The 57671-nt window shown below is 55.7% G+C and carries 49 protein-coding genes (2 of these 49 running past the window's edge); 29 read left to right on the forward strand and 20 right to left on the reverse strand.

The window, feature by feature from the left end; translation table 11 throughout:
- Both hutH and hutI read right to left on the reverse strand, forming a co-directional pair.
- On the reverse strand, positions 1–98 hold the start of the coding sequence (gene hutH / locus ACXAF0_RS05180; protein ID WP_475344440.1) for a histidine ammonia-lyase. It extends 1444 nt beyond the left edge of the window; 98 of the gene's 1542 nt are visible here — the first part of the coding sequence; the start codon lies at positions 96–98; its stop codon lies beyond the left edge, outside the window.
- 53 nt (positions 99–151) lie between these two features.
- Positions 152–1366, reverse strand: a complete 1215-nt coding sequence (hutI, locus tag ACXAF0_RS05185; protein WP_475344442.1) for an imidazolonepropionase — start codon at positions 1364–1366, stop codon at positions 152–154.
- An 82-nt stretch (positions 1367–1448) separates the two neighbouring features.
- On the opposite strand from hutI, the gene ACXAF0_RS05190 reads away from it, so the two are divergent.
- Positions 1449–2822 (forward strand): formimidoylglutamate deiminase, encoded by a 1374-nt coding sequence (locus ACXAF0_RS05190; protein ID WP_475344445.1) that lies wholly within the window; start codon positions 1449–1451, stop codon positions 2820–2822.
- Positions 2819–3520, forward strand: coding sequence for a GntR family transcriptional regulator (locus ACXAF0_RS05195; RefSeq protein WP_475344449.1), 702 nt, complete (start codon positions 2819–2821; stop codon positions 3518–3520). Before ACXAF0_RS05190 ends, ACXAF0_RS05195 begins: the two co-directional genes overlap by 4 nt.
- Before the next feature lie 50 nt (positions 3521–3570).
- Here ACXAF0_RS05195 and ACXAF0_RS05200 read toward each other — a convergent pair whose 3' ends face one another.
- Entirely contained in the window at positions 3571–4503 is a 933-nt protein-coding gene (locus ACXAF0_RS05200; protein ID WP_475344454.1) for a LysR family transcriptional regulator, read from the reverse strand.
- 104 nt (positions 4504–4607) lie between these two features.
- Here ACXAF0_RS05200 and ACXAF0_RS05205 point away from each other — a divergent pair, with 104 nt between their 5' ends.
- The 11 genes from ACXAF0_RS05205 (at position 4608) to ACXAF0_RS05255 (ending at position 19142) form a co-directional block, all read left to right on the forward strand.
- On the forward strand, positions 4608–6212 hold the full coding sequence (locus ACXAF0_RS05205; protein ID WP_475344455.1) for an ABC transporter substrate-binding protein: 1605 nt from the start codon (positions 4608–4610) through the stop codon (positions 6210–6212).
- Between the two features lie 4 nt (positions 6213–6216).
- Positions 6217–7242, forward strand: coding sequence for an ABC transporter permease (locus ACXAF0_RS05210; protein ID WP_475344458.1), 1026 nt, complete (start codon positions 6217–6219; stop codon positions 7240–7242).
- A gap of 5 nt (positions 7243–7247) precedes the next feature.
- Positions 7248–8165: an ABC transporter permease gene (locus ACXAF0_RS05215; protein ID WP_475344461.1), complete on the forward strand. Its 918-nt coding sequence runs from the start codon at positions 7248–7250 to the stop codon at positions 8163–8165.
- 2 nt (positions 8166–8167) lie between these two features.
- Positions 8168–9796 carry a dipeptide ABC transporter ATP-binding protein gene (locus ACXAF0_RS05220; RefSeq protein ID WP_475344463.1) on the forward strand — a complete coding sequence of 543 codons (1629 nt, stop codon included), beginning with the start codon at positions 8168–8170 and terminating at the stop codon, positions 9794–9796.
- A 51-nt stretch (positions 9797–9847) separates the two neighbouring features.
- Positions 9848–11632: an allophanate hydrolase gene (gene atzF, locus ACXAF0_RS05225; protein WP_475344465.1), complete on the forward strand. Its 1785-nt coding sequence runs from the start codon at positions 9848–9850 to the stop codon at positions 11630–11632.
- A gap of 291 nt (positions 11633–11923) precedes the next feature.
- Positions 11924–12454, forward strand: a complete 531-nt coding sequence (locus ACXAF0_RS05230) for a sigma-70 family RNA polymerase sigma factor (protein WP_475344466.1) — start codon at positions 11924–11926, stop codon at positions 12452–12454.
- A gap of 155 nt (positions 12455–12609) precedes the next feature.
- A complete protein-coding gene (locus ACXAF0_RS05235; protein WP_475344468.1) occupies positions 12610–13650 on the forward strand; it encodes a FecR family protein in 1041 nt (346 codons plus the stop codon).
- 159 nt (positions 13651–13809) lie between these two features.
- A complete protein-coding gene (locus tag ACXAF0_RS05240; RefSeq protein ID WP_475344470.1) occupies positions 13810–16104 on the forward strand; it encodes a TonB-dependent receptor in 2295 nt (764 codons plus the stop codon).
- A 283-nt stretch (positions 16105–16387) separates the two neighbouring features.
- Positions 16388–17308, forward strand: a complete 921-nt coding sequence (locus ACXAF0_RS05245) for an ABC transporter substrate-binding protein (protein WP_475344472.1) — start codon at positions 16388–16390, stop codon at positions 17306–17308.
- The gene (locus ACXAF0_RS05250) at positions 17305–18354 is read left to right on the forward strand and encodes a FecCD family ABC transporter permease (protein ID WP_475344475.1); all 1050 of its coding nucleotides are present in this window, start codon (positions 17305–17307) and stop codon (positions 18352–18354) included. Before ACXAF0_RS05245 ends, ACXAF0_RS05250 begins: the two co-directional genes overlap by 4 nt.
- The gene (locus ACXAF0_RS05255) at positions 18351–19142 is read left to right on the forward strand and encodes an ABC transporter ATP-binding protein (protein ID WP_475344479.1); all 792 of its coding nucleotides are present in this window, start codon (positions 18351–18353) and stop codon (positions 19140–19142) included. The genes ACXAF0_RS05250 and ACXAF0_RS05255 overlap by 4 nt, the downstream gene beginning before the upstream one ends.
- Before the next feature lie 21 nt (positions 19143–19163).
- Here ACXAF0_RS05255 and ACXAF0_RS05260 read toward each other — a convergent pair whose 3' ends face one another.
- The 3 genes from ACXAF0_RS05260 to ACXAF0_RS05270 all read right to left on the reverse strand — a co-directional run bounded on the left by ACXAF0_RS05260 (position 19164) and on the right by ACXAF0_RS05270 (position 22679).
- Positions 19164–20885: an ABC transporter ATP-binding protein gene (locus ACXAF0_RS05260; RefSeq protein WP_475344483.1), complete on the reverse strand. Its 1722-nt coding sequence runs from the start codon at positions 20883–20885 to the stop codon at positions 19164–19166.
- A gap of 133 nt (positions 20886–21018) precedes the next feature.
- Entirely contained in the window at positions 21019–21975 is a 957-nt protein-coding gene (locus tag ACXAF0_RS05265) for a D-2-hydroxyacid dehydrogenase family protein (RefSeq protein WP_475344487.1), read from the reverse strand.
- 44 nt (positions 21976–22019) lie between these two features.
- A complete protein-coding gene (locus tag ACXAF0_RS05270) occupies positions 22020–22679 on the reverse strand; it encodes a dienelactone hydrolase family protein (protein ID WP_475344492.1) in 660 nt (219 codons plus the stop codon).
- Between the two features lie 223 nt (positions 22680–22902).
- Between ACXAF0_RS05270 and ACXAF0_RS05275 the strand changes: the two genes are divergently transcribed.
- The 3 genes from ACXAF0_RS05275 (at position 22903) to ACXAF0_RS05285 (ending at position 24490) form a co-directional block, all read left to right on the forward strand.
- Positions 22903–23025, forward strand: coding sequence for a hypothetical protein (locus tag ACXAF0_RS05275; protein ID WP_475344496.1), 123 nt, complete (start codon positions 22903–22905; stop codon positions 23023–23025).
- Positions 23026–23037: 12 nt separating this feature from the next.
- Positions 23038–23745, forward strand: a complete 708-nt coding sequence (locus ACXAF0_RS05280) for a fumarylacetoacetate hydrolase family protein (RefSeq protein WP_475346224.1) — start codon at positions 23038–23040, stop codon at positions 23743–23745.
- A gap of 358 nt (positions 23746–24103) precedes the next feature.
- Complete coding sequence (locus ACXAF0_RS05285) at positions 24104–24490, forward strand: DUF2218 domain-containing protein (RefSeq protein ID WP_475344499.1); 387 nt, start codon at positions 24104–24106, stop codon at positions 24488–24490.
- Between the two features lie 86 nt (positions 24491–24576).
- On the opposite strand, the gene ACXAF0_RS05290 is transcribed toward ACXAF0_RS05285, so the two are convergent.
- Positions 24577–26529 (reverse strand): FAD-binding monooxygenase, encoded by a 1953-nt coding sequence (locus ACXAF0_RS05290; protein WP_475344500.1) that lies wholly within the window; start codon positions 26527–26529, stop codon positions 24577–24579.
- A 140-nt stretch (positions 26530–26669) separates the two neighbouring features.
- Between ACXAF0_RS05290 and ACXAF0_RS05295 the strand changes: the two genes are divergently transcribed.
- Positions 26670–27143, forward strand: coding sequence for a MarR family winged helix-turn-helix transcriptional regulator (locus ACXAF0_RS05295; protein WP_475344503.1), 474 nt, complete (start codon positions 26670–26672; stop codon positions 27141–27143).
- On the opposite strand, the gene ACXAF0_RS05300 is transcribed toward ACXAF0_RS05295, so the two are convergent.
- Together ACXAF0_RS05300 and ACXAF0_RS05305 are read right to left on the reverse strand one after the other, a co-directional pair.
- Complete coding sequence (locus ACXAF0_RS05300; protein WP_475344507.1) at positions 27115–28047, reverse strand: hypothetical protein; 933 nt, start codon at positions 28045–28047, stop codon at positions 27115–27117. The two genes, ACXAF0_RS05295 and ACXAF0_RS05300, sit on opposite strands and share 29 nt — an antisense overlap.
- Positions 28048–28225: 178 nt before the next feature.
- Positions 28226–29113, reverse strand: coding sequence for a LysR family transcriptional regulator (locus tag ACXAF0_RS05305; protein ID WP_475344509.1), 888 nt, complete (start codon positions 29111–29113; stop codon positions 28226–28228).
- A 434-nt stretch (positions 29114–29547) separates the two neighbouring features.
- Here ACXAF0_RS05305 and ACXAF0_RS05310 point away from each other — a divergent pair, with 434 nt between their 5' ends.
- Positions 29548–31047, forward strand: coding sequence for a CoA-acylating methylmalonate-semialdehyde dehydrogenase (locus tag ACXAF0_RS05310; protein ID WP_475344511.1), 1500 nt, complete (start codon positions 29548–29550; stop codon positions 31045–31047).
- An 86-nt stretch (positions 31048–31133) separates the two neighbouring features.
- Here the strand turns inward: ACXAF0_RS05310 and ACXAF0_RS05315 are convergent, their stop codons facing one another.
- The 4 genes from ACXAF0_RS05315 to ACXAF0_RS05330 all read right to left on the reverse strand — a co-directional run bounded on the left by ACXAF0_RS05315 (position 31134) and on the right by ACXAF0_RS05330 (position 36245).
- The gene (locus ACXAF0_RS05315) at positions 31134–33899 is read right to left on the reverse strand and encodes an ATP-binding protein (RefSeq protein WP_475344515.1); all 2766 of its coding nucleotides are present in this window, start codon (positions 33897–33899) and stop codon (positions 31134–31136) included.
- A 3-nt stretch (positions 33900–33902) separates the two neighbouring features.
- Positions 33903–34082 (reverse strand): hypothetical protein, encoded by a 180-nt coding sequence (locus ACXAF0_RS05320; protein ID WP_475344516.1) that lies wholly within the window; start codon positions 34080–34082, stop codon positions 33903–33905.
- An 83-nt stretch (positions 34083–34165) separates the two neighbouring features.
- Positions 34166–34549 carry a response regulator transcription factor gene (locus ACXAF0_RS05325; RefSeq protein WP_475344517.1) on the reverse strand — a complete coding sequence of 128 codons (384 nt, stop codon included), beginning with the start codon at positions 34547–34549 and terminating at the stop codon, positions 34166–34168.
- Between the two features lie 118 nt (positions 34550–34667).
- Positions 34668–36245 (reverse strand): helix-turn-helix domain-containing protein, encoded by a 1578-nt coding sequence (locus tag ACXAF0_RS05330; protein WP_475344519.1) that lies wholly within the window; start codon positions 36243–36245, stop codon positions 34668–34670.
- Positions 36246–36447: 202 nt separating this feature from the next.
- Between ACXAF0_RS05330 and ACXAF0_RS05335 the strand changes: the two genes are divergently transcribed.
- The 5 genes from ACXAF0_RS05335 to ACXAF0_RS05355 all read left to right on the forward strand — a co-directional run bounded on the left by ACXAF0_RS05335 (position 36448) and on the right by ACXAF0_RS05355 (position 41644).
- Positions 36448–37809 carry an ABC transporter substrate-binding protein gene (locus tag ACXAF0_RS05335; RefSeq protein WP_475344521.1) on the forward strand — a complete coding sequence of 454 codons (1362 nt, stop codon included), beginning with the start codon at positions 36448–36450 and terminating at the stop codon, positions 37807–37809.
- Positions 37810–37930: 121 nt separating this feature from the next.
- Entirely contained in the window at positions 37931–38947 is a 1017-nt protein-coding gene (locus ACXAF0_RS05340) for a branched-chain amino acid ABC transporter permease (protein ID WP_475344523.1), read from the forward strand.
- Positions 38948–38951: 4 nt separating this feature from the next.
- Entirely contained in the window at positions 38952–40130 is a 1179-nt protein-coding gene (locus ACXAF0_RS05345; protein ID WP_475344527.1) for a branched-chain amino acid ABC transporter permease, read from the forward strand.
- Between the two features lie 3 nt (positions 40131–40133).
- Positions 40134–40895 (forward strand): ABC transporter ATP-binding protein, encoded by a 762-nt coding sequence (locus ACXAF0_RS05350; protein ID WP_475344530.1) that lies wholly within the window; start codon positions 40134–40136, stop codon positions 40893–40895.
- Positions 40892–41644, forward strand: a complete 753-nt coding sequence (locus ACXAF0_RS05355) for an ABC transporter ATP-binding protein (RefSeq protein WP_475344531.1) — start codon at positions 40892–40894, stop codon at positions 41642–41644. The genes ACXAF0_RS05350 and ACXAF0_RS05355 overlap by 4 nt, the downstream gene beginning before the upstream one ends.
- A gap of 126 nt (positions 41645–41770) precedes the next feature.
- On the opposite strand, the gene ACXAF0_RS05360 is transcribed toward ACXAF0_RS05355, so the two are convergent.
- Positions 41771–43363, reverse strand: coding sequence for a gamma-glutamyltransferase family protein (locus tag ACXAF0_RS05360; protein ID WP_475344534.1), 1593 nt, complete (start codon positions 43361–43363; stop codon positions 41771–41773).
- Between the two features lie 140 nt (positions 43364–43503).
- Between ACXAF0_RS05360 and ACXAF0_RS05365 the strand changes: the two genes are divergently transcribed.
- Complete coding sequence (locus ACXAF0_RS05365) at positions 43504–44217, forward strand: GntR family transcriptional regulator (protein WP_475344536.1); 714 nt, start codon at positions 43504–43506, stop codon at positions 44215–44217.
- A 100-nt stretch (positions 44218–44317) separates the two neighbouring features.
- Here the strand turns inward: ACXAF0_RS05365 and ACXAF0_RS05370 are convergent, their stop codons facing one another.
- A complete protein-coding gene (locus tag ACXAF0_RS05370) occupies positions 44318–44743 on the reverse strand; it encodes a nuclear transport factor 2 family protein (protein ID WP_475344537.1) in 426 nt (141 codons plus the stop codon).
- 270 nt (positions 44744–45013) lie between these two features.
- On the opposite strand from ACXAF0_RS05370, the gene ACXAF0_RS05375 reads away from it, so the two are divergent.
- The 5 genes from ACXAF0_RS05375 (at position 45014) to ACXAF0_RS05395 (ending at position 51616) form a co-directional block, all read left to right on the forward strand.
- Positions 45014–46201, forward strand: coding sequence for an ABC transporter substrate-binding protein (locus tag ACXAF0_RS05375; protein ID WP_475344538.1), 1188 nt, complete (start codon positions 45014–45016; stop codon positions 46199–46201).
- 105 nt (positions 46202–46306) lie between these two features.
- Positions 46307–47182 (forward strand): branched-chain amino acid ABC transporter permease, encoded by an 876-nt coding sequence (locus ACXAF0_RS05380; protein ID WP_475344541.1) that lies wholly within the window; start codon positions 46307–46309, stop codon positions 47180–47182.
- Positions 47182–49746 carry a branched-chain amino acid ABC transporter ATP-binding protein/permease gene (locus ACXAF0_RS05385; RefSeq protein WP_475344543.1) on the forward strand — a complete coding sequence of 855 codons (2565 nt, stop codon included), beginning with the start codon at positions 47182–47184 and terminating at the stop codon, positions 49744–49746. The genes ACXAF0_RS05380 and ACXAF0_RS05385 overlap by 1 nt, the downstream gene beginning before the upstream one ends.
- Positions 49739–50959 carry an amidohydrolase family protein gene (locus tag ACXAF0_RS05390; RefSeq protein ID WP_475344544.1) on the forward strand — a complete coding sequence of 407 codons (1221 nt, stop codon included), beginning with the start codon at positions 49739–49741 and terminating at the stop codon, positions 50957–50959. Before ACXAF0_RS05385 ends, ACXAF0_RS05390 begins: the two co-directional genes overlap by 8 nt.
- 228 nt (positions 50960–51187) lie before the next feature.
- Positions 51188–51616: an Lrp/AsnC family transcriptional regulator gene (locus ACXAF0_RS05395; protein ID WP_475344546.1), complete on the forward strand. Its 429-nt coding sequence runs from the start codon at positions 51188–51190 to the stop codon at positions 51614–51616.
- A 175-nt stretch (positions 51617–51791) separates the two neighbouring features.
- Here ACXAF0_RS05395 and ACXAF0_RS05400 read toward each other — a convergent pair whose 3' ends face one another.
- The 5 genes from ACXAF0_RS05400 to ACXAF0_RS05420 all read right to left on the reverse strand — a co-directional run.
- Positions 51792–52856 (reverse strand): ABC transporter ATP-binding protein, encoded by a 1065-nt coding sequence (locus tag ACXAF0_RS05400; RefSeq protein ID WP_475344548.1) that lies wholly within the window; start codon positions 52854–52856, stop codon positions 51792–51794.
- 1 nt (position 52857) lies between these two features.
- The gene (locus ACXAF0_RS05405) at positions 52858–54207 is read right to left on the reverse strand and encodes an MGH1-like glycoside hydrolase domain-containing protein (protein WP_475344550.1); all 1350 of its coding nucleotides are present in this window, start codon (positions 54205–54207) and stop codon (positions 52858–52860) included.
- Positions 54204–55433 carry a carbohydrate ABC transporter permease gene (locus tag ACXAF0_RS05410; protein ID WP_475344551.1) on the reverse strand — a complete coding sequence of 410 codons (1230 nt, stop codon included), beginning with the start codon at positions 55431–55433 and terminating at the stop codon, positions 54204–54206. Before ACXAF0_RS05410 ends, ACXAF0_RS05405 begins: the two co-directional genes overlap by 4 nt.
- Positions 55433–56677 carry an ABC transporter permease subunit gene (locus ACXAF0_RS05415; RefSeq protein WP_475344553.1) on the reverse strand — a complete coding sequence of 415 codons (1245 nt, stop codon included), beginning with the start codon at positions 56675–56677 and terminating at the stop codon, positions 55433–55435. The genes ACXAF0_RS05410 and ACXAF0_RS05415 overlap by 1 nt, the downstream gene beginning before the upstream one ends.
- Before the next feature lie 155 nt (positions 56678–56832).
- Positions 56833–57671 carry the 3' portion of an ABC transporter substrate-binding protein gene (locus tag ACXAF0_RS05420; protein WP_475344554.1) on the reverse strand. It continues 508 nt past the right edge of the window, so 839 of the gene's 1347 nt are visible here — the last part of the coding sequence; its start codon lies off the right edge, out of view — the gene reads right to left on this strand; its stop codon occupies positions 56833–56835.

Consider the following 57671-nt stretch of genomic DNA (forward strand, 5'->3'; position numbering starts at 1 on the left):
GCACGGGCGGCGGGATCAAGTTTGACTGCGACCTGATCACGCCAGATGCGTTCAAGCTCTGCCAGTTTGACCGAAGCGGGGATAAGGGTGACAGTCATAATCTATCCTCAAGGGCACAAGTTGATGCGGTGGCGCGGGTGTTTTTTGGGCGTCAGGCGGCGGTGCTTTCCCCGCCGACAATGCGTTCAAACAGCGGGTTGAACCCGATGCGATATGAAAGCTCCGCCGGGTGTTTGGCATTCCAGATGGCAAGATCGGCGCGCAGTCCCGGTTTGATCCGCCCGGTATCGGACAGGCCAAGGGCGCGCGCCGCATGGGCGGTTGCGCCAACAAGCGCCTCTTCCGGGGTCAGGCGGAACAGCGTGCAGGACATGTTCATGGTCAGAAGGATCGATGCCAGCGGCGATGTGCCTGGGTTGCAGTCGGTCGCAACCGCCATCGGCACGCCATGTTTGCGGAACGCCTCGATCGGCGGCAACTGGGTTTCATGCAGGGTGTAAAACGCACCGGGCAGAAGGACCGCGACCGACCCGGATTTGGCCATGGCGATTGCGTCTTCCTCGGTGGCGTATTCGACGTGATCGACCGAATGCGCGCCATATTCGGCGGCCAGTTTGGTGCCGCCAATGTTTGAAAGCTGTTCGGCATGCAGCTTGACCAGAATGCCAAGCTCGCGGGCCGCGTCAAACACACGTTTGATCTGATCGGTATTAAAGGCAATGCCTTCGCAGAAGCCATCCACCGCATCGACCAGTCCTTCGGCGTGGGCCGCTTTTAGGGTCGGGATGCAAACATCATCAATATAGCCATCCGGATTGTCTTTATATTCGAACGGCACGGCGTGGGCGCCAAGGAAGGTGGTCTTGATCCGCACGTTGCGATGATCGGCAATCTTGCGGGCTGCGCGCAGCATGTTGAGTTCGGTCTCTTCGTTCAGGCCATAGCCCGACTTGACCTCTATCACCGACACGCCTTCTGCCAGTAGCGCATCGACGCGCGGCAGGGCGGATGTCAAAAGATCGTCAATCGATGCGTCGCGGGTGGCCTTCACGGTCGAAACAATGCCACCGCCGGCACGCGCGACTTCTTCGTAACTTGCCCCCTTTAGGCGCATCTCGAATTCAACCGCACGGTCGCCGCCATGCACGACATGGGTATGGCAATCAATCAGGGCCGGGGTGATCAGGCGCCCTTCAAGGTCACGGATCTGATCGTTTGGGGTGTCTTCAAGATATTGAGCGGGGATGGCGTCATCGGCACCGACCCAATTAATCAGACCATTGCCAATGGCGATCGCGCCGCACTCGATCAGGCCGTAGCTGTCCTGATCATCAATCGTGACGATTTTGGCGTTTCGAAGCAGCATCGCGAAGCATCACCCCTTGATAAGTTTGTTATTAAGGATAATATGTACGTACATAATATTTCTGTCAAGACGGGTAGAGGCAATGAAGGTTCTTTGGGCAAATCAGGCACTTACGACAGCGGGCTGGCAAAGCAATGTCCGGATCGAGATCGATGAGAATGGCAGAATTGCTGCGATTCAGGCCGATTCTGCGGCGCCATCCGATGCCAACAGCAAAACCGATATCCTTCTTCCGGCGATTTCAAACCTGCACAGCCACGCGTTTCAGCGCTCCATGGCCGGCCTGACGGAACGGCGTGGGCCTGATCCACGCGATACCTTCTGGACCTGGCGGCAATTGATGTTCCGTTTCCTCGATCAGTTGACGCCTGATCATGTCGAGGCGATTGCAGCCTTTGTTCAGATGGAAATGCTGGAAGCCGGTTACGCCAACAATACGGAGTTCCATTACCTGCATCATCGTCCCGGCGGGCATTCGTATGACAATATCGCCGAGATGGCCGAACGCATTGCCGCCGCCACCGAAATCACCGGCATCGGCCTGACTTTGCTGCCCGTACACTATCAATATGGTGGCTGTGACAAGCGCCCGTTAGGCCCGGGCCAGATCCGCTTTGGCAACGATCCAGACCAGTTCGCCAAATTGTATGAGGAATCTGTTCGCGCGGTTAAAAACCTGCCCGCCGATACGGTGATGGGGGTCGCCCCGCATTCTTTGCGTGCTGTTGGTCGCGAAGACCTGATTTCCACCAGCCTGCTTTCCAAGGACGGACCCGTTCATATGCATCTGGCCGAACAGCTGGCCGAGGTCGATGAAGTGCGCGACAGCTGGGGCAAGCGCCCGACCGAATGGCTGCTTGAAAATGCCGATGTGAACGCAAAGTGGTGTCTGATCCACTGCACCCAGATGGAAGAGCATGAAACGCTCGGTCTGGCCAAGACCGGTGCGGTGGCGGGCCTTTGCCCGATCACCGAAAGCAGTTTGGGTGACGGCATCTTTGATGGGGTTCGGTATTTGAATGCCGGGGGTGTGATTGGTGTGGGATCGGATTCCAATATTCGTATTTCGCTCTCGGAAGAGCTCCGCACGCTGGAATACAGTCAGCGCCTGCGGGACAATTCCCGCGCGGCTTTGGCAACCGAGGAAAAGTCGACCGCACGGCGTATCTATGATGCGGCGGCCAAGGGCGGTGCACAGGCCGCCGGGCGTGACGCGGGCCGGATCGAGGTCGGCGCACTGGCCGATTTGATGGCGCTGGATGGTTCGGCGGTTGACCTGATCGGCCGGACAGGCGATACGATCCTCGATACATATATCTTCGCCGGAGATGATCGCATGGTGCGTGATGTCTGGTCGGCCGGTCGCCATGTTGTGACCGAGGGCCGCCACATCGCCCATGACGCGATCACCAGCCGGTATCGCAACGTGATGGAACAGCTCAAGGAAGCAGTGTGAACAGCCTGGAACAACAAAGCTGGCAATCGGTCCATGACGAGGTTCTGCGCCGCATCCATACACGTGTCTGGAAGCCCGGTGATCTGATCCCCAAGGAAGTCGAACTTGCCGAGCAACTTGGCTGTGCACGCGCAACGGTGAACCGTGCGCTGCGTGAACTGGCATCCGAAGGTTTCCTGGATCGCAGGCGCAAGGCCGGCACGCGGGTGGCGGCCCACCCGGTGCGGCGTGCGAAGCTTGATATTCCGGTTATTCGGCTTGAGATCGAAGGCCGTGGGCAGAAATATGCCTATGGCCTGCTGTTTAGCGAACGTCGCACCCCGCCGCCGGAAATCTGTGCCAATCTGGGCGTGACGGCCGAAAGCGATATGCTGCATATCACATCGCTGCATCTTGCCGATGGCAAACCGTTCATGTTCGAAGACCGCTGGGTATCCATCGCGGCCACACCAACAATCCTTGATGCTGACCTTGATAAAATCAGTGCCAACGAATGGCTGGTCTTGCATGCGCCCTATACGCGCGGCGACATCTATTTTTCCGCGGTCAATGCCAGCGAGACCGAGGCTAAAGTGCTGCACACCGATCCGGGTACGTCACTGTTCCTGATGGAACGGACCACCTGGGAAAACAATACCGGCATCACATCGGCACGCCTCCTGTTCGCACCAGGCTATCGCAAGCATTCTGCTATCTGACCATAAAAAGCTGCGATGGGCAGTCGAGGCAAGGTGTTTTGCAATGTGCTTTACTGACTGACCTGATAATCCTTAAGGGCATTGGTAAGTTGCATGGCAAACCGCGCAGAGGCGACTGGCAAGGTGCGCCCGCGCATCTGGCCCAAAATAAGATTTCCCGGAGGCATATCGCGCTCGGAAATCGGGCAATGGACCAATGACCCGTCTTCGGGTACGCGCAGACCGATGGGAATTTGAAAGCCAACCGCATTTTCATGCAGGACATAGTGGCGTATCAGCTCGAAGCTTTCGGTCTCGACCACGGGTGAGACATGGCGTGAGCTGCGTCGGGCGGCAAAATCCAGCAGGTGACGGACACCAAATCGGTGGGTTGGCGCGACATGGGGCATATCAAGGCAGTCACGCAACCTGATTTCATCACGTGAAGCCAATGGATGATCGGATCGCATCACGACATCGACCGTTTGCGCAATGGCATGGATGACTTCGAAATCGACTAGGTAGATCGGTTCAAACACCAGCGCAATGTCACTAGAATAGCTTGCCAGTTCCTGTTCGGCCTGCGCGCGATCGCGGACATTGACGCTAAAGGTCACCCCGGGATGAGCCTCTCGGTAAATCGCAATCTGTTCTGGCAGGAAATAGGGTAAAAGCGCCTGCGAACAGGCAATGGAAACATGCCCGCGGCGTTCTCCGGTCAAATCGGCGACCTGTCCCTGAACACGTTCCAGATCGGATGCCATCGCCCGGTAATGGTGCAACAAAAGCTCGCCGGCCGGGTTTAATCGAACCCCGCTTGGCAGGCGTTCAAAAAGTTCTGACCCGAACTCTTCCTCAAACCCGTTGATTCGTCGGTTCAAAGCCGATGCCGTCAGGTTCATGTCTTCGGCCGCCTTCCGCATTGAACCCGCACGGGCGACAGCTTCGATCATTCGGAAAGTCTGCAAGTACTTCATGAACAGTCCATCTTCAGAGCGGTGCATTTTTTGCACCGCATTGGTGAATTCATAGCAGTTTTCGCGAACGCAAAAAACTGCAAACTGAATCCAACGGATTCTTAACTAGCAGTTCATGGGGGTTTTCGAAGATGCTTACGAGACGTAATTTCCTGAAGGGTAGCGCACTGGTTGCTGGTACTCTTCCATTCGCAAAAACATTCTCTGCAATGGCTGCAGGCAGCGACACGTTGGTTGCTGTTTCGGCCCAGACGGTCAACAGCCTTGATCTGCACCGGACCGGAACAAACCGTGCCAGCTATCAGATCGCTATCAACTGCTATGACCGTCTGGTATCATTTGGTACCAAACCGGCAGAGGGCGGTGGACTGTCTTACGACTATTCGGAAATAGTTCCGGAACTGGCGGAAAGCTGGACCTTCTCGGACGATGGTCTGACAATGACCTTCAAACTGAAATCCAATGCCGTCTTCACCGATGGGAACAAGGTTACCGCTGCCGACGTCAAATGGTCATTTGACCGCGCCGTAAGTGTCGGTGGGTTCCCAACGGTCCAGATGAAGGCAGGTGGTTTGTCTCGCCCGGATCAGTTTGAGGCCGTTGATGACGAAACCTTTGTCATTAAGCTTGATCAACCTTCCAAGCTTTCGCTACCCGATCTTGCCGTACCTGTGCCGTTTATTATCAATTCCAAAGTGGCGGTGGAAAACGCCACGACGGATGATCCGTGGGCAATGGAATATTTGCACCTCAATACCATTGGCTCCGGTGCTTACACCGTTACGCGTTGGGATGCCGGTCAACAGGTCGTATATGAACGCAATGAGAACTGGGTTGGTGGTCCGACCCCTCCTGTGCGTCGTGTGATCATGCGTGAAGTTCCATCAGCAGCAACCAGCCGCGCACTGATTGAACGCGGTGACGTTCAGGTTGCGTTCAACATTCCTGACAAGGATGCAGCGGAACTGGCAGATAAGGTAACTGTTCATTCAACACCGATTGAAAACTGCGTCCATGCGCTGTGCCTGAATACTAAGTTCGAACCGTTCCAGGACCCGGACGTACGTAAGGCGATTGCCTATGTCGTGCCATATGAAGCGATCTTTAATGCTGCTGCCTATGGTCGTGGTGCACCACTTTGGGGTGGCGAGGCCAAGGCAACAGACATCGCATGGCCACGAAAGTCGCCCTATGACACCAATCTTGAAAAAGCCGCTGAACATATGGCGAAGTCGGGCTACGCCAATGGTTTCGAGACCAAGCTTTCCATCTCGACCGACCTGTCATCCTGGATGGAACCCGCAGCCCTTCTGATCCAGGAAGCGGTTGGTAAACTGGGAATCAAGGTCGAGATTGAAAAAATCCCGGGTGCGAACTGGCGTACAGCCGCACTGGTCGAGAAGCGTCTTGATTTCCATCTGGAAAACTTCGGTGGCTGGCTCAATACACCGGATTACTATTTCTTCTGGGCTTATCAGGAAGGGCATCTGTTCAACTCGTCGAACTATTCCAACCCAGAAGTCGAACAGCTCACGAACGAAACCCTGCACATGGCCATGGATGATCCGGACTACGCCCCCAAGATCATGCGTATGATTGACATCGTTCACGAAGACTTGCCGCGTATTCCGCTGTGGCAGCCGGCTCTTAACGTCGCGCTGAACGGTGCGGGTGGATATGAGTTCTGGTTCCACCGTCAACTTGATATCCGCGGCCTGACCACGGTGGAAAGCTAAGCCTATGGCAGTCCGGGGAACCAGTATTCTGACACGTATCGCACAGGCCATACCGGTCCTGTTCGGGGTCATTGTCATCAGCTTTGTCCTCACACGTGCTTTGCCTGGTGACCCGGCTGTCCAGTTTGCTGGGATCATGGCAACGCCCGAAACCATCGAAGAAACGCGCGCAAAGCTTGGTCTTGATAAACCATTGCCAGAACAGTTTGCGGTCTATCTTGTTCAACTGCTCAAGGGCGATCTGGGGCAATCGGTATCAACCGGGCGCCCGGTACTGACAGAACTGACCAGTCGACTTCCGGCATCTCTTGAGCTTACGCTCAGTGCGCTTATTCTTTCATGTGTTGTTGCTATTCCATTGGGGGTTTTGGCTGCAACAAGACCGGGAAGTTGGGTTGATCAGATTTGCCGTTTGCTGGTGACCATGGGGGTATCACTTCCGACCTTCTTCACCGGCGTGATGCTGATTTATGTCTTCTATTACCTTTTGGGTATTTCACCCTCGCCATTAGGACGGCTTGATTTCATCTATCTGGATCCGCCACATGTGACTGGTTTCTTTCTAATTGATGCTGCATTGGTTGGCGATTGGGAAACCTGGTTTGGTGCACTCAAACAGCTGATCCTACCTGCTGTCACGTTGGCACTGTTTACCTTGGCGCCAATTGCCCGCATGACCCGTGCAGCGATGCTTTCGGCGCTGTCATCGGATTATATCCGCACAGCCCGTGCAGCCGGGCTTGGGTCTGGGCGCATTCTATATGGCTATGCGTTTCGCAATGCGCTTCTGCCCGTGGTGACGACACTTGGTATGGTGTTTTCCTTTGTTCTGGGCGCGAACGTTCTAGTCGAAAAGGTCTTTGCCTGGCCCGGTATAGGGTCTTACGCGGTCGAAGCCCTGATCGTATCGGACTATGCCGCTGTTCAAGGCTTTGTTCTGGCGATGGCGTTTCTTTTCGTCTTCCTCAATCTGGTGATTGACCTGGCCTATGGCCTGATTGATCCGCGTTTCGGGACATCCGGGAAATGAACAAAATGGCGTCACCAGTAACTGATTCCAAGGCGCAAGCTGCAACTAACCAACTGGCAGTCAGCGCAACCAAAGCCAAGCCCAGCGCCTTTAGTCATATTCTCTATGTGCTTCGAGAAAATCCGGTGACCGGTCTTGCCTTTGGCATGTTTGGCTTGTTGATCTTTGCTGCGGTGTTTGGGCCATCCATTGTGCCTTATGACCCGTTGGCAACCGATGCCGCTGCTGTGTTGCAGCCGCCTTCGTTGGCGCATTGGTTTGGTACAGACAATCTTGGCCGCGACGTGTTTAGCCGCGTGGTTGTTGCCACCCGGCTTGATTTGGTGATCTCGGTTGCTGCAGTGGCACTGTCATTCGTGATTGGCTCATTTCTGGGCGCGATTGCAGGCTATCGCGGTGGATGGACCGATATCACGCTGAACCGCGTACTTGATACCATCATGGCATTCCCGCTGTTTGTGCTTGCAATGGGGGTGGTCGCTGCCCTTGGCAACTCGGTTGATAACATCATCTACGCAACCGCGATCATCAATATCCCGTTCTATGCCCGTCTTGTCCGCGCCGAGGTCAATATTCGCCGTAATGCAGGTTTTACACTGGCGGCCAAGCTTTCAGGCAACAGCGATGCCCGCATTCTGGCATTTCATATCTTTCCCAATGCTCTGCCACCGATGATGGTGCAGGTGTCATTGAACCTTGGTTGGGCGATCCTGAATGCTGCCGGGCTCAGCTTCATTGGCTTGGGCGTGCGTCCGCCGACCCCGGAATGGGGGATCATGGTCGCCGAGGGGGCGAACTTTATCGTGTCGGGTGAATGGTGGTTGGCACTGTTCCCGGGGCTTTCACTGATGATTGCGGTTTTGACGTTTAACCTGATGGGCGATGGTCTGCGCGATATCGTCGATCCTCGGCGGAGGACATAATCATGCTTTCCATCAAGGGATTAAGCGTCGCCTTCAGGACGCGGAATGGCGAAGTCAATGCGGTCAAAGGGATCGACTTCGAACTGGCAAAGGGCGAACGCCTTGGCATCGTGGGAGAAAGTGGATCGGGCAAGTCGGTTACGTCCTTTGCTCTGATGCGTATCCTTGATGCTGGTGGGCAGATCAAGGCCGGTGATGCGATCTATAGCGGTATTGATTTGCGCAACGCATCCGAACGCGACATGCGTGATATCCGCGGGCGCGAAATCAGCATGATTTTCCAAAACCCGCGTGCCGCCCTCAATCCGACCCGCAAGGTCGGTCATCAGATCGAAGATGTCCTGCGCCGTCATAGCCGTGCAACCCGCCAAAATGCCAGGGCAAAGGCAATCGAGGCCCTCGAAGCGGTCAAAATTCGCGATGCTGCCGCACGCTATGACGCCTATCCCTTCGAACTTTCCGGTGGCATGTGCCAGCGTGTTGTGATCGCACTGGCATTGGCCTGTGATCCCCAATTGATCATTGCCGATGAACCGACCACTGGGCTTGATATCACAACCCAAAAGGCGGTGATGGATCTGGTTGATGGTCTGGTCCGTGCGCGCGGGATGTCGTCCATCCTGATTACGCATGATCTTGGACTGGCATCGCAATACTGCGATCGGATTGTCGTGATGAAGGACGGCCTGATTGTGGAGGCGGGCGATCCAGTTAAGCTCTTTACCGACCCCCAACATGCCTATACCAGCAAACTGGTGCATGCAACGCCGCGCCGGACAGGAACGATCCGGTCTTTGTTGCCCGAAGGCGACCGGCCGGCTCTTGAACCCCACGTCATTAGTGAAAAACCACTGATCGATGTTGTTAATCTCTCAAAGACCTATCAGGGCAAGAATGGCCCGGTTCATGCGGTCAAGAAAATCAGTTTCACGGTCCATGAAGGCGAAAGTGTTGGTCTGGTCGGTGAGTCTGGATGTGGGAAATCGACCACGTCCTCGATGCTCGTGCGTCTGCTTGACTCCACGCATGGCAGCATCTTTTACCGTGGTGAGGATATCGCAGCCCTTCCGGCGGCGGACTTTGCCAAACATCCTTTGCGTTCGAAAATCCAGATGGTTTTTCAGGATGCAACTGATAGCTTGAATCCACGCTTTACGGCCCGTCAGGCGATTGCCGATCCGTTATTGCGACTGATGGGAATGCTCGGGGATGCTGTTGACAAACGCACCGAAGAACTGGCTGATATGACCGGTTTCCCAAGTCATCTTTTGGACCGGTTCCCCCATCAGCTTTCCGGCGGGCAAAAGGCTCGTATCGGGATCGCCCGTGCACTTGCGACAGAACCGGATTTCCTGATCCTTGATGAACCGACCGCGGCGCTTGATGTTTCGATCCAGGCCTTGGTCCTGAACCTTTTGGCAGACCTGCGCGTCAGCCTTGGCATCAGTTACCTATTTGTCAGCCACGATCTCAATGTGGTGCGTTTGCTCTGTGATCACGTGATCGTCATGCAAAATGGCACCATCGTTGAATCCGGTCCGGTCGTGACCGTAATGGAAAACCCAAGTCATCCCTACACACGCGAATTGCTCTCAGCCGCGCCCCAGGCGCCGGTGCCCGAAACTGCCTGATCAAACTCCGCCACAAGAAATTTCAACAATGCCACAGACGGACGGCCAAAAATGATTGCTGATCTTCCTTTCACACTTGCTGCCCTCCGGCAGGCATACGCATCCGGTTTGTCTCCAGTGCAGGTCATCGAAGAAGCGTTTCGCCGCCTTGATGCGATCAATGATCCGGGCATATTTATTCACCCTGCACGTGAAGCGGCCCTTGAGGCGGCAGCCGACCTTGGTGAATATGATGGGCGTCCGCTGTGGGGCGTTCCCTTCGTCGCCAAGGACAATATAGACGTTAAGGGCATGCCGACAACAGCCGCCTGCCCGGACTTCGCCTATGACCCGGACGATGATGCCTTTGTCATCGAAAAGCTTCTTGAGGCGGGTGCAGTTTGTCTGGGCAAGGCCAACCTTGATCAGTTTGCTACTGGATTGGTTGGTGTCAGAAGCCCTTATCCGGTTCCGAAAAATGCCATTGATCCGGCCGTTGTGCCGGGCGGTTCATCATCTGGTTCGGCGGTTTCTGTGGCGCATGGCATTGCGACATTCTCACTCGGAACAGATACAGCCGGTTCCGGGCGTGTACCCGCTGCGCTTAACAGTATCGTTGGCCTGAAACCCACACTTGGTGCTTTTTCGGCACGTGGCGTGGTCCCTGCATGTCGGACGCTTGATACCATTTCGGTGTTTGCACTGAATGTTTCCGATGCCTGGGATGTTTTCTCTGTCGCGGCCCAATACGATCCAACGGATGCCTATTCGCGGAAACTTCCCAAATCTTCCGGTTTGCGCAAAATTCTGTCGAACCGGGTTGCTGTACCCAATAACGAGACGCTTGAAACATTTGGCGATGACATCCAGCGCGCGCATTTCCATGCGGATGTGGCAAGATTAGCCCGTCTTGGCTGCGAAATCACAGAGATTGATTTCACCCCGTTCTACAATGTTGCAAAGATGCTTTACGAAGGTGCTTGGGTTGCAGAACGCGTCGCGGCTGTGGGAAATCGCCTTATTGATGCCCCCGAGACCCTTCATCCAACAACGCGTGCCATTCTGGAGCCGGGTCTCAAACTCAGTGCAGTAGATGCATTTAAAGGCATGTATCGCCTTAAGGATTTGCTGCGGGAGTGCGGATTTGCCTTGGCGGATATTGATGCGATCTGTGTGCCGACCATTCCGCATTTCGTTTCTGTTGATGATATCACAAACGACCCTATCGGGCCGAATTCAAGGCTTGGGACCTATACCAACTTTGTTAATCTGCTTGATATGTGCGGTATTGCTGTGCCGACAGGCGCACGCAGCGACGGTCGACCGGGCAGCCTGACCATCCTTGCACGTATGGGCGAGGACGCCATGGTAGCGTCCCTTGCCGCGGCCCTCGAAGCCGGGGCCGTGGGGGCAACCGGATGGGAACGGGATGCCGTTGCACCGCGCGCGGATACTGTTGGCGAAGATGAAATTGCCATGGTGGTCTGTGGTGCGCACATGACGGATTTGCCGCTTAATTCGGAATTGACCAGTCGCGGCGCGCGGTTGCTGAGCAAAACCAGAACGGCACCGAAATATCGTTTTTATGCTTTGGCGGGTGGTCCGCCCAAACGACCGGGGATGGTTGCGACCCCTGATGGCGGTGGTGCGATTGATGTCGAAGTCTGGGCCTTGCCAAAATCCGAGGTCGGCGGTTTCCTTGCCGGTATCCCATCACCGCTGTGTCTGGGCTCGGTAGAGCTTGAAGATGGGACCTTCGAAAAAGGTTTCCTGTGTGAAGGTGCCGGCCTTGCCGGGGCAACCGAAATCACCGGGCTTGGAAGCTGGCGCGCCTACATCAACCAAATGGCCAGCTAACCATCTAATCCGATTATAAAATTCGCAATCGTCTTACACGGAATCGCACTGTTCGGGATCTGACCTGATGGTGCGATTTGCGTTGAAAACGGTTGGATGGGTGACGGACGCGTTGTCGCACTGTAATGGATATTTGGGTGGGAAAGTGTAGTGACTTACGAAACGTCCCAATCAGAACACTGATTAAGACAGGTCTCAGAAGTTGTCCCTTTGTTTGACAGGTCAGTCAATTCCAAGTAAATGCAAACAATTCGCAGTCGCTTTTGATTGCGAGGCGGACAGGTTTTGGGAATGGTTGCGACTTTGCGCGATAGGGAACTGTTGACCTTGCTGATTGCTCATCGGGCAGAGCTTGTGAGCTATGCACGTGCAATTGTCGGCGATACCGCGCTTGCCGAAGATGTCGTACAGGATGCCTATTTTCGCCTTGAGCGCGCCCAGCAGGTGAAGCTCGATGACAAGCTTGATGAACCGGTTGGCTATATTTTCCGGATTGTGCGCAACCTAGCCATTGACGGACGGCGCCGCATCGGGCGCGAGAATACTTTTATTCAGGGCGATGCCAATGGCACGGCGGATATGGTTGCTGCCGAGGGGCCCGATCCCGAAGAAAAGGCGATCGCGCGCGGGCAGGTCCGGTTGCTTGAAAAGGCCCTGTCCCAATTGCCCGAGAAATCACGCATCGCACTTGAGATGCATCGTTTCGGTGGATGCAAATATGCCGAAATCGCCAAGCGCCTTGATGTGTCGGTTGGTACCGCGCACAGCCTGGTGACCGACGCCATCGAGCATTGCAAACAAATTCTGGCGAAAGGGGGATAAGCGAAAAAAGTCAGTGGAAAATTTGAAAATCCACCGACACCCGTTCGTTTATTCGGTAGGAGAGATACGCAAATGTGCCAGAACAGAACGACAAGCCGTAAAAGCCGCCAAACTGCTGCGGTCTGTTCTGATGCCGTTTGGAGAAATGTACGGCCATGAGCAATATGACAGCCCCCGCCACGGCAAGCGAATGGATTACCCGCCTTGCCGATGAACCCGATAACGCGACGCTGCGCCAGGCACATGACGCGTGGCTGATGGTGTCTGCCGATAACCGGGCGGATTGGGAAGAAACCCTTCTGGTCTGGCAAATGCTTGATATGACCGTGCCGGTTCATGGCGCGGAATGGGTGCATCGTGTGCGCGAAAATACCCCGCAGCAGGATCGCATTTCGCCAGCAAGCCGGCTGGCGCAAGCCACGCGCGCCAAGACACCGGGTGGGATGGTGGCGGCAAAGTCACGTGCCCGGGGTACCTGGCGTAAGGCCGGATTTGCCAGTGGTGCGATCGCAGCCCTTATGGCGCTTGCCTTGCTGGTGGTGTTGCCCGGTCTGATCGATCGGTTTGAAGCCGACTATATGACTGCCACGGCCGAGATGCGGGTGATCGATCTGCCTGACGGGTCGGTTGTGCATCTTGGGCCGGATAGTTCGGTTGCCATCGATTTTGATGCAGGGCGTCACATCACGCTGCTGAACGGGGAGGCGTTTTTTGATGTCAAACCCGATTCAGATCGCCCGTTTGTTGTTGCTGCAAAAGACACCCGAACAACGGTTCTTGGTACGGCCTTTAATGTGCGCAGCGATGCTGCCGGTGTCGATGTTGCGGTTGAACACGGTCATGTCCGCGTTGATGGTTCGGGTGTGGTAACGCCGCGTGACTTGCGCGCAGGTGACGCGGTGCATGTCATGGCGGATGCGAAAACCGTGATACGCAAAATGTCGCCAGCACTGGTTGCGTCATGGCGCAATGGGCAGTTGATTGCCAAGGATCAGGCCTTTGCCGACATGGTGGAAACTGTCGATCGCTACCATACTGGATGGGTGGTTGTGACCGATGACCGTTTGGCGGAAACGTCTTTGACCGGTTTCTATGACCTGACCGATCCGATGGCGGCTCTGCAGGCGATGGCAGATGCGCAAGGGGCTGAAATCAAGCAGATTTCTCCATGGCTGGTGTTGGTTTCGCCCAAGTAATTTCACACGTTTTCAAGGCCTTGCGCAGAAAAATCCAAGAAAATTGAAATTAATTTGAATATCGGCACGCGTCGCTTCGTTGCTTGGTTATAGGGTGAATTTAAGTATCATTTGCAAATCACCCATTTTTAACAAGCTCAATGAAGCGGAGAATATGGAATGATGGGGGATCAGTTGTCGGTCGTTACGGGGAAATGGCGCCATCGCCTTGTGGTAACGACTGCACTGTCGGTTCTGGCGCTGCCGGTGATCGGTTCGCAAGCGGGTGCAAGCGAAGAATTGCCGACAAGTATGTCGGTGACGGAAGCAGGCCGGGAACTTGCACAAGCAAGTGAAACGCACAGCTTTGACATCGCGCCGCAAATGCTGGCCGATGCGCTGGCGCTGTTTGGCCAGCAAGCCGGTGTGCAGGTTTCCGCCGACGGTGATCTGGTGCGCGGTGTCGAAACGTCCGGCGTGTCGGGTGACTACTCGACTGTCGATGCGCTGCAACGACTGTTGGCGGGGACAGGTCTGAACTATCGGGTGGCGACCAACGGTGCCATCACGATCACCAGTGCCACGCAGGGTTCGGCAGATGACAATGTCCTGTCGCCGGTGATGGTCGAGGCCAATGCATTTGCCGATGATCACGCCGGTGCAGCGGATCGGGCAAATTCGGTTTATGTCACGCGCGAGGATTTTGAGCGCCGTAATCCACAAGACGTCAAGGATGTGTTTGCGGGTCAGTCCACCGTTTCGGTCGGTGGATCGGTGCCGCTTAACCAGAAGCTTTATGTCAATGCGATCGAGGAAACCAATCTTGCAATCAGCATTGATGGCGCGCGTCAGAATAACAAGGTTTTCCATCACAGTGGTACCAATTTGATTGATCCGAGCCTTCTTAAGGCGGCTCGTGTTGATCCCGGTGTTGCCCCGGCAGATGCAGGGCCGGCGGCGCTTGGCGGGGCGATTGTGTATGAAACTGTCGATGTTGCTGATGTGCTGGAACCCGACCGTTCGCTTGGCGGGTTTGTAAAGGCCAGCTATGACACCAATAGTGAAGCCTTTACCAACGACTTGGCGTCCTATGGCCGTTCGGGTGATTTTGAACTTCTTGGCTATTTCAAATGGGCCAAGGGCGATGATTACGACGCAGGTGATGGCGATCAGGTTCCCGGTACCGAAGCAGACATGCGGTCCGGTCTGCTCAAGTCGGCCTATGAAGCGCCAAGCGGTCACCGCTTTGAACTTTCTGGCGAACAGGTGCGCGACCGAGCGCGTCGTCCATATCGTGCAAACATGACCGACCTGACAAACAGAACGCAGCCCGATGAACTGGTCTATGATATGCGCCGGCGCAACTTTACCTTTAATTACGGGCAAAGTGGTGCAGATGGTCTTTGGGATCCCAAGGCGGTTTTTGCCTATAGCGAGACCTATCTTTATGCGCCGCTTACCGAGCAGGGGCGTGGCACCACCGGCAGTTTTTCAGGCAAATTTGAAAACGACTTCCATCTGTCGGAACAGGATACGATTTCCGCCGGTGTCGATTTCTATCACGACACGGCCGAATATGATGGCCCGACCTCAGACCGCGAGGAAGAGGCTACCAACTTCGGCGGTTATGCTCAGGCGCGTATTCAGCCGGTTGATCTGTTGCGCTTGTCCTTTGGTTTGCGCGGCGATTCGCAGAAATTTACCGGTCTTGACGGTACCGAAATTGAAAATGAAGGCCTGAGCGGCAATGTCTCCGCCGCAGTTGATGTTACCGAGTTCCTGACAGTCAATGCGGGTTATTCCAATGTTTGGGGCGGTATTGCACTGGCGGAAAACTATGTAATGAACCCGGCCTGGGATTACAGCCAGGGCGTCAAACCGGTCCGTGCGGAAAACTACACCACCGGTTTTGAAGTTCATCATGAAGGGTTTTCCTTCAATGCCGGAATTTTCCGTAGCACATTTGACAATGCGCGTGATCCAGGCTGGAGCACCGGGCCGTCGGTCGTCGTTGATTTCGAAGCCCGTGGCTACAATCTTGGTGCTGGCTACAATTGGGGGGCCGGTTTTGCAAAAGCGACTTATACGGATAGCGAGATTTCTGTTAACGGCAGCTTGGCCGATTCAGACAGCACGCAGTATCTTGGTGCGCCGCTCGGTCGGGTCATTGCGCTTGAAGCAGCCCAAATGATTGAAAGCATCAACCTGACTATCGGTGGTACGATTGATGCAGCGCTGAAAAATACCGACACTGTCGATGCCGGTGGTACAGCACAGGAAGCATATGAGGTCGTCGGGCTTTATGCCGAGTACAAGCCGGAAGCCGCCGACTATCTTACATTCCGTATCGAAGCCAACAATATCTTTGATGAAGAATACGCTGATCGCGGCAGCTATGGGCAGGACTTCACCAATGTGGTTCCGCTCTATGAGCCAGGTCGTTCATTCCTTCTGCAGGCGAAAGCAACATTCTGATTTTGGCAGACAACAATGTTTAGAGCCGGGGCAGCACATGCTGCCCCGGATTTTCCTGTTTTAAGGATGGGTTATGAAAGCAGTCCTGAAAACTCTATCAATTTTTCTAGCAACCTTTTCTATTTTCTTTGGGGCACAGGCAAAGACACTTGAGGTTACGGATATTGCAGGCCGTAGCGTTAGCATCGAATTGCCGGTCAAACGTTTGGTAGTCAGCGAAGGTCGATATATCCCCTTGCTCGCACTGTTGCGGCCTGACGGTCCGCTGGAGGGTGTCTTTGGGATGATGACGCCACTTAGCTGGACCCATCCCGATATCGAGACGCAGCTTTTTGAACGCTTTCCCGAAGCGCGCGACATTCCCCTGTTTGGTGGGCGCAACAAGGACAGTGTGTCGGTCGAAAAGATCATTGATCTCGCACCCGAGCTGGCGATTTTCGGGCTAAATGATCATGGGCCCGGGGCAAAGAATGCCGAACTGATTGATCAGCTGACTGCGGCAGGCACAAAGATCGTCTTTATCGATTTCCGGTCCGATCCGCTTCACAACACCATGCCATCAATACGGATGTTGGGGCGGCTTCTCGGTGCGGAGAAGCGGGCAGAGGAATATGCCGATTTTTATCAGGCCCGCTTTGATCGCGTTGTAACGCGCGTCAGCCAAACCAAAGAGCGCCCGACTGTGTTCCTGCAAGCCCATCCTGGCCGGTTTGAATGTTGCTGGGGCATGGCGGATGGCATGTTGGGGCCGTTTGTCGAAGTTGCCGGGGGCACGAACATCGCTGATGCGGTGGCGCCGGGGCCGACGGCACAGCACACCGCAGAGTTCCTGCTAACCGAAAATCCCGATGTCTGGATCGGTACTGCGTCGGGCACCTTTGCGGAATTTAGCGACGGCGCGGATCCGGTCGCGCTTGGCGCCGGTATGACGCCCGAAGCCGCGTCGCAAAGTTTGACGCGCTATTTGTCCTCGCCGGAATTTGCAGCCCTTGATGCGGTGCGCAAGGGGCGGGCGCACAGCATTTGGCATAATTTCTATAACTCGCCATTTAACATTGTCGCGCTTGAAGCCTTCGCCAAATGGACCCATCCGGCGCTTTTCAACGACATTGATCCGATGGATACCCTGACCGAGATTTATGAGCGGTGGTTGCCGTTTGAGTTGAACGGCACCTTTAGCGCAACTGTCGGGGCAGTCCAATGACAGAGATCGGGGTGACGCTGTATCAACGGTTTGGCAGCATTCACAAGCGGCGTCTTGCGATGGTGTCGCTGTTGGCGGTCGGGGTTGTGGTGATGCTGGGCCTTGATCTTTGGGCCGGGCCAGCCGGACTTGCGTTTTCCGATATCATTTCGGGGCTGATCGACCCAGACCAGCTTGATTTGCGCCATCGCATCATTTTGTGGGATGTGCGTCTGCCGGATGCCCTGATCGCCTTGGCGGTTGGCGCGGCCCTTGGTCTTGCCGGGATCGAAACCCAGACCATCCTTGATAACCCGCTTGCCAGTCCGTTTACGCTTGGCGTGTCATCGGCCGCAGTTCTGGGGGCCAGTCTGGCAATTGTCGTCGTGCCGGTTGTGCCGTTTTTTGCCGAGGCGGCCGTGTTGCCGGTGATGGCGTTGCTGTTTGCGTTGGGGTCCGGGGTGCTGATCCTGGTGATTGTGCGATGGAGCAACGGCGCGCGTGAAACCGTGGTGCTTTTTGGTATTGCGCTTGTGTTTTTTTGCAATGCCCTGACGGCGGGTCTGCAATATATCGCCAGTGCCGAGGCGGTGCAGCAGATTGTCTTCTGGACGATTGGCAACCTGACCCGAGCAGGATGGCCAGAGGTTGCGATGGTCAGTGCCTGTTTTCTCTGTGTGTTGCCATTTTCGCTGCGCCATGTCTGGGTGATGACGCTTTTGCGTGGTGGGGAAGCACATGCGCGCAGCATGGGGATCAATGTCGCGCGGCTAAGGCTTTGGGTGATTTTGCGGGTGTCGCTTCTGGCTGCTTTTGCGGTGTGTTTTGTCGGCGCGATCGGCTTTATCGGATTGGTCGGGCCGCATATTGCGCGTTTGATGCTCGGTGAAGATCACCGGATGCTGGTGCCCGGATCGGCCCTTTGCGGGGCGTTGATCCTGTCTTGTGCGTCGTTCCTGTCAAAGGCACTGATTCCCGGTGTGATCATTCCGGTTGGTATTTTGACCGCCGTTGTTGGTGTTCCGGTCTTTCTGGGGTTGCTTTCGGGGCGGAGGCGTATGGCATGACCCTGTTTACGGCAAAAGGCATCTCCGCATTTTACGGGCGCAGCCATGTGCTTGATCGGGTTGATTTGCCCGATCTCAGCGATAATCAGGTTCTGGGGCTTTTGGGGCCAAATGCATCGGGCAAGTCGACATTGATGCGTTGCCTGTCTGGTGAAAAGCCAACCGAGGGCCAGATTGCGATTGATGGGAAAGCGCGCGCGGATATGGGCCATGACGGTTGGCATCACAGGTTGGCCTCCATGCCGCAAACGCCGCCAAACCCATCGGCCCTTTTGCCGACTGAGCTGATGTGGAGCACGGCCCGTGCGCTTGATCTTGATTTTTCCGATCAGGAACTTGGCGACCGGATCGAGGATATTTTCAAACGGCTGGGGCTGGCCGAGGTTGCGCTGTCACCGCTTCATACCCTGTCGGGGGGCAAGCGCCAATTGGTTGGTTTGGCGCTGGCACTGATGCGCGATCCTGATGTGTTGTTGCTTGATGAGCCGACATCCGCCCTTGATCTGCATTGGCGGATGGTGGTGCTTGATCTCGTACGCGAACGCCTGGCAGAGCGCGGCGGGGTTGTGATTGCCGCTTTGCATGACCTTGATCTGGCGGCCCGGTATTGCGACCGGATTGTGCTTTTACATCGGGGCAAGATCATTGCAGCCGGAACCCCGTCAGAGGTTTTGACGCCTGCCAATCTGGCACGGGTGTATCGGGTCGAAACCCGTGTTTCGTCGGATGAAGACGGCCGACCAATTGTGCATGTTATCCGTCCGCTACGGGATGTTGAGCCCGCCTGAAAATTGCACTGGTATCGGTGATCAGCCGGTCCTGAGTACCTGTGCTTCATGCAGGCGGCGATAGGCGCCATCGCGGGCCAGCAGGGCATCGTGACTGCCTTGTTCGGCAATGCCGTCCTGGGTGATGACGACGATGCGATCGGCATTGCGGATGGTCGCCAGGCGGTGTGCAATGACAAGCGTGGTGCGGCCCTTGGCGAGGTCATCGAGCGATTGCTGAATGGCCTGCTCGGTTTCGGTGTCGAGTGCTGATGTGGCTTCGTCGAGGATCAGGATCGGCGGGTTTTTCAGGAAAATACGCGCGATGGCAACCCGTTGCTTTTGCCCGCCCGACAGCTTTACGCCGCGTTCGCCAATGACTGTATCAAGGCCTGCTGGCAGGCTTGCAATCAGATCATCAAGGCGGGCACTTTTGGCGGCCGCAAGGATGTCATCCTCGCTGGCGTCAAGTCGGCCATAGGCGATGTTATCGCGCAAGGTGCCGGCAAACAGGAAGACGTCCTGCTGTACGATGCCGATCTGGCTGCGCAGGCATTTCATCGTCATGTCGCGGATATCGCTGCCATCAATGGTGATGCGACCGCCATCCACGTCATAAAAGCGCGGCACCAACGAGCATAGCGTGGTTTTGCCGGCACCGGACGGCCCGACAAAGGCTACGGTTTCGCCCGCTTCGATCTTGATGTTGATATCATCAAGGATGGTGCGATCCGGGGTGTAGCCAAAGGTGACCTTTTCAAAGGCGAGATTGCCCGACAGGACAAGGTCGTCGCGCGCATCGGGGCGATCGACAATGTCGGGTTCGGTATTCATCAGTTCCTGATAATTGCGGAAACCGGCGATGCCCTTGGGATAGGTTTCAACAACGGCGGCGATCTTTTCAAGCGGCTGGTAAAAGACGTTTACCAGCAACAGAAAGCCGACAAAGCCCCCGATGCTGAGCCCACCATTGACCACGAAATAGGTGCCAGCAATCAGGATGACGACCTGAACGATGCGCATGCCGAGATAGTTGATCGCAAGGCTGATGGCCATGATGGCATAGGCCTGCAATTTGACGGTTCGGTATTGCTCGTTATCGCGGTGAAACAGGGCGCGTTCATGATCTTCGTTGGCAAAGGCACGCACCACCCGCACACCGCCGACATTTTCCTCGATCCGGGCGTTGAAGGCGCGCACGCGTCCGAACTGGTTTTGCCAGTTGCGCGTCATATCGCCGCCAAATCGCACGACCAGCCACATCACCAGCGGTGCGATGGTCATGGCAATCAGGGCCAGCGGGGTGTGAACGGTAAACATCAGAATCAGTGCGCCGACAAAGGTCATGATGGCGACAAACAGGTCCTCTGGCCCGTGATGGGCGACTTCGCCAATTTCTTCGAGATCCTTGGTCACACGCGCTACCAGATGCCCGGTTTTCTGATTGTCGTAAAAGCGAAAGGACAGCTTTTGCAGGTGATCAAATGCACGGCGGCGCATTTCGGTTTCAATCGTGATGCCCAGAACATGCCCCCAATAGGTGACAACCGCCATCAGGCCAGTATTGATCAGATAGACAATCAACAGACCAAGGGCTGCCAGCAGGATCAGAACCCAGTCCTGTTTGGGCAGCAGGGTATCGACAAATCCGGCCACGGCGACCGGGAAGCCCAAAGATAAAAGACCCGACAAAACAGCGCACCCGAAATCCAGCAGGAACAACCGTTTGTGCGGCAGATAATAGGAAAAGAATTCTTTGAGCATGCGCGCGCATTCCAACAATAACCGACAGGGTTATGTGTATAGGAATGGTTCTTATTTGCATAGGATAAGTCCGCGAAACCCGGGTAAAAAATACGGCGGTTTGCCTGTGCTTTCTTTCCTGTGTTTGGCGCAGTTAGCTCGGAGCGATCACCCGGACCGGTGTGCCGTTCTGCCAGGCCTGAATGGCCTCGACGGTCTGGCCGTAAAATACCTTCCAGGTATTGCGGGTGACATAGCCAAGATGCGGGCTGAGCAGCAGGTGTTCGCAATGGCGCAAAGGATGGTCGTCGGGCAGCGGTTCCTCGTCATAAACATCAAGCGCGGCGCCGGCAATCTCGCCGGTATTGAGGGCCTTGATCAGCGCGTTGTCTTCAATGATCGGCCCGCGGGAGGTGTTGATGAGATAGGCCGTGGGCTTCATCACCTTGAAGTCCGGTGCGCTGATCAGTCCGCGGGTGCGATCCGACAGGCGTTGGTGGATGGTGACGAAGTCAGATGCGCGCAGCAGGTCTTCCTTCGTTGCCATGAAGGTGACGCCGAGTTCTGCGCAGCGTTCCGCGGTCAAGTTGGCACTCCAGGCGCAAACCTTCATGTCAAACGCCTGCGCCATTTTGGCGACCTTTGCCCCCAGCCGGCCAAGGCCGATGATGCCCAAGGTCGATCCTGCAAGGTCCTGACCGATCCCGACCTGCCAGCCACCGGACCGCATGGAGGCATTTTCAGCAACGATGTTGCGCGCAAGGGCCAGCATCAGCGCAAAGGTCAGTTCCGGCGTTGCGGTGGACGGGGACTCAGTGCCGCAGACCGTAATGCCGAGTTCGCTTGCGGTCGCGACATCAATGGCGTCATTGCGTTTGCCGGTGGTGACAATCAGACGCAGGTTTGGAAGCGCGCGCAGTAGATCGCCCGGAAGCGGGGTGCGTTCGCGCATGACACACAGGACCTCAAACGCGCTGAGGCGCTCAATCAGCGCATCGCGATCCGCGATGGTATCATTGAATACTGTTATCTCGCCAAATTCCTCGACCTTGGACCAGTCGGCGGATTGCAAGGCAAGGTTCTGATAATCGTCGAGGATGGCAATGCGCATGGTGGCGTGATGTCCAGAGATGTTAAGACCGAGATCCGGGGGCGTTACCCCGCCAGATGCTGGGCAAGAAATTCAACGGTGCGGGCATGCGCCACTTCGGCGGCCGGGGCGACGTAGGACGGGCGGGCTTCGTTGGCAAAGGCATGGCCGGCTTCATACATGTGAATTTCCATGCCGGGCATGGCGGTCTTGGCGTCTTCGATCATCTCGACCGGGACATGATCATCGCTTAAGCCAAAATGCCCAAGGAATGGAACGGAAAGCGGCCTATCAAGATACTGGTCCAGGCGCGTGCCATAAAACGAAACGCCTGCAGCGACATCAAGGGTCTGTGCGGTGCGAAGCGCCAACCCACCACCCCAGCAAAAACCGATCACCGCGACCTTGCCGCCATTTGCTGCCAAGGCCTGGACGGCAGCATCGATATCCTTGAGCGTGTTGGAAAGATCCGATGCCATCATCAGGCTGCGCGCGCGTTCAAAATCATCAAACGCCACGACCGAGCCGCGCTCGATCCGGTCAAACAGGGCGGGGATTGCGACTTCATAGCCAAGGGCGGCGTACTTCTTTGCAACGTCCTTGAGCTGATCGGTGACGCCAAAGATTTCCTGAAGGATTACGATCCCGCCGCGGCGTTCACCGACCGGTGCTTCAAACCAGCAATCAAGCGCGTGCCCGTCTGCGGCGGTAATGGTCTGCATCATGTCTTTTATATCCTTTGGGGCGTGGTGGCTTTGCGATGATATCGAATTGGCACGGTAGAACAATCATGATGGTGCGAGCCAAGCATGATTTTCCAATTGGCTTGCACTTTGTTAGCCGGATGTGACACCACTATGGTGTGAGGAATAAACCCTTCTATTTGCGGGATTTGCATGCCCGCAATCCCGCAAGTGATTACGCCACGCCATCAGGAGAAATCAGATCATGAAGCTTTTGCGTTATGGCCCCAAGGGGGCGGAAAAACCCGGGCTTTGTGATGCCGGTGGTGTCATCCGTGACCTTTCGGCGGTGATCGGCGATATTGATCCGACGACGATTTCGGATTAGACTTTTGCACGTATTGCCGCAATTGACCCGGAAAACCTGCCGGTGGTTTCCGGTGATCCGCGCATCGGGCCCTGTGTCGGGCGTCCGGGCAAGTTCATTTGCATTGGGTTGAACTATTCCGACCATGCCGCAGAGGCCGGGATGGAGCTGCCGCCCGAACCGATCGTGTTTTTCAAGGCGACCTCGGCGGTGTGCGGGCCGAATGACAATATCGAAATCCCGCGCGGTTCGACCAAGACCGACTGGGAAGTCGAACTGGGCGTAGTGATTGGCAAGCAGGCCAAATATGTCGATGAGGCAGATGCGCTTGATTATGTCGCGGGCTATTGCCTGACCAATGATATTTCCGAGCGGGCCTTTCAGCTTGAACATTCCGGTCAGTGGGTAAAGGGCAAAAGTGCCGATACCTTTGGCCCGATTGGACCGTGGCTGGTAACGCGCGACGCGGTTTCTGATCCGCAAAACCTTGCCATGTGGCTTGATGTCAATGGCAAGCGCTATCAGGACGGCAGCACCAAAACCATGGCCTATGGCGTGGCATTCGTGATCAGCTATTTGTCCCGCTTCATGAGCCTGCAGCCCGGTGATATCATCTCGACCGGAACCCCGCCGGGTGTTGGCATGGGGCAGAACCCGCAGGTGTTTCTCAAGCCCGGAGACGTGATGGAATTGGGAATCGACGGGCTTGGGGCGCAGCGCCAAAGCGTCGTTCAGGGCTGAACAACCCAGCCATGCAAATAGCGGGAAGCGTGAAACAGGTGGATTTCACGCCAATGTGATCGCGAGCGCATACCCTTGGAAACGCGAGATTTTCTGCCGAGATTGGCGTATTCCTGCTCATGTTCCTGCGAGAATTGCAAAAATTCTCACTCGCAGGCTTGCGGTTTGCCCGATTCAGGACATTTTTGTCAGAACAAAGTGCATTGACGTTGTCCCGCGTTGCGCGTTAAATGACCATTAGTCATTATTATTCAGCGCTCAAGCAATGTGAAATGCGTGTCCAAGGGGTATGGGGATACCGTGCGCATATTGCGCCCTTAAAGGATTGGTGATGCACATGTCTAACCTGGCGATCAAAGTGAACGACGCTTGGCCCGATGCGGTCAAATCATTGGATGTTTCGGGTGACCAGACCTCCCCTGCTGCCCATACGTCCAAACAGCAGAGCGACGCCGATAGCTTCGCATTCGCGGATATCTATCTGCGCAGCGCGCCCTGCTATCTCAAAGGTCTGATGCTGCAGGCACGCAGCGAAGACGTCAAAGCAACCCTGCGCAAGCCCGATGCCGGACTGCTGGCGTTTGAAAAAGGCGCATGCGAGCTGAGCGCGACCTCACTGTTTCTGACGGTTGCGATGTCGGCCGCTGACGAAGCAAGCCTTGCTGAAATGCAGGCCTATTTCGAAGACAAGCTGCGGAGCCTGGCACCGCAGACCAGCTTTGAGATCGATTGGCGAAATAAGTGACGACTGGTCACGTATTTGTGATTAAAAAGCCCGTTCAGATCTGAACGGGCTTTTATTTTGTTTGCTCGGTCGGAAGGTGTTTCTGATTACGACCCGTTCCGGGCGATCAGGATATTGCTTAAAAACGCGCTGAGCGCCCCGTACCTGTCAAGCGGCAGAACATGGGAAATATACTGATCCGGGCGGACCAGAACCATGCAGCCCTGATCACGATCAATGCCGCGCATGTCAAAGATGTCATCCCCTGATTTCAGGTCCGGGCAGTAGATCTTTTCATAATCGACCAGGTCGTATTTGCCTTTGCGCGGCAGCAGGAGCTTTGGCATGGCCTCGATCGCAAGGCTGCGATGGGGCTGCTGGAAAATGGCGCGGACATCCAGCACGCTGTCTTGGTCTTCGCCGTCGCGATTAAATTTCACCATTGGTGAAATCGGCGCGGTTTGCAGAAAATCACACAGCGCATGAATGCCAGCACCAGGCTGCCCGCGATCGTCCTTGCCGGCAAAGGCATACAGCCGCCAGCGCCCATCTGCCTTGGCGCAATGCCCCAGATGAACCGGCTTGGCATCAGACAGGCGCACCACCGGTGCCGAATGGAAGCGCATGCCAATAACAAGACCCTTTGCCAGATCCTGATGGGTGTCAGGCCCGGTCAGGACGGATGGCGTATATCGGGTGGCGGTGCCGGCAGTAAAGCGGCCCTGCTGGATGAAGTATTTCTGGAATTCCTGCGGATCAACGCCGGTGCTGTCGGTTTTGCCGTCCTCGTTCGGCCGCGCACTGAACATCTTGGCGAACTTGCCGTCAAAATCGATCAGTTCCTTGGCGATCGCCTGGCGTTCCTCGGAATAGCTGTGCAGGATTTCCGGCTTGATCCGACCTTCAAGAACACCCGCCAGCTTCCAGCCAAGATTAAAGGTATCCTGCATTGAAACATTCATGCCCTGACCAGCCTTCGGGCTATGGGTGTGGCAGGCGTCACCGGCAATAAAAACATTGGGAATGCGCGTCGCCGAAGCCTCGCCATTGAGGTTGTCGAACTTGTCACACAGGCGCTGACCGATTTCATAAACCGACCACCAGGCGATTTCCTTCACTTCCAGCGTATAGGGATGCAGGATCCGCTGGGCGGCGGCAATCAGATGGTCTGATGTGATGTTGCGGCTGGCAACGCGCTCGCCCTCGGCCAGTTTGTCGAGCTCGACATATAAACGCACCAGATACCCGCCTTCGCGCGGGATGATCAGGACGTTGCCCTCATTGGCGGAATGAATGGTCGCCTTTTTGCGGATATCGGGGAAGTCGGTGACGCACAACACATCCATAACCCCCCACGCCTGATGGGCGGAATCCCCACGCAGCTCGCGGCCCAAGGATTTGCGCACAGCACTGCGTGCCCCGTCACAGCCAACAACATAGCGCGCCTTGACGGTTTCGCGGCGTCCTGCGTTATCCGCATCGGTGCGCTCCAGGGTGACCGTCACCGGATGGCTGGGGCTGCTTGCAGTGCCAGCCTTGGGATCGATGGCAACATCAATCACCTGGCGGGAATAGTCCGGCTCCAACCGGTTCGGGGCATTGCGCATCACATCAAGGTAGAAATCATGCACGCGCGCCTGGTTCAAGATGACATGCGGGAATTCCGACAGGCCATCTTCGGTATCCTGAATGGTATCGGTGCGGGCAATCTTGCTGCGATCCGCCGGATCGGGCTTCCAGAAGGAAACCTCATTAACCCAATAGGCTTCTTTCAATACCCGCTCGGCAAAGCCGAAGGTATTGAACATCTCGATCGTGCGGCACGCAATGCCATCCGCCTGACCCAGTTCCATCGGGCCATCTTTCTGATCAACGATGCGGGTCGTGATGTTGGGGAAGGCTGCCAATTGCGCGGCAAGCGTCAGGCCCGCCGGGCCGTTGCCAACAATCAGAACATCCACTTCCTTGGGCAGGGCATCGCCTTGCAACGCACTGCTTTGCGTGTTGGCCGGTTCGATGGTCGGATCACCGGCGCGAAAACCGTCGAGATGGAATTGCATGATTGTTCCTCCGAATTGGACAAATCTCCGAAGTTGCGAAATAACAGGCACTACGGATTGTTATATAATTTGTGTACTAATGATAAGTATGCTTACTATTAGTCGGACTGTCAAGCTGACGGCCCGATCAGGAGGTGCGCGTGAGTGAAGTTGATCAGATGCCAGGCCATCTTATCCGGCGTTTTCAACAGATTGCCGTGGCCATCTTCCACGCCGAGGTCGCCAAGACCGGGATCGACCTGACCCCGGTGCAATATGCCGCAATGGCCAAAATCGCCGAGATTGATGGTGTGGATCAGGCGACTCTGGCCGGCCTGATCGCTTATGACCGCGCGACCATCACCGGTGTCGTCGATCGTTTGGTGCAGAAAGGCTATATCGAACGCGTTGTCAGCACCCGCGACCGCCGTGCCCGCGAACTCCACCTAACCGACATAGGCCGGGACACCTTCGCCAAAGTCAGCCCCGCCGTCCTGCAAGCCCAGAAAAGCATGCTGGCCGGTCTGGACGGGGCAGAGCAGTCAGAACTGCTACGCTTGATGGCAAAGGCGATTGATGCGGGAAATGAGCAGAGCAGGGCACCGCTCAAAAGCTCAAATCATTCGAGCCAGTAATATTGTTGGGTGTTTGGGCGCTTTCCTCAGTTTGTTGTGATCTATAGATAATGGAGATCACCGCTGCTGAAGAAGATGTGGCCTCTAAGCACAGTTCTGCCAATTGACGGCTCGCTGTTCGACGATGTTGAAGGTTTAACGCTAGTGCTAAGGAGGCTCTAGCATGGGCTCGTACTTCTTTGTTGCTAGAACCAGGAAAAGCACTCGCAATGTATGCTTCAAGCATTCGTTTTGCGTCAGTTTCGCTAGCTTCTACCCCATCTAATGTCACATGTATGCTCGGATTAAAAACAGCTTGCGCGAGAGAGATTGTTGCTTCTCTGCATATAAGTCCTATCGCTTGCCAATCTTCTTCGTCGCTTCCAGCTTGAAATAAGCTACGTGCTTTTGCTAGAGAGCGGTCCAGCCTCTCCCATCCGGTTGTCTCTCTCGGTTCAGAGGGCAATTTGGAAGTTTTCGATATAGTCTCAATCGCTGAGGCGAACAGGTTGCGAATATAGAAGCGGCGATCTTTATACTGGGGGAGATTATTCGACCAATACCTGTACCAGTCCCAAAGATCTTCATGAGGGTTCTCATAGGGGAAGTCTCTCGGGCTTGATTCTTGAATTCGTGCTGATCTGGCCCTGTAGTAATCATTGACGTCCTGGATACGAGCCCCGCCGGTGGCGACGTCAATCATCATCTGTCTATGAATAATAAGCTCTGCGAGAAGTTTTTCACTACTTTCGCGGCGGCTTGAGCCATCTGAGGTTACAATAATGTCTTCTGGTGATTGCTTGTTCGAATAATTGGCTGCTATCGCCTCAGCGATCCGTTTGCGATCCTCGGGAGGGAGTTGTTTGAGTGCTTCATCAATTGGTGAAGCGGCTTTAATGCGCGCTTCTGTAGTGTTAAGGCCCAAAAAATCCTGTCCATCGACGAGTTCAGATGAGCACGTGCGAAGGAGCATCGATAAATCGTATCGCTGCAAGGACTCCAGAAACCGACACGCATCCTGTGTTGAATTCACTTTGAGCACCCTAAGCTTTAAAATATTTCGAAGTCTGCTTGGCTATTAGTTCAGGTACATTTCACAAAACTTATCCTACCACAAACCTGTTCCGTGCCCCACGCACAACGTGGGTAATGTGCTCAGCAATCGCCGCGACACTCCGCGTGTCCTTGGTGTCCGGGTGCTGGAGCATCCAGTAGTTGCGGGTGAACCGGATTTCGGGGAGCAGGCGGACGAGGTCGGGGATGCCTTCGGTGGCGTAGTCGTGCAGGATGCCGATGCCATATCCGTTGCGCACCGCCTCCATCTGGGCGACCACACTGCCGCATTCAAAGCGCCGTTTCATCAGCTTGCCAAGGCGGGCGGCGTAATCAAGCGCGCGGCTGTAAATCAGATCTTCGATATGGGTGACAAACAGCCGGTCTGTCAGATCGGCCTCGGTTTCGACCGCGCCAAAGCGTTCGATATAGGATGTCGTGGCATAGACACTCAGCGTGTAGTCGGTGAGTTTACTGATCACCAACCGTCCCTGTTTGGGGCGATCAAGCGTGATGGCGATATCGGCTTCGCGTTGCGATAGGGAAAATGTGCGGGGTAGTGGGACCAGCTGAATGACAAGGTCGGGGTGATTCGATGCAAAGTGAGCCAACTCACTTGCCAGAAAATAGTTGCCCAATCCATCCGGCACGCCAACGCGGACGGTGCCGCTGATGAGTTCCGACTGGTTGGAAACGGCGGTGCCCGCCCGCAGAAAGGCCGATTCAGCGGCCTCTGCCGCCTGCATCAATTCCTGTCCCGCCGGGGTCAGGTCCGATCCGGTGGTGCGCCGTTCGATCAGCTTAGTGCCAAGTTCCTGCTCAAGCGCAGTCAGTTGCCGTCCCACCGTCGCATGGTTGAGGCCAAGCTGGCGGGCCGCCGCCAAAATCTGGCCATGCCTGGCGACAGCAAGGAAGATGCGAAAGCGATCCCAATCCATGGCGGGTGTGGTCCTATGGTGGCTTTAAATTTTGCACATCGAATTTGCGGAAATGATAATTGATGTGCATCCCTGTGCATAGTCATAGTGGGATCAGGTTATTAGGGTCAGGACCTATTAATTTGATTTGAATGGCAGACGTTATATTTGCAAACTCCAAGGAGAAGCCCGCCGGTCGGGTCGGGATCCCGGACAAGGGATTTGACGCTGGAGTTTGCAAATATAACGTCTGTCCTCCGGATTAAACGGATGTGCACGGGCTACTTTGTCGTAAAACTTTGAAAGATAAATATCTTCCTGCAGTTTTACTCCGCGTATCCGCACAAATCTGTTTAACCATTCACACCAAATTAATAGGTCCTGACCCTAGGGGAAAAGCCCCATCTAGTATTAAGATCGTCCCACTGATCATCAGGTTTATCGGGAGAAACCCAATGGCAACCCAACTTACCCATTACATCAACGGCAAACGCGTTGCCGGTACGTCCGGTCGTTCCGCACCGGTCTTCAATCCGGCAACGGGTGCCGAAAGCGCGACCGTAGATCTCGCGTCCAAGGCTGAAGTCCGCGCTGCTGTTGAATCGGCATCGGCCGTTGCAGCCGAATGGGCCGCAACCACGCCGCTGCGCCGTGCGCGTATCCTCAACAAATTCCTGGGCATCCTCGAAGAGCGTTCCGAAGAACTTGCTGCCGCCATCACGGCCGAGCATGGCAAGGTTCTGTCCGATGCGCTGGGTGAAGTCACCCGCGGGATCGAGGTTGTTGAATTCGCAACTGGCGCGCCGCAGTTGCTCAAGGGTGAGTTCACCGAGAATGTCGGCACCAAGGTTGATAGCCATTCAATCCGTCAGCCGCTTGGCATCGTTGCCGGTATCACGCCGTTCAACTTCCCGGCCATGGTGCCGATGTGGATGTTCCCGGTGGCGCTTGCATGCGGTAACTGCTTTATCCTGAAACCGTCCGAGCGTGATCCGTCTGCATCCCTTCTGCTGGCAGAATGGCTGACCGAAGCCGGTCTTCCGGATGGTGTGTTCAACGTTGTTCAGGGTGACAAGGAAGCGGTTGATGCGCTTCTGTTTGACCCGGACGTATCAGCCATCAGCTTTGTCGGCTCCACCCCGATTGCCAAATACATCTATGAAACCGCGACTGCGCAGGGCAAACGTTGCCAGGCACTTGGTGGTGCGAAAAACCACATGATCATCATGCCGGACGCCGACATGGATCAGGCAGTTGATGCCCTGATGGGCGCTGCTTACGGTTCGGCTGGCGAGCGTTGCATGGCAATTTCGGTCGCGGTGCCGGTTGGCAAGGAAACCGCCGATACCCTGATCGAGAAACTGGTTCCGCGCATCAATGAACTGCGCGTTGCGCCGGGCACCGATCCGGCGGCGGAAATGGGCCCGCTGGTCACCGCTGCACACCGCGACAAGGTTGTTGGTTATATCAACAAGGGTGTCGAAGAAGGTGCCAAGCTTGTCGTTGATGGCCGTGACATCAATCTGCAGGGCTATGAAGATGGTTACTTCGTCGGTGGTACCCTGTTTGATGACGTTACCCCGGATATGAGCATCTACAAGGAAGAGATTTTTGGCCCGGTTCTGTCGGTTGTGCGTACCGATGATTTCGACATCGCAGCCAATCTTGTTGATGATCATGAATATGGCAATGGTACCGCGATCTTCACCCGCGATGGCGACACCGCGCGTGAATTTGCGGCCCGCACCCAGACCGGCATGGTCGGCATCAACGTGCCGATCCCGGTCCCGATGGCCTTCCATTCGTTTGGTGGTTGGAAAGCATCGCTGTTTGGTGACCACCACATGCATGGCCCGGAAGGTGTACGCTTCTATACCAAGCTTAAAACCATCACCTCGCGCTGGCCGACCGGCATTCGCAAGGGTGCTGAATTCGTTATGCCGACCATGAAGTAAGTGATGAAATAAGCATTGCGATCATCGCAATGAAGAAGGGCGCGCAAGGTTTGCTTTGCGCGCCCTTCTTGGTTCTGAAAGCCGAACTACTTGGCGAAGCCGTCGGGTTTGGCAGGATCAATCGCCTCCATTATTTCGCCGGGGATGAAGACGCGGAAGGTCGCACCACGCCCGGGCGGGCTTTCGGCCCATATCTTGCCCTGGCAATGTTCGACAACATGCTTGGCAATCGCCAGGCCAAGGCCGGAGCCAGAGGGTTTTGGCTTGTCGTCGGCGTATTTGCCGCCGCGTGAGAATTTGTCAAAGATGATCTCAAGCTCGTTGGCGGCGACCCCTTTGCCGTTATCGGTGATCGAGACCAGATAGCCGCCATCCATGGCCTCGCCGCGCACGGAAACCTCGGGATGGTCGGGGTCAGAGAACTTGGCAGCGTTGGACAGCAGGTTGATAAAGACCTGTGTCAGACGGTCCCGGTCGACATGCAGAAGCACCGAATTGCGAGAATATTCCTTGGTCAGGACAACGCCCTTGGCGTCAAATACGCCTTTAACCGCCTCGATGCTTTCATCAAGGACGGTGCGTGGATCAACTTCGACCGCGCGCCAGTCGGAATGACCGGCCTCAAGACGGGCAAGATCAAGATGATCGTCAATCAGTCGTGTCAGACGTTCGCTTTCGCGGACAATGATTTCAAGGAACCGGTCGGTCTGTTTCGGATCAAGGTTGGGGGAATCGACCAGAATTTCCGAAAAGGATCGGATCGAGGTCAGCGGGGTTCTGAACTCGTGGCTGACCATGGTCAGGAATTCATCCTTGAGGCGATCGAGTTCCTTGAGCCGTTCATTGGCCGCGCGCAGTTCGGCTGCTGCCTGTTCAAGCTCATGGGATTTTTGTTCAAGGCGCTGGGAATATTCGATGACGTGCGATGTTTCTTCGAGGATCTCAAGCACTTCATCAAGGCTGACCATCTCGCCCTTGGCGACAGATGACACCATCACACGGGCTGATGCCGCGCCGATGGACCCGGCAAGTAACCGCTCGGTAAAGGCAATCATGTCGGCATCGGCTTCGCCCTTGCCGCGCCACGTGGGATCGATGCTGCGATCAAACTGGCGGAAGGATTGATAGGCACGATCACGGCCCAGAAACCGTTCTACCAGTTCATACAGATCATTGGCCGAGGCCGAGGAGCGCCAGATCACTGTGTCCTGGCCTTTGCGCGAAAAGGCATCAACAAACAGGGTGGCCTGGATGCGTTCAAGCGCGCTTGGTTCGGTAAACAGACTGATCAACACATAGGCCGCGGTATTGAGCGAAATCGACCAGATCAGCGCATGGGTCAGCGGGGCGAAATCCGTCAACCCAAACAGGCTTTCGGGGCGCAGCCACGGATGGCCAAAGGCGCCATTCAGGATAAGCGACGGGTCCATCCAGCCACTATCGGCAAGCGATGGCAGCAGAAGCGTATAGCCCCAAACCGCAAACCCGATGGTGAGTGCGACTTGTGCGCCGGTGCGTGTGCCGCCCTTCCAATACAGCCCGCCAATCATGATCGGGATGAATTGCGCGATGGCGGCAAAGGAAATCAGGCCGATTTCGGCCAGGGCATCGCTGGCCCCAGCAGATCGGTAATAGGCAAAGCCAAGAAACACCACGACAACGATCGAGGCCCGCCTGATAAAGATCAAAAGCCCGGTCAGATCATCGCGTTCGGTCAGACGCAGCGGGCGAATGCGCAACAGGGCCGGTACGATCAGGTCGTTACAGACCATGGTCGAGAGCGCAATGGTCGCGACGATCACCATGCTGGTACTGGCCGAAAGACCCCCGACATAGGCCAGTAGTGCCAGCATGGATTGGTCTTCAAAGAGCGGGACGGAAATCACAAAGAAATCCGGGTCCGACCAGACCGGAAGGGCGCCAAGCCCGGCCAGCGCAATTGGCAGGACAAACAGGTTCATCGCCAGAAGATAAAGCGGAAAGGCCCAGCTTGCGGTGGCGAGATGACGTTCATCGACATTTTCAACAATGATGACCTGAAACTGGCGCGGCAGACACAGAATGGCGGCCATCGAAAGCATCATCAGGGTCAGCCAGCGCGAACTGCCATCTTCAGGCAGGACCAGCAGTTTTTCCGTATCGGTATTTGCAGCAGACTGGGCAAACAGATCCCCAAGCCCGTCATACATGACAAAGCAGACAAAGAACCCGACTGCCAAAAGGGCGAAAAGCTTGACCAGGCTTTCAAAGGCAATGGCAGCGACCATGCCTTCGTGATGTTCATCAGCATCAATAAAGCGCGTGCCAAACAGAATACCAAACAAGGTCAGGCCGACCGCGGCCCAGAAGCCGCTATCGGAAAAGATGCTGACGGTTTCACGCACCGGCTCGATCATGCCGTGATCCCAGACCGTGAGTACTGTGTAGCTGGTGGCGATTGCCTTGAGTTGAAGCGCGATATAGGGGGTGGTGCCGATCACCGCGATCAGGGTCACGAGGACTGAAAGCTGTGTGCTTTTGCCATAGCGTGACGAGATAAAGTCGGCGATCGAGGTAATGCGATGGGCCTTGGAAATGCGCAGCATCTTGCGCAGCAAGAACCACCAGCCAAGAAAGATCACGGTCGGGCCCAGATAGATCGTAAGGTATTCAAGTCCGTTGCGGGCCGCCGTGCCGACCGCGCCATAAAACGTCCAGGACGTGCAATAGACCGCGATGGACAGGGTATAGACCGTCGGGTTGCGGACCCAGGAATGGCCATCACGTGCGCGTTTGTCGCCCCACCACGCAATCGCATAGAGCAGGCCGACATAAATCAGCGAGACAAGGATGACCAGTTCCGAGGACAGCATGTGCTATTTCCTCTCGGCCTGGGCTGCGTGGCGAAGCGCGCTTGTCAGAACGGCGCACAACGCAATCAGGATGCCCCATCCGGCAAAGAAATAGACAAACAGGATCGGCAGGCCAAGGATGGTGCCATCAAGGGAAAACATCCCGACAATCGGCGGCAGCCAGATAAACAAAGCCACCAGCATCAGCGCAAGAGCCCGTTCGGTAAGTCTGCGTGGCGGTGTGATGGCGGCCTCCTGCCGGTTGGAGAAGAACGCGAAGCCGCGTTTCAGTTTGCCGCGCGTTCAAGCAGGGCTTTGACCCGGGAAACGACGTCGCGGGTTGAAAACGGCTTGGTGACAAAATCATCCACGCCAAGTTCCAGCCCCTTGCGGCGGTCCACTTCGCGGGTTTTGGCGGTCAGCATCATGATGGGAATTTGTCGGGTGTTTGGATCGTTACGCGTTGCGCGCACGACTTCAAACCCGTCACAGACGGGCATCATGACATCGAGCAGCACCATGTCGGGGATGTCGCGCGCGATCATGGAAATCGCCGTGCGGCCATCGGTGGCGACGCTGACGTCATAGCCTTCCTTTTCCATCAGAAAGCTGAGTGATTCGACAATTGTTTCCTCGTCTTCGGCAATCAAGACCTTTGGTCTCTCACTCAAGGACGTTCTCCCGATTTTTCGGATTGTTATATTCCCAATCCTAACGGCTTATGACCCGAATGATAATGCTACTTTGGGGTGGTATGCATAAGGCAACGCTTGTGATCGCGATTGCCGATCATTTCGTGGCGGTTTTCGGTGTGCCGTCGGCCATTTCATAGGCCCGCTGGGCGCAATCTTCGCGCGGGCACTGGCGGCAGGAAATGCCAACCGGAACGGCGGATTCCGGGCGATCAAGAGACAATCGGTCGCCATAAACCACATCATTGGAAAAGGCCGTATCACAGCCGATCATCACCGAATGGACCGAGCGCGGCACACCATAACCGCCCGCACCGGATCGCAGGGCGCGCGCGATAAACAGGTATTCGCTGTTATCGGGCAGGCGGACGAATTGCGGGATGACGCGTTCGGGGGCGGTATAGGCTTCATGCACGACCCAGCGCGGGCAGGCCCCGCCATAACGTGGCAATTGCAGGCCGGATGCGGAAAAGCGTTTGGAAATGTTTCCGGCAATATCGGTGCGCACCAGATGGAACGGAATGCCTTCGGCGCCTGGGCGACGCAGTGTGGTCAGGCGGTGGCAAATTTGCTCCCAACTTGCGGCGTAACGCTGCTGAAGAAGTTCGATGTCATGGCGCATGCTACGCGCATCATCCAAAAACAGATCATAGGGAAACAGCAAGGCAGCCGCACCGTAGGATATCAGTGCTTCGGAGGCGCGCACGCGTCCGGCGTCACTGCCGATCTGGGCCTGATCAAGGATTTCGTTGATCGGCTCGGCGGCCTCAAGCCGGCAAATGGTACGCGCAGCCTGAAAACGGGCCGAGGTGATCGGCAGCGCACGCGAGATGCGAAGCGTGTTGTTCTTGGCATCCCACTGATGGCCGCTGGTCAAAAAATCCTCTGAGGGCAGGCGTTCGATCCGGGTTTTGTGGGTATCTTCAAGATAGTTGATCAAATCCGTCAGATAGAGCCCGCCTTCAGGATCGATGGCCGGGCGCATCTTGTTGGCGTGGTCTTCGAGTGTCGGGAAGTGGTTGGCATTGTCATAAAGCAGATCATCGACTTCCTCGGCCGGGCTGGCGGCCGGGCGGCCGGCTTCGCCACGTTCAAGGAAGTTGAAAATTTCGGTCGCGGATTCCGCCAGGCGCTGGGATTCCCGCACCAGTGTCGCGTTAAAGCGCGCGCGCTGATCGGGCGAGAGATCATCATAATCATCGAAAATCTCGGCCACCGTGCGGATCGAGGTAATGCGCGTCAGGATTGAATGGCTGGCCTCGGTCAGGAAGGGGTCGTGGCTAAGGCGTTCTGACAGGGCATCGATATCATCAAGGCCACTGCGGTAGGCGCGATAGAGCGAAAGAAAGGCCGTGATCATGCCGGGGGCGGCAGCGATCATGGCCGGGAAATCGCGGCTTTCGACCGGGGTCGTGCGAAAGACCGGGTCTGACGCCGCCTCGGCCAGATCAGACAGCAACCGGCTTTCCTCAGACCCCGATAAAGTATGCGGGTGAATTTCGAGCGCCTCGGCGATCCGCATCAGCAATCCGCCCCCGATCGAGCGGCGGTTATGTTCGATCAGATTAAGGTAAGAAGCCGAGATGCCCGAAGCCTTTGCCAGGGCATTCTGGGTCATCCCGATGTCTTTTCTGCGACCGCGAATGCGGTGTCCGATGGGGGCCTGACGCGCCATACTAAAGTCTTACCTGTTGACAAGATTTACAAATTTTCAAAACGCTCATCTATATATTTACAAAAAAACCTTTTTATATCAACTAGGTGTTGATTCATTTTCAATTGCTCCTCATTGTTTTGACAGGTCGTTAAGAAAAAGAACCAAATTCCAGACCTCAGATTTCTCTGAAACAGATCCCAAGACATTGGGGAGGAAAACCATGTCGGAGACTAAGCTTATCGGAAATGTATCTCGTCGTACGATCCTGAAGGGATCCGCGGCAACCACAGGTGCAGCCCTCATTGGCGGCACTTTCCCGATGCATTTCATCAAGAACGCGCATGCCCAGACCTTCCGTGGCGACCCGGGCAGTGCTGCCAGCGTCAAACTCGGTTTCAACGTGCCGCAGACCGGCCCGTATGCCGATGAGGGTGCTGACGAATTGCGTGCCTATCAGCTTGCGGTCAAGCACATCAACGGCGAAGGCGACGGTGGTATGATCAATACCATGAAACCGCTTGAGCTTAAGGGTAACGGCATCCTCGGCAAGAAGGTCGAGTTCGTGACCGGTGATACCCAGACCAAGTCCGATGCCGCGCGTGCTTCTGCCAAGCGTATGATCGAAAAAGACAATGTGGCGATGGTTACCGGTGGTTCGTCCTCTGGTGTGGCAATTGCCGTGCAGGGTCTTTGCCAGGAAATGGGCGTCATCTTCATGGCGGGTCTGACCCACTCGAACGACACTACCGGTAAAGACAAAAAGCGTTATGGCTTCCGCCACTTCTTCAACGCTTACATGTCCGGTCAGGCGATCGCACCGGTGCTGCTTGACGAGTATGGCAACGAGCGCCGCGCTTACCACCTGACGGCCGATTACACCTGGGGCTGGACCCAGGAAGAATCGATCAAGGCCGCGACCGAGAATATCGGTTGGGAAACTGTGAACACCGTTCGTACCCCGGTGGGTGCAGGTGACTTCTCGCAGTACATCACCCCGGTTCTGAACTCTGGCGCAGATGTCCTGATCCTGAACCACTATGGTAAGGACATGGTCAACTCCCTGACCCAGGCCGTTCAGTTCGGTCTGCGTGACAAGCAGGTGAATGGCAAGAACTTCGAAATCGTTGTTCCGCTGTATTCCCGCCTGATGGCACAGGGTGCTGGCGAAGCTGCAAAAGGTATCCTTGGGACCACCAACTGGCACTGGTCGCTGACGGATGCCGGTTCGCAGGCCTTCGTGAAATCGTTCGGTCAGGAATACGGCTTCCCGCCGTCCCAGGCTGCGCATACCTGCTACGTCCAGACGCTGCTTTATGCAAACGCCTGCGAAATGGCCGGTACCTTTGCACCTTGGGAAGTCATCAAGCAGCTCGAAGGCTTCGAGTTCGATGGCGCGGGCAACGGCCCGACCCTGTATCGTGCAGAAGATCACCAGTGCTTCAAAGACGTTCTGGTTGTGCGTGGTAAAGAAAACCCGCAGTCCAACTTCGACCTTCTCGAAGTCGTTAAGAACGTTCCGCGTGCACAGGTCGAGTATCCGGCCGACATGTTCGGCGGAGAACTGGGCCCGTATCAAGCCTGATACACCCAACATTGATGCAAGCAGGGCCGACCATTCTCCCAATGGTCGGCCCGTTTGCCCTCTGGCCTCGGCCTGTACGACTTTTGACTAAGTCCCTTACGAATACGCGGCGGATAACCTGATGGACGCTATATTTCTTCAAATCCTGAATGGTCTGGACAAGGGCGGTGCCTATGCACTGATTGCACTTGGCCTGACCCTGGTGTTCGGCACGCTTGGCGTGGTGAACTTTGCACATGGGGCCATCTTCATGATGGGGGCCTTCTGTGCGGTTACGGTGGAAAAACTCCTGACCCTGTCAGTCAAGGTCAAGGATGAGTCAGTAACATTCTTTGATGCCTACAAGGAAACGCCCTACCTCGAACTGTGGTTTGGCGATACCGGTACGGCGATCATTGATTGGTCGGTGCCAATATCCATCATTCTGGCAATACCGGTGATGTTGTTGATCGGCATTGTCATGGAACGCTCTCTCATCCGGTATTTCTACAAGCGTCCACACGCCGAACAGATTCTTGTGACCTTTGGTCTGGCCATTGTTCTTCAGGAACTGGTCAAGGCGACCTTTGGCGCAAACCCGATCCCGCAAGGCGCACCTGACATTGTTGCAGGTTCTGCTGCCGTCGGGGCGATCTTTGGTCTGGGCGAAGCCGTGGTCTATCCATGGTGGCGTCTGATTTATCTGGCATTCTCGCTGACGACGATTGGCCTGGTCTTCTCCTTCCTGCATTTCACCACCTACGGGATGGTGGTCCGTGCCGGGATGGCGGACCGTGAAACGGTCGAATTGCTGGGCATCAATATCGAACGTCGCTTTACGATTGTGTTTGGCATCGCGGCCGTGGTCGCGGGTCTGGCAGGCGTGATGTACACGCCGGTTCTGCCCCCGGATTACCATCTGGGCATGGACTTCCTGGTGCTGTCATTCGTCGTCGTTGTTGTGGGTGGTATGGGCTCCTTGCCCGGTGCGGTGGCCGCTGGCTTCCTGCTGGGGATCCTGCAGTCCTTCTCGTCCATGACCGAGGTGAAAGACATCTTCCCCGGGATTGACCAGATCATCATCTACCTTGTTGCCGTCGTCATTCTGCTGACCCGTCCGCGCGGTCTGATGGGACGCCGGGGCGTGATGGAGAGCTAAAAAAATGTCCAATACAAAAATCGTCTCGCCCAAAAAAGATATGATCTTCATGGCCATCCTGTCGGCCGTGGTCCTGACCATGCCGCTGTGGCTGCAGCCTTTCGGGGCGGCCTATCCGGACCTGATGCAGAAATTCATGATCTTTGGCATCTTTGCCATCGGCTATAACATCCTGTTTGGTCTGACCGGCTATCTGTCCTTTGGTCACGCAGCCTTTCTGGGTGTCGGGTCCTACACCGCGGTGTGGTCATTCAAGTTGCTTTCGATGAATGTCATTCCGGCATTGATCTTTGGCACGGTCCTGTCGGGGCTGTTTGCGCTGGCCATTGGCTTTGTGTCCTTGCGCCGTTCGGGGATTTACTTCTCGATCCTGACGCTGGCCTTCGCTCAGATGTCCTATAACCTGGCCTATTCGGTTCTGACCCCGATCACCAATGGTGAAACCGGTCTGCAGCTTGAACAGGCTGATCCGCGCGTGCTGGATCGCATGTCGGGCATCGTCAATGACGGATCGCTTCCGACCCCGAACCTGTTCGGGATTGAAGGCATCGGTTATTCGGGCTTCTATATCTGTGCGGCCCTGATGCTGATTTCGTTCTTCATTTACTTGCGTATCTTCCGCTCGCCCTTCGGGCTTAAGCTGCGCGCGATCAAGTCGAACCAGAACCGTATGGGTTATACCGGGTTCAGCACGCGCCCCTATCTGATGACCGCCTTTGTCATCTCGGGCATGTATGCCGGTCTGGCCGGTTCGCTTCTGGCGGTGACCGATCCGCTGGCCGGGGCAGAACGCATGCAGTGGACGGCATCGGGCGAGGTCGTTCTGATCACGATCCTTGGTGGTGTTGGCACGCTGATTGGTCCGCTTCTGGGTGCTGGTATCATTAAATACTTCGAGAACATCTTCTCGGCCTTTAACGATACCGTGCTTCTCAATGCCTTTTCCTTCCTGCCTGATTGGTTGGCACACCCGGTCGCATCCGTGGTTGGCCTGTTTGTTGGCGAAGGCTGGCATCTGACCCTTGGCCTTGTCTTCATGCTGATCGTGATCTTCCTGCCCGGTGGCATCATGGAAGGTATCAGTCGCCTGACGCGTCTGGTGACCAACCGTGACAAAGCCGCGCCGAAATCCGGCGACCATGAAAACAAAGAAAAAGAACAAACATCGGCGGGGGAGGTCTGATCCATGTCCGAATACATTCTTGACGTCACCGACGTCGACAAGAACTTTGGCGGTCTGCAGGCGCTTTCCGATATCAACCTTCGGGTCAAGGAAGGCACCGTGCACGCGATCATCGGACCGAACGGTGCGGGCAAGTCGACATTGCTGAACGTGATTGTCGGACGTCTGGCACCCAGCCGTGGCCGTGTGTTGCTGGGCGATCAGGTTCTGACCGGCAAGGAGCCGCACGAGATCAACCAGCTTGGTGTTGCGCGTGTTTTCCAGACGCCGGAAATCTTCCCGGAACTGTCGCTTTTACAGAACGTGATGGTGCCGGCCTTTGCCAAGCGCGAAGGCATTTTCAAAATGAACTTCCTCAACAGCCTGTTTGCGGAAAAAGAAGTCCTCGAACAAGCCGAGCACCTTCTTGAGGATGTCGGCTTGCTTCAGCACAAGGATCACCTGGCCGGTTCGATGTCGCGCGGTGACAAACGCCGTCTCGAACTTGCCATGTGCCTGGGACAACATCCCAAGCTGTTCCTGCTTGATGAGCCGACCGCGGGCATGGCGCGCCATGACACCAACCGCACGATTGATCTGCTCAAACGGATCAAGGAGCGCGGCATGACCAAGGTGATTATCGAGCATGACATGCATGTTGTGTTCAGCCTGGCCGATCGCATCAGTGTTCTCGCACAGGGGGCCATCATTTGCGAAGGCACCCCGGAAGAAGTCCGCAATGACCCACGCGTCAAGGAAGCCTATCTCGGAGGGGAAGCAGAATGAACGCGCTGCCAAAACAGGAACCTGTCCGTAAACAGGGTGGCGATCCGGCCTTTTTCTCGGTCTATGATATCCATGCCTATTACGGTGAAAGCTACATCGTTCAGGGGCTGTCCTTTGACATCCGCGAGGGCGAAATTCTTGCCCTTCTCGGACGTAACGGGGCGGGCAAGACATCCACACTTCGCACGCTCGCCCGCATGGGCGACCCGGAACTCAAGCATGGTGAAATCTGGCTTGATCACAAGCCATTGCACGAAATGAAGGCATGGCAGGCCGCCCGTCTGGGCTTGCAGCTGGTGCCGGAAGATCGACGCATCATTCCGGGCATGACGGTTGAGCAAAATCTTGAACTGGCCCAGATTGCCGAGCCGCATGGCTGGTCGATCAAGCGCATCTATGAACTGTTCCCGCGTCTTGGTGAAAGGGCGGAGCAGGAGGCCATCACGCTTTCCGGTGGCGAGCAGCAGATGCTGGCCATTGGCCGTGCGCTTGCGCGCGACATCAAGATCCTGCTGCTGGATGAACCGTATGAAGGTTTGGCACCGGTCATTGTTCAGGAAATCGAAAAGACCCTGCAAAACGTCAAGAAGCTTGGCATCACGACGATTATTGTCGAGCAGAACGCGATTGCAGCCCTGAAACTTGCTGACCGTGCCATCATCATGGATAGCGGCGAGATCGTCTTTGACGGCACCGCGCAGGCTGTTCTGGATGATGAGGAACTGCGTGATCAGTACCTCGCGATCTAATGCCAGCTAGCATCTTTTGCATGGGGGAAGTTTCCGAAGCTTAGTTGTAAGGGGAGCTTCGGAACAGGCAAGGCCGTGCCGATCAGGCGCGGCCTTTTCCGTTGTGCGGATGTATGATGGCGTGGGTTACACGCCAATCGCCATCCCATCACTGCGCGGATCATGCGCCCCGTCAACAAAACCATCCTGATCAATGCGAATGATCCCGGCCTGACCGGCCAGCGCACTTTGTTGTTCGATCGCACGCAGGACATGGCCACGGGCGACCAGTTCATCAAACACATTGTCCCCGGCATCGACTTCAAGCTTCAGGCTGTCATTGGTATCGGAAAATGTCTTGCCCAGCAGGAAGCGCGGTTTGGTGAGCGCATCTAGTGGCGATAGGCCGAAATCAAGCAAGCGGGTAAGCAACATGGCAAGGGTTTGTGGTTGCCCATCGGCCCCTTGCGTCCCGTACAGCAAGTGCGGTTTGCCGTCTTTCAGGGCGAGGCCGGGATTGAGTGTATAGAACGGCAGTTTTCCCGGTGCGAAGGCATTCGGGTGGCTTGGATCGGTGCTAAACGCGGCCCCGCGGTTTTGCCAGACAATGCCGGTATCACCCGCAACAACCCCGCTGCCCCAATCGAAATAGGTGCTTTGCAAGACGCTGGCGCAATTGCCGTTTTCGTCCTTGGCTGCAAGGAATACGGTATCGCCATGACGGAACCGATGGGGCCAATCAAGCGCCTTGGTGGGCGAGATATCTTTGGCGTCTGCGGCAAGACCAGCGCCCTTCAGAAGGGCTGTGAAATCGGTGTCGGTGAAATCAGGATCAGCGATCTGATCGCGCTTCAGGAAGGCGCGCTTGATGGCCTCGACCACCAGATGGTAATGGTCGGCGTTTCCCTCAGCCCAGTTCTTGGCGCCCAGTTCGCGCAAGACACCCATGGTCATGAGCGTCGCCATACCTTGCGTCGGGGCGGGTGGGGCGAACAGGGTGACGTCGCCATATTCAAGCGATACGGCATTCACCGTGCGGGTGCGGGTTTTTGCCAGATCCGCCTTGTTGATCGGGGAGCCAACCGCAGACAGGCCTTTGACAATCCGATCGGCCAGCGCGCCCTCGTAAAAGTCGCGCGCGCCAAATTCGGCAATGCGTTTCAGGCTGCTGGCCAGTTGTGGCTGGCGGAAGGTTTCACCAGCATGGGGCATGCGACCGTCTGGTGTGAAAACATCCATAAATCCCGGCCAGTTGGCGATGTCTTCCTTGCGGAAATCAAGCCAGAAACATTGCGACGGACTGACCGCAAAGCCGTTTTCCGCCAGTTCAATCGCCGGCGCGATCAGGTCTGCCAGGTTCTTGCTACCACCCCAATGTTTTGCCGAATGGTCCAGCGCATGCTGCCAGGAATCCACCGTGCAGGCGGTGGTCAGGGTCGATCCCGGCCCGCGCAATGGAATAGGCGTGTTGGGCGCGAAGGTCTCAGCCCCGTTTTCGGCAGCCTGGCCGATGCCAAGGAAGGATTGCACCTTGCCGCTGTTATTGGAAACCATCCAGACCGCATCGCCGCCAATGCCGCAAAAATGCGGATAGGTCACCGCCAGAACCGCGGCGGTGGCAACCACGGCCTCGATGGCAGTGCCGCCTTCGTGCAGGACCTTGGCCCCGGCTTCGCTGGCCGCGGTGCTCGGACTTGTGACCATGGCGCGGTGTTTTGAGGCAGTCTGGTGTTCGGTCATCGGATTGGGTCTTTCAGCCAGGATGGTTGAACTCAAATGGTTTTGGAGTGCGCGTGGATCGGGAGTGGCGAAATTGCATACAATCCTTTATACAAGCGCAGGGTATAAAATGTTCGAAACAAGAAACTCGGCGGACAGGGATGAAAGCAGCGGACAAGGCAAAGCATCGCACAGACATGATCAGTTCGGCATTGCGTTCGGCAATTCTCGAACGTGTATTGATGCCGGGCATGAAACTGCCCGAAGATTCCCTGGGGGAACGGTTTGGCGTCAGCCGAACCCTTATTCGTCAGTCGCTTGAACGGCTTGCCGCCGAAGGCCTGGTCGAGCTTCGCCGGAACAAGGGCGCGATGGTTGCCAAGCCCAGCCTTGAAGAAGCACGCGATCTTTTTGAGCTCCGCACTCAGATCGAAGATCTTGTCATCAGCCGGGTGATCAAGAATATGAGCCCGGAAATTCTCGCCGAACTTGAAGCCCACCTTGCCAAGGAAGTCGAAGCCGAAAACGCGTCCGAGCCGATTTCGATCCGGCTTGCCACCGAATTCCACATCCTTTTGGCGCGTCTTGCCGGAAGCCCGGTTTTGCTGCGCTATGTCGAGGAAATCGGTTATCGCTGTGGCTTGACGCTGTCGCTCTATGCCCGCCCGCATTCGACCGATTGCGGTATTCAGGAACATCGCCAAATCATTGATGCCCTTGCCAAGGGCGATGAGGACACGGCGCGCAAATTGATGCGTCATCACCTCACTGCCGTTGCCGATCGTGCCCTGTTCACGACAGAGGAAGGCGGACCGCTTTTGTATCTTGATGCGCTGGAACCCTACGCCAAAAAGGTCCGCGATGGCGGGGCATAAGGCGCCATTCTTCCGATGATCCCACAACCGCGCGTGCCCCAATTGGGTGGGGCGGCGTGCGTGATGCTGTGTGATCTGTGCGTTTTGCATGCAATCTTCGTTATGCCTTGATGCCCTTGCGGATCAGAATACGTTCCGCACTTTCATTCCAGACATCCATTTTGATGATCTTGCCATTTTCAATCACGAAACGGTCGATATAGCGGTTGCCCTCAAACGGGGTGCCGTCCGGCCATTCGCCGTATAGCCAGCCGGTGCTGTAAACAACGGTCTGGCCGTTGGTGTGGGCGACATCGAACTGACCGAACTTCTTTTTTACCCATTTATAACGTGCAGCGTTGAATGCCGTGGTGCCCGCCGGATGGTCGTATTTCTGACCATCGGTAAAGGTGATGACGACATCATCGGACATGAAGGTCGCGGCCAGTTCCGGGTCGGGCTTCATGGAGGCATCAAGAAAATCACGCACGGTCTGCGCCTCGGGCGGCAGGGTGTCGAGCACATTTTCCGTGGTTTGGTCAGTCATTTGAAGGTCCTCTGTTCGCGGGAATTGATCTGTCTACAGCATAAACGGTGCGCATAAAATTTGCATGCACTAATTTTATGCAAAAATTGCATGCAATATGCGTATACATGAGGCAATTACGGTTTTAGGAATCACAGAAAATTATCTAAGTATCTGATTTTTAATGGTTCTGATTCTTGGCATGTCGCTTGCTGCAGTGCGGTGACGATTTGGTGCGCATCATAAATACGCGACGCCGGACGACGCAGTCACATAATCAGGGAGTCTCACATGCCTATTTCTTCGCCTTTTGGGAAAATAACGCGCCGTGCCGCCCTTCTCGGGGCCACTGCTGCGCTGATGTTTGCCGCCACCCTGCCGGCCCAGGATGCCCGTGCAGAAGACACCATCAAGCTTGGCCTTGTTGCCGCGCTGAGTGGTCAGTCGGCGAAATCGGGTGAAGCCATCACGCGTGGCATCACCCTTGCGATGGACAAGATCAATGCCGAGGGCGGTGTTCTTGGCAAGCCGCTTGAACTTGTTTCGCGTGATGATGAAAGCAACCCGGGCAAGGGTCTGGTTGCCGCCCGTGAACTGACGCAGCGCGAAGGCGTTGCAGCGATCCTGGGTGGTCTTGATACCCCGGTCTCCTTTGCCATCGTGCCCTATGTTAACCAGCAGAAAATTCCGTTTGTCGGTCCGTGGGCTGCAGGGACCGGCATCACCAAAAACGGTGCCGAGGAAAACTATGTCTTCCGCGTTTCCGCCGTTGATGAATATGTCGACGAAGCCATCACGGAATATCTGATCGCCAATTACGGTGCCAAAAAGCCTGGCATGATCCTGATCAACAACCCGTGGGGGGAGTCCAACGAGAAGGGCTTGCTCAAGGCGCTTGAAAAGCGTGGCATGGAACATGCCGGGATTGAAAAATTTGAATCCAACGACGTTGATGTTGTCCCGCAGCTGACCCGTCTGAAGGAAAACGGTGCGGATTCCCTGTTCGTGGTTGCCAACGTTGCCCCGACCGCACAGGTGATCAAGTCGCTTGATCGTATGGGCTGGGATGTTCCGATTTCATCGCATTGGGGGCCGGCCGGTGGTCGCTTTACCGAACTGGCGGGCAAGTCGGGCGAAAAAGTCCACTTCATCCAGACTTATCTGTTCACCGATCCGGCAAACCCGATGTTTGTCAAACTTCAGGAAAAATTCCCGGAGATCGAAACCCTTGCTGACGTGACCCCGGCAACGGGTATTGCCAACGCCTATGACGCGACCCTTCTGATTGCAGCGGCGATTGAAAAAGCCGGTTCGACCGAAGGTCCGGCCATCCGCGAAGCGATGTACGAGATCAGCGGTGTTGAAGGCATGATCAAAACCTATGACACGCCGTTCACCCCGGACGATCAGGATGCGCTTGGTCCGGAAGACTACACCTTCGCGCATTTCGTCGAAGGTCAGATCGTTCCGATCAAATAAGCGATTTATCTAACCCGAATGGCGCGTTCCTCAATGCGCGCCATTCGGGGATTTATCCATTTTAAATGATGCACGCATGTGCACTTCATAAGCAGGCAACTGGCAATGACACTTTTAATCGCAGCCCTGATAACCGGGATCGGTCTGGGCAGTATGTATGGCCTGATCGCGCTTGGGTTCCAGATCACCTATTCGGTGTCCTCAAAGGTCAATTTCGCCCAAGGATCGATGGTGATGCTGGGTGCTGTTCTGGGTTTTGTGTTCTGCGAGCGATATGGTTTTCCCGTCATTGTCGGGTATCCGCTGGCCATTTTATGCTGCGGGCTTGCCGGTATTCTGGTTGAGTTTTTCCTTGTCCGCCCGTTTGCCATTCGCAATTCCGAAGCCTGGCTGATGGCGACTGTCGCGGGTGGTATTTTGCTTGATAACGCCGTGCTATTTACCTTCGGCAATGAGCCCCGCACCCTGCCATCCACCCTTGTTGGCGAAAGCTGGAATGTTTTTGGCACGGGTGTCTATCCGCAACAAATCCTGATCCCGGTTGCCGCCATCGGTGTGGCGCTGGCGCTGAATGCGCTGTTCCGTCATACCCGACAGGGGCGTGCGCTTTTGGCGGTTGTGCAGAACCTTCAGGCGGCCAAGCTGATGGGGATCAACACCACCTTGATGGTGACCGGCTCCTTTGCCATTTCATCGATGCTGGCGGGCTGTGCCGGGCTTTTGATTGCGCCGCTATTTTCGGTGCATTCCGATATGGGCACGCTTTTCGGTCTCAAGGCCTTTGCGGTCGCCATTCTGGGTGGCATGACATCGGCTTATAGTGTGATGTTGGCTGGCTTTATCTATGGTCTGGTTGAGGCCGGTGTAACCACATATCTCGGATCGTCCTACACCTTCATCGTCGTGTTCGCGCTTGTGATCGCGGTTCTGACCGTCAAACCAAGCGGTCTGTTTGGCCGTGCTGCGATCAAGAAGGTCTGATGATGAAACGCGATATGAAGTTTAAAAATCCGATGCCCAAGCTTAATAAACCCGTCGCCTTGGATGGCGTGATCCTGGCGGCCATCATTGCCGGTTTGATCGGGGTGACCATCACCGGCGGCTATACCCAATTCGTCATCGGCCTTGTCGCCATCACCACGGTTTTGTGTGTTGGGCTGAACGTTTTGTATGGCCTCACGGGGCTCGTGTCGCTGGGGCAGGTCGGCTTCTTTGCCATTGGTGCTTATGCCAGTGCGATCCTGACCTTGGCCGGGCTTAACTTCTGGCTTTCGTTGGTTGCTGCCACCGTGATTGCCGGATTGGCGGGCTGTGTGCTTGCGCTTTCAGCCGTTCGCATGGCGGGGCCGTTCTTGGCCATGGTGACGATTGCCTTTGCCTTTATTATCGAACATGGCGCGATTGAATGGCGTGCGCTGACCGGCGGGCAAAACGGCCTGATGGGCTTTCCGATGCCCGAACTGTTTGGTTATATGTTTAGCGAACGCGATCTTGTGATGCTGTGTGTCGTGCTGGCCGGGATCGCGCTTTTTGCCTTCCGCCGTCTGGCGACAAGTGGCTGGGGCATGGCGATGACCAGCATGCGGGATGCGGAAATTGCCGCAAGTTCGCTTGGTTATAACGCCTTTGCTGTCAAGGCGACCGGGTTTGCGATTGCCGCGGCCATGGCCGGTCTTGCCGGTGCGCTTTTCGCGCCGCTCATGATGTTTATTGCGCCGTCGAACTTCCCACTCAGCCAGTCGATCCTCTATCTGTTTGCCGTCATTCTGGGTGGTGCGGGTACGGTTCTGGGTCCGCTGGTGGGGGCGTCGGTTTCGGTGTTGTTGCCCGAACTTCTGGCCGACTTTGCCGAATATCGCCTGCTGATCTTTGGGGGGCTTCTGATTGTTGTGTTGCTGATCGCGCCGCGCGGGATTGTTGGCGTGATTGAACGGTTCATCCCGCTGACCAGGCGTGGTGTGACCGCAACGCCGGCAGACGAGATTGAAGCCGGGCTTAAGGATTACGCCAAATCAGATGGTCTGGTGGTTGAAAACCTGTCGATTGCCTTTGGCGGGGTGAAGGCGGTGAATGATGTGTCCTTTAGCGCCAAGCCCGGCGATGTCACATCCATCATCGGCCCGAACGGGGCGGGTAAGACCACGCTTTTGAATATCATAAGCGGCTTTTACAAACCGACCGAAGGAACTGTCCGCATCGGCGATCAGGATATCGCTGGCAAGCCCACCGATTTTGCTGCGCGCAATGGCATTGCACGCACCTATCAGGCGACGCGTTTGTTTGAAAACATGTCGGTGATTGACAACGTCATTGCCGGACTTCCGGTCGGCCGATTTGGCAAACCGTTCAGCGCGATTGCATCAGATGCCAACCGCAACCATGCCGCCGGACTTCTGGCCTTTTGTGGCTATGGCGGGGATATCGATGCCCGTGCCGGGGATCTGCCGCATGTGGATCGCAGGCTGGTGGAGATTGCCAGGTCGCTTGCGACCAAACCCGGTGTGTTGTTGCTTGATGAACCGGCCGCGGGTCTGATGCATGCCGATAAGGTGTCACTGGCGAAATTGCTACGTCAACTGGCCGATGCCGGAATTACCGTGGTGCTGGTCGAACATGACATGGAAATGGTCATGGGCATTTCCGATCAGATTTTGGCCGTGGATGCCGGAACCCCGATCATCTTTGATTCGCCCCAAGCTGTGCAAAAAGACCCACAGGTCATCGCCGCCTACCTTGGCGACGGGGAAATGAAGGCCCGCCCGCGCCCGATCCCGTTTGAAGCCGGGGATTCTCCGGTGATTGAAACGCTGCGTCTGACAGCCGGCTATGGGGCCGCACCCGTCTTGCATGCGGTTGACCTTAAAGTCCGTCAGGGCGAAATGGTCGCGCTACTTGGCGCAAACGGTGCGGGCAAATCGACCTTCCTGACAGCACTGGCTGGGTTGCTGCGCCCCGTACAGGGCAAGATCGTTCTGAATAATGAATATATCCATGACCTTGCCCCGCATCAGATCGTCGAGCAGGGACTGGTTCTGGTGCCCGAAGGCCGTCAGGTCTTCCCGGAGCTGACGGTGCGTGAAAACATCGAGTTGGGGGCTTATAAGCAACCCAAACCGGTCAGTGCGGACGAGCTTGAAGCCATCCTGACCCGCTTCCCGCGTTTGCGCGATCGCATCAACAGCCAGGCCGGTTTGCTGTCGGGTGGGGAACAGCAAATGATGGCGATTGCCCGTGGTCTGGTCGCCAAGCCAAAGGCGCTGTTGCTCGATGAGCCATCCCTTGGTCTGGCCCCGGCCATGGTCGAGGAGCTTTATGCCATTCTCGGCGAATTGCGCGATGAGGGTGTCACCATCCTTCTGGTCGATCAGATGGCCACCATGGCGCTTTCGGTGGCCGACTATGCCTATGTCCTTGAACAGGGCCAGGTGGTCGCCAAGGGCAAGGCCGCAGATTTGCGACAGGATGAACGCCTGATTGCGGCCTATCTGGGCGGTGCTGAACAGGGTGATAAAAACCCGGAACAAGGAGCACATGAGAATGCTTGATTATCTGGTGAGGAACGCCTGCCTGCCCGGCGAAAATGCGCTTGTCGATCTTGCCGTGGCGGATGGAAAAATTGTTGAAATTGCCCAGTCGATTGCCGGCGATGCGCCAAGCTTTGATGCGGGCGGCCAGCTACTGAGCGCGGGCTTTGTTGAAAGCCACATCCACCTTGATAAGGCCTGCATCCTGGATCGTGCCAAAAACGAAACCGGCACATTGCAGGGCGCGATCAGTGCGGTTGCCAATGCCAAAAGCGGCTTCACCGAGGATGACATTTACGCCCGTGGCGCCCGCGTCATCGAAAAGGCAATTACCGAGGGTACCAATGCGGTGCGCACTCATGTCGAGATTGATCCGGGCATTGGTCTTGCCGGCTTTAATGCCATCAAGCGGCTCAAGGCCGATTATGCCTGGGCGATGGATATCGAGATTTGCGTTTTCCCGCAGGAAGGGCTGTTTAACTATCCCGGGACCGAAGAACTTCTGCGCGCGGCGCTTGATAACGGTGCCGATCTGTTGGGCGGTTGTCCCTATATGGATACCGATCCGAATGGGCAGATCCTCCGTCTCTTTGAAATGGCGCGCGACTATGATGTCGATTTGGATTTTCATCTTGATTTCGATCTGGATGCCAGCTGGCGCCATCTTGATGAGGTCGCCAAACAATCCATCTCCTTTGGCTGGCAAGGCCGGGTGATGATCGGCCATGTCACCAAGCTGTCGGTGCTGCCCAAACCGGAACTCGACAACACCATTGCCATCATGCGCGATGCGGGGATCGGCTTGACCGTGCTGCCCGCGACCGACCTGTTCCTGACCGGGCGTGACCATGATCATTCGGTGCCATGTGGTGTCGCCCCGGCCCACAAGCTTTCTGAGCATGGCGTTTGCTGCACCATTGCGACCAATAATGTGCTTAACCCGTTCACGCCTTATGGCGATTGTTCGTTGTCACGCATGGCCAACCTGTATGCCAATGTCAGTCAGCTCGCGACCGAAGCCGAGCTTGAAAACTGCTTTGCCATGGTGTCCGACGCCCCGGCAAAGCTTCTAGGCCGGTCCAGCAAGATCGCAGTTGGTGAAGCGGCAAGCTTCATCATCCTGCCGGCCCAAAGCCGAGCACAGGTCGTCTCGGAAATCAGTCGCCCGATCTGGGGCATGAAGGATGGCCGGGTAACGTTTGAGCACCCTGCTGCAAAGCTTATTAGGCCTTAAGTCAGACCAGCGAGAAAGGGCAGCGAATGTGCTGCCCTTTTTGTCGGAAGTTGGGTTTTGGAATGGTTGGATTGCATGTGAAAGCAAAGCGGGCGTAATCGAGGACGTCAGTTTTTGCGTGATTTTCGCGCGGATCGGGGGAAATTCGATTCCTCAAATCGCGTAAATAGTCCATTGTTAGCGCTAGCAATACGAGATGAATGCGCGGAAATAGGGCCATTCCGGACAATGGATCAGTTTGATTTGCGCCTGCTTGAGCTGTTACAGGTGAACAGTCGCCAAACGGGCAATGAGTTGGCCGAGAAGGTCGGCCTGTCGCCTGCTGCCTGTCTGCGGCGGGTGCAACGGTTGCGCGAAACCGGCGTGATTGAGCGTGACGTTGCTGTGGTTTCGCCCAAGGTGTTTGGCAAAGGCATGACGGTGATGGTTCTGCTGACCATGGAACGCGACCGGCCAGATCGGTATGATTTGATGCACGCGGAGTTCGTCAACATGCCGGAAGTCGTGCAATGTGACCATGTCACAGGCGCGCATGATTTCGTTTTGCGCGTACAGGTCGCCGATATGGAAGAATATAGCGCCTTTGTCGAGCGGGAATTTCATGTTCCCTATGTCAAACGTTATGAAAGTCTGGCGGTTCTGGGGTCGCTGAAATAGCACCACAGGGGCTATTTGGTTGTTCACTTAAAATGAATAACCAAGCCCATTATTCAGTATTGGTGAAAAGTCAGACTGCAGACACAAGCCCACGATGTGACCCATATTGGACGCCGCTTTAATCCTCATACAATTAAAATGGCTTCCAAACCGGAAACCCGGCATGCACGTTTCGTCATGCCGGGATGGTTTTTTCCGATGCATCGAACAGATGAACATCGCTTGAGGCAAAATACAGCCCGACCGTGTCGCCCTCGGCCGCATCGGAATGACCGACAATACGGACGGTGAACAGGCCGACATCAGGTACATTAACATAGGCAAAGCTATCCGAGCCGAGATGTTCCATGACATCGATCTGTCCGGTCAGGATGGCCTTGTCGGTGTCAGTCGCATCACAAAGCATCATATGTTCCGGGCGAATGCCCATTCTGGTGGCCCCATCTGTATTGCGGGCAATATCGGACGTCTTGCCATTGCCAAAGGTCAGCGACGTGCCACTGCCGGTGCAATCGACTACATTCATTTTCGGGGAGCCGATGAACTGGGCAACAAACAGGTTGCCCGGATGGCGATAGAGATCAAGCGGGCTACCGACCTGTTCGATCTGACCGGCCTGCAGCACGACGATCTTGTCCGCAAGCGTCATCGCCTCGACCTGGTCATGGGTGACATAGATCATGGTCGCGCCAAGTTTCTGATGCAGGCGGGCGATTTCAAGGCGCATCTCGACACGCAAGGCGGCATCAAGGTTGGACAGCGGTTCGTCAAACAGGAAGGCCTTGGGTTCGCGGACAATCGCACGGCCAATGGCGACGCGCTGGCGTTGGCCGCCCGACAGGGCCTTGGGTTTGCGATCCAGATAGTCTTCAAGTTTCAGGGTCGCGGCAGCTTCATCGACCTTTTGGGTGATTTCGGCCTTGGGCATACCCGCCACGGTGAGCGCAAAGCCCATATTTTCACGCACGGATTTATGGGGATAGAGCGCATAGGACTGAAACACCATCGAGAGTTCGCGTTCTGCCGGTGGTTTGCCAGTGACATCATCGCCATCAATCATGATCTGGCCGTCGGATGCTTCGACAAGGCCCGAAATCAGACGTAAAAGCGTTGATTTACCGCAGCCGGACGGCCCGACAAAAATCACCAGTTCGCCCTCATTTATCTGAAGATCGATCCCCTTGATGACATCAATCCCGCCAAATGACTTGCGGATGGCTTTAAGTTCGATCTGGCCCATTTTATGTATTCTCCTGATCTGCGGTGCCGGTTTGCGACAGATGTCCGGCGACGGGCAAACTTTCGGGACGGGAGGCCCAGTAAAGCGACATGGATGCCGTCCACGAGAAATCAGTGCCCCCGCCGCCACGGCCGGTTACCGGGCAGAAATATTCACGATAATCGGATTGGTCGATAAGTGCCTGTGTATCGATGCGGATACGTTCGGCAAGGCCGGTTTCGCCATGTTCGATCAGACCCGTGGAGATCATCCAGTTGATCATGGCCCAGACAGGCCCCCGCCAATATCGGATCGAATCAAACAGTTCATGGTTCGGGTCAAAACTGGGCACGCCATGCTTAACCGTTGAAAGCCAGCGTGACAGGGTTGATGCCATCTTTTGGGCCCGGATTTTCTCGACCTGGCCGGCGAATAGCGCAAGCCAACTGCCCGATGTCAGCGCGGTTGCATGTTCATTTCTTCTGAGATCAAGGGTGACGTATCCACCAACAGCCTCAGACCAAAGTGCTTCAAACCCGGCATCAAGACGGGCAAGGCGGTCTTTGGCGCGGGTTGCGATATCATCAAGTTCCAAAAGTCTGGCCATCGTGATCAAATCGCGTTCGGCGCGCCGCAGGATTGCATTCATTCCCGGTTCAGCGACCCAAAACGGACAATCACGCGCAATCACCTGCGGGTCCCAGTTGCAATCGCGTCCGAACTTTACCAACGACATATAGTGGTCGTAGTCATCTTTTTTCGGGCGTTCGTCTTTGTTGACGATGTCCGTGTCGCGCCGGTGATAGGTGCCGACGCCGGTTGTATCGATAAAGGACAACGGGCGATCCCAGTCCGGCAGGTTGTCACGTCCACTTTCCCAGGGGTGCATGTTTGCAACAACACCGCGGCCATCGGGATCACGGGCATCAAGGAACCATTGATGCCAGCGATCGAGTTTGGGCAGAAGTTTTGCTGCGCGTTCGCGGTGGGCGTTAATATCTTCGGCCAGAAGGCGTTCGATCACGGTCGCGGCAACAGGGGGCTGTGTAATGCCTGATGTTGGCGGGTTATCGGCAATATCTTTTGTGCCCCATTGTTCCGGGCCGGGGAAATAGCTTTTTTCTTCCTTCCAGAAAATGATGTGGGGCACCATGCCGTTGTCCCATTGCGCAGACAGCAGGCTTTCGACTTCTTGCCAGGCGCGGTCGGGATCAAAGACGGAAAATCCAAGCGCGACCAGTGCGCTGTCCCAGTTCCACTGGAACGGATAAAGCTTTGCACTTGGTACCGTATAGCCGCCGCGATCATTGGCCAGAAGGATTTCGGCGGCACGTTTGTTCGTGCCCGAAAGCTGATCAATCGACATGGTCATCCCTTTACACTCCCGGCGGTCAGGCCCTGAACGAGGAAACGTTCGAACCACAGGAAGATCACAAGGATCGGTACCGTTGCGATGACGGCCCCGGCCATCAGATGCTGGCGGGGAACTTCCGATGAGTTCAGCGATACGACCCCGCGTGACAGGGTAAAGATGTCGGGATCGTCAAGGAACATGAAGGCAAAGAGGAACTCGTTCCAGGCAATCATGAAGACGTAAAGCGATACCGATGCCAATGCAGGCAAGGCCAGTGGCAGGGTGATTTTCACGATCACGCCAAAGCGTGACAGACCATCCATCAGGCCTGCTTCTTCCAATTCTGCCGGAAGTCCGCGGAAGTAGCCCTGCAGCATGTAAAGGGCGACGGGAACCGTCGTCGCGGGATAGACAATCAACAGACCAACCACGGTGTTGCGCAGGCCAAGCTGGCTGAAGACGGCATAAAGCGGGATGACCAGAACGATCATCGGCACGAGATAGATCAGCAGGACCGAGCTTGAAAGAACGGTCTGACCCGGGAATTTCAGGCGGGCGACCGCATAGGCCCCGGGGATCGAAAAGGCCAGCGTGATAATGACCGTCGACACCGAGACGATGGTCGAAATCAGAAGGAACCGGCCAAAATTAAATTCGGTAAACAGTTCGACATAGCTGTCAAACAGGCCGGCTGCGCCCTGGCTCAGATTGATCGACAGATCAAGCGGGTTTAAGAACAGCTCCTGCTGGTTTTTCAGGCTGGTCATAACCATCACATAGAACGGCAAGACAACAATCACGCTGAAAAACACAAAGCCGAAGCCCTTGAGAACACGCACGATCACAAGATCAATGCTGTAGCGTTTGAGCATGCCCGAGTGGATGTCGATCAGGACCGCACGGTTGGCAAAGGTCACGGCCAGCGCGATCACACCGACACCAAGTGCCTGAATGGCAGAGCTTTGTGAAAACGCCAGACTGAACGGTGCGCCGAATGACATCACCATCATGGCAATGATCACGGATGCGAAGGCCACCAGATACAGCCCCGGTGTGCGATCAGACGGAGCGCGCATCATGATGACAGCCGCGTTGACCGCCCCGCCCAAGGCACCGGCCGAAATGATCGGCGTTGCCGGAAGGCCGGTGATCAGCGTCAGCGAAATGCCAGTGATGGCAACGGCAATCGCACCCCACAAAAGACCGGACAAAAGGCCAAGAAGAAGACCCGTACCAATACGCATCACGAATCCTCCCGATGGACGAACTTGAAGTAAAATACTGCAAAGATCAGAAGCAGGATAAAGATCGCAACCGCGACCGCAGCCCCCGCACCAAGATTTGAAAGGGCAAAGCCCTGCTCATAGACATCAACGGTCAATGTCCGTGTGCCTGCCGCACCACCGGTCAGAAGGAAGATGTCGTCGAATTTGTTGAATGTCCAAATGAAGCGCAACAGGAACAGGGTGGACAGAATGCCCAGAAGTTGCGGCAGCGATATGTGCCAGAACTGTTGAAGCGGGGTGGCGCCATCAACCTCGGCGGCTTCGTACATGTCAGATGAAATCGACTGCATGCGTGCCAGAATGAACAGGAAGGAAAGCGGGAAATAACGCCACGCTTCAAAGGCAATGACAGTGGCCAGAGCCAGCGGGAATTCAATGGTCAGTCCGAAAACATCGATTGGCAGTGCGCGCTGACCAAAGAAATTCACCCCTTCATCCGCAAGGTTCATGCGCTGTAAAATCGCATTGAATGTGCCGTTGAACGGATCAAGCAGGATCACCCAGGTAAAGGCGACCGCGATCACAGGTGCGACATAGGGAAACAGAAACAGGCCGCGAAGGATGGATCGTCCGGCAAACGGTTTGTTGAGCATTTGGGCGGCAAACAGCCCCAAAACCAGCGCGCCCAGAGTACCAAACACGGTATAGGCGAGGGTCACCCACAAAACCGACCAGAATTCGCGGGAATCAAAAATCCGTGCGAAGTTTTCGAGGGTAAATTCGGTGTTGGTCAGGATGTTTTCGGCGTTCCCGGTAACCGTCGGTTCACTGTCACGCGGTGATACCGGATTGGCAGCAAAGCTTTCATCTGCAATGGCGGTGAGTTCAAGACGGGTGCGTTCGCCTGCTTCAAGCTGATCAAGCGTGCAGCGCACATCCGGTCCATTTACCTTACATGCAGGGTCATCTGTGATGATGGTGACGCCAGGAGGAAGAGTATCAATCAGGACAATATCGGTGATGTCACCTTTGCGCGATGAATTTCGTATCCTGTACTGAATGCGAAATTCCTGCCCGGCGACATCCATATCCCCGCGCACACGTTCGGAAACCACCGGTGTCGGTGGGCGCAGATCAGAGAGTTTGACCGGCTTGACCGAAATCCAGAAGTTGGCAAGCAGCGGAAACAGCACAACGCCCATGACGATCAGAAATGTCGGGGCAAGCATCCAAAGGGCCAGCCGTGCTTCGCGCCGGGCCATCGGCCCCAACTTTGATTTCCGCTTGGGCGGAGGGGCCGTTGCGGACGGTGTCTTTGTGCTTTGGGACGTGGTCATCGTCTTGCCATCCGTTCTGAAAATCCGAAGTCCGGGGCACCGGTATTGTTGGGTGCCCCGGATACAAGGCTGTACGTCGCTTATTCGATGGCGGCGATTTCTTCGTTGATCAGGTCAGCCGTGGCTTCTGCGTCACGTTCGCCGTCGATATATTCACGAACGTAGCGGTTGATGACCTGACTGTTGATGATGCGCGATGCCAACGAAAGCTGACCTTCGGCAACACCCCAACGGTTTGCGGTTTCAAGACCGGAAACGATGTCGGTGATGACGGCCGGATCATAAAGTTCCGACAGCGGCTTTTTGCGATCGACGCCAACCGGCAGGGTCGACCATGCTTTGACGAATTTTTCCGGGTCATCGGCTGTGCCGTGACGGACCGGGAATTTGCCTTCTGGTGCGATGGAAAGCGTGCTGGTGTAGCCTTCATCAAGCGAGAATTTGACAAATTCTTCGGCGGCTTCGGTATCGGCATCATTGGTAATGCCGAAGTAACGAATGTCACCCCATGCCGCACCATCCGGATTGGACGGGCCCATCAGGCGGGTCACAACACCGGTTTTGGAGGCCAATTCATCAGAGGTCGGATCATCATTGATGGTGGGGGGGGCACTGTCACGAAGACCGGCCAATTCATCAAGGATGAAGGGTGACCAGATGATCATTGCTGTCTTGCCAGCGAAATAAACCTCGCGGGACTGTTTCCAGTACAGGTCACCGGGCGGGGATGCTTCGGCGATGGATTTATAGAATTCCAGTGCCTCGACCAGTTTGTCCTTGTCAAAGCCAACCGAACCATCCGCGGAAACCGGGGTTGCACCGTTGGCGAGGAAAACATGTTCAAGCACCTGACTCATGAAGTTTTCGTCGATCTTGGTCGCGGCGACGAAGCCATACATTTCGGGTGGATTATGCAGCG

It is taken from the genome of Thalassospira sp. ABD4_177 (assembly GCF_056160125.1).

Bases quoted from the DNA above. Each gene is read 5' to 3' on its own strand.
- ACXAF0_RS05260 (WP_475344483.1), bottom strand. From the start codon at position 20,885: ATGCTCAAAGAATTCTTTTCCTATTATCTGCCGCACAAACGGTTGTTC.
- ACXAF0_RS05375 (WP_475344538.1), top strand. From the start codon at position 45,014: ATGCCTATTTCTTCGCCTTTTGGGAAAATAACGCGCCGTGCCGCCCTT.
- ACXAF0_RS05245 (WP_475344472.1), top strand. From the start codon at position 16,388: ATGATGACGCCACTTAGCTGGACCCATCCCGATATCGAGACGCAGCTT.
- ACXAF0_RS05405 (WP_475344550.1), bottom strand. From the start codon at position 54,207: ATGACCATGTCGATTGATCAGCTTTCGGGCACGAACAAACGTGCCGCC.
- ACXAF0_RS05205 (WP_475344455.1), top strand. From the start codon at position 4,608: ATGCTTACGAGACGTAATTTCCTGAAGGGTAGCGCACTGGTTGCTGGT.
- hutI (WP_475344442.1), bottom strand. From the start codon at position 1,366: ATGCTGCTTCGAAACGCCAAAATCGTCACGATTGATGATCAGGACAGC.
- ACXAF0_RS05220 (WP_475344463.1), top strand. From the start codon at position 8,168: ATGCTTTCCATCAAGGGATTAAGCGTCGCCTTCAGGACGCGGAATGGC.
- ACXAF0_RS05190 (WP_475344445.1), top strand. From the start codon at position 1,449: ATGAAGGTTCTTTGGGCAAATCAGGCACTTACGACAGCGGGCTGGCAA.
- atzF (WP_475344465.1), top strand. From the start codon at position 9,848: ATGATTGCTGATCTTCCTTTCACACTTGCTGCCCTCCGGCAGGCATAC.
- ACXAF0_RS05410 (WP_475344551.1), bottom strand. From the start codon at position 55,433: ATGCGTATTGGTACGGGTCTTCTTCTTGGCCTTTTGTCCGGTCTTTTG.
- ACXAF0_RS05400 (WP_475344548.1), bottom strand. From the start codon at position 52,856: ATGGGCCAGATCGAACTTAAAGCCATCCGCAAGTCATTTGGCGGGATT.
- ACXAF0_RS05365 (WP_475344536.1), top strand. From the start codon at position 43,504: ATGAAAGCAGCGGACAAGGCAAAGCATCGCACAGACATGATCAGTTCG.
- ACXAF0_RS05370 (WP_475344537.1), bottom strand. From the start codon at position 44,743: ATGACTGACCAAACCACGGAAAATGTGCTCGACACCCTGCCGCCCGAG.
- ACXAF0_RS05290 (WP_475344500.1), bottom strand. From the start codon at position 26,529: ATGCAATTCCATCTCGACGGTTTTCGCGCCGGTGATCCGACCATCGAA.
- ACXAF0_RS05330 (WP_475344519.1), bottom strand. From the start codon at position 36,245: ATGGCGCGTCAGGCCCCCATCGGACACCGCATTCGCGGTCGCAGAAAA.
- ACXAF0_RS05360 (WP_475344534.1), bottom strand. From the start codon at position 43,363: ATGACCGAACACCAGACTGCCTCAAAACACCGCGCCATGGTCACAAGT.
- ACXAF0_RS05395 (WP_475344546.1), top strand. From the start codon at position 51,188: ATGGATCAGTTTGATTTGCGCCTGCTTGAGCTGTTACAGGTGAACAGT.
- ACXAF0_RS05415 (WP_475344553.1), bottom strand. From the start codon at position 56,677: ATGGCCCGGCGCGAAGCACGGCTGGCCCTTTGGATGCTTGCCCCGACA.
- ACXAF0_RS05380 (WP_475344541.1), top strand. From the start codon at position 46,307: ATGACACTTTTAATCGCAGCCCTGATAACCGGGATCGGTCTGGGCAGT.
- ACXAF0_RS05340 (WP_475344523.1), top strand. From the start codon at position 37,931: ATGGACGCTATATTTCTTCAAATCCTGAATGGTCTGGACAAGGGCGGT.
- ACXAF0_RS05315 (WP_475344515.1), bottom strand. From the start codon at position 33,899: ATGCTGTCCTCGGAACTGGTCATCCTTGTCTCGCTGATTTATGTCGGC.
- ACXAF0_RS05345 (WP_475344527.1), top strand. From the start codon at position 38,952: ATGTCCAATACAAAAATCGTCTCGCCCAAAAAAGATATGATCTTCATG.
- ACXAF0_RS05310 (WP_475344511.1), top strand. From the start codon at position 29,548: ATGGCAACCCAACTTACCCATTACATCAACGGCAAACGCGTTGCCGGT.
- ACXAF0_RS05230 (WP_475344466.1), top strand. From the start codon at position 11,924: ATGGTTGCGACTTTGCGCGATAGGGAACTGTTGACCTTGCTGATTGCT.
- ACXAF0_RS05335 (WP_475344521.1), top strand. From the start codon at position 36,448: ATGTCGGAGACTAAGCTTATCGGAAATGTATCTCGTCGTACGATCCTG.
- ACXAF0_RS05215 (WP_475344461.1), top strand. From the start codon at position 7,248: ATGGCGTCACCAGTAACTGATTCCAAGGCGCAAGCTGCAACTAACCAA.
- ACXAF0_RS05275 (WP_475344496.1), top strand. From the start codon at position 22,903: ATGAAGCTTTTGCGTTATGGCCCCAAGGGGGCGGAAAAACCCGGGCTT.
- ACXAF0_RS05320 (WP_475344516.1), bottom strand. From the start codon at position 34,082: ATGCTGGTGGCTTTGTTTATCTGGCTGCCGCCGATTGTCGGGATGTTT.
- ACXAF0_RS05355 (WP_475344531.1), top strand. From the start codon at position 40,892: ATGAACGCGCTGCCAAAACAGGAACCTGTCCGTAAACAGGGTGGCGAT.
- ACXAF0_RS05390 (WP_475344544.1), top strand. From the start codon at position 49,739: ATGCTTGATTATCTGGTGAGGAACGCCTGCCTGCCCGGCGAAAATGCG.
- ACXAF0_RS05210 (WP_475344458.1), top strand. From the start codon at position 6,217: ATGGCAGTCCGGGGAACCAGTATTCTGACACGTATCGCACAGGCCATA.
- ACXAF0_RS05235 (WP_475344468.1), top strand. From the start codon at position 12,610: ATGAGCAATATGACAGCCCCCGCCACGGCAAGCGAATGGATTACCCGC.
- ACXAF0_RS05265 (WP_475344487.1), bottom strand. From the start codon at position 21,975: ATGCGCATTGCCATCCTCGACGATTATCAGAACCTTGCCTTGCAATCC.
- ACXAF0_RS05255 (WP_475344479.1), top strand. From the start codon at position 18,351: ATGACCCTGTTTACGGCAAAAGGCATCTCCGCATTTTACGGGCGCAGC.
- ACXAF0_RS05305 (WP_475344509.1), bottom strand. From the start codon at position 29,113: ATGGATTGGGATCGCTTTCGCATCTTCCTTGCTGTCGCCAGGCATGGC.
- ACXAF0_RS05385 (WP_475344543.1), top strand. From the start codon at position 47,182: ATGATGAAACGCGATATGAAGTTTAAAAATCCGATGCCCAAGCTTAAT.
- ACXAF0_RS05200 (WP_475344454.1), bottom strand. From the start codon at position 4,503: ATGCACCGCTCTGAAGATGGACTGTTCATGAAGTACTTGCAGACTTTC.
- ACXAF0_RS05270 (WP_475344492.1), bottom strand. From the start codon at position 22,679: ATGATGCAGACCATTACCGCCGCAGACGGGCACGCGCTTGATTGCTGG.
- ACXAF0_RS05240 (WP_475344470.1), top strand. From the start codon at position 13,810: ATGATGGGGGATCAGTTGTCGGTCGTTACGGGGAAATGGCGCCATCGC.
- ACXAF0_RS05350 (WP_475344530.1), top strand. From the start codon at position 40,134: ATGTCCGAATACATTCTTGACGTCACCGACGTCGACAAGAACTTTGGC.
- ACXAF0_RS05250 (WP_475344475.1), top strand. From the start codon at position 17,305: ATGACAGAGATCGGGGTGACGCTGTATCAACGGTTTGGCAGCATTCAC.